This window comes from Kitasatospora sp. GP30 (genome assembly GCF_029892145.1).
GTDB classification, from domain to species: Bacteria; Actinomycetota; Actinomycetes; order Streptomycetales; family Streptomycetaceae; genus Kitasatospora; species Kitasatospora acidiphila.
Genome location: NZ_JARZAH010000038.1, coordinates 1 through 56,378 on the forward strand (window position 1 = coordinate 1; position 56,378 = coordinate 56,378).

The window sequence follows — 56,378 nt, forward strand, 5'->3', positions numbered from 1 at the left end:
CGGAGTTCGGCCCCGGCGCGGGCGGCGCCGGGGGGCCGCGCCGTTGGGGGGGGACCCACGGCCCGCCGGGGGGGCCCCCCCCCGCGCGCGGGGGGGGGGGGGGGGCGGGCCCCCCCCCCCCCGACAACTCCCGCTCCCGCTACTGCTGTTCGTCAGCCTTCTTGCGGTCCTGGGCCGCGCCCTCCTCGATCACGGCCTCGGCCACCGCGGCCATCGTCATCCGCCGGTCCATCGAGGTCTTCTGGATCCACCGGAACGCGTCCGGCTCGCTCAGCCCGAACTTGGTCTGCAGCACGCTCTTCGCCCGGTCCACCAGCTTGCGCGTCTCCAACCGCTTGGTCAGATCCGCGACCTCCCCCTCCAGCGCCCGCATCTCGGTGTAGCGCGAGACCGCCATCTCGATCGCCGGCACCAGGTCGCTCTTGGAGAACGGCTTGACGATGTACGCCATCGCCCCCGCGTCCCGCGCCCGCTCCACCAGCTCCCGCTGCGAGAAAGCGGTCAGCATCAGCACCGGAGCCAGGTGCGCCTCATGGATCCGCTCGGCCGCCGAGAGCCCGTCCAGAACCGGCATCTTCACATCGAAGATCGCCAGATCCGGCTTCAGCTCCTCCACCAGCCGCACCGCCGTCTCCCCGTCGCCGGCCTCGCCGACCACGGTGTAGCCCTCCTCCTCCAGCATCTCCTTGAGGTCGAGCCGGATCAGCGCCTCGTCCTCCGCGATCACAATCCGGGTGATCTGGGACGAATCGGTCTCCAGCGCCTGGGGCTGCTCGTCGGCGGTGCTCACGTGACTCCTCGTTCCGGGCCGGGGGTGCATGCACGAGGGTACCGAGACGCGGTATGTTGGTGGCTCACAGGGTCGGGCGAAGCCTTTGATTCTGAGGATGCCCCGGTAGTCCAGCGGGAGAGACACGGTGCTCAAACCACCGACAGCGTGGGTTCGAATCCCACCCGGGGCACTTTCCTTCAATTGAGAATTTCTTCCCTGTTCGGGTGAATTTCACCGTCACGGGTTATTTCCGATCATTCTCGGAACTCATGAGTCGGCGATACTCCAGGCTCGCCCCATGACCAACCGCTCAACCCGCGACGAGGCCGTTCTCCTTCTCCGCGGTGGTGTCAGCAACGCCGAGGTGGCTCGTCGGCTCGCCGTGCCATACGGCACCGTCGGCTCGTGGAAGCACGGCGACCGCGCGAAACGCGGCGAGCTCCCGGGACGGAAGCCCTCCACCTGCCCGACCTGCCACGGAGACCCACTCGACGAGCGCGCCTACTCGTACCTGCTCGGCCTCTATCTCGGCGACGGCCACATCGTCCGCCCCAAGCAGCACCGCGCGTACACGCTCGCGATCACGTGCGACGACAAGTGGCCCGGCGTCATGGACTCGGTCGAGCAGGCCGTGCGCGATGTGCTCCCCAACAACAAGCCCTGCCGAGTCCGTCGAACCGGCTGCCATGACGTCAAGGTCTACTCCCAGCACCTCCCCTGCCTCTTCCCTCAGCACGGCCCCGGCCTCAAGCACGAGCGCGACGTGTCCCTCGTGCCCTGGCAGCAAACCATCGTCGATGCCCACCCTTGGGGCCTGCTCCGCGGCCTGATCCACGCCGACGGCTGCCGGATCGTCAACTGGGCCACTCGCACCACCAACGGCATCACCCGGCGCCACGAGTACCCGCGGTACTTCCTCACCAACAAGTCCCCCGACATCCTGCGGCTCTTCACCGCCACCCTCGATGCCGTCGGCGTCCGCTGGAAGGCCCGCAACCGCCTCTCGGGCAGCACCGACATCTCGATCGCCCGCCGCGACTCCGTGACCCTGCTGGACTGCCACATCGGCCCCAAGCATTGACGGTACGAGATGGCCGCTTCGGGCTCTGAGTGCCGCACACTCCGTCCCAGAACAGCCGAAGCCCGCCCGCCCCCAGCAATCCCCCAGCCTGTGCCGACCCCCCGACCGCCACGTGAGGATGTCGTGTGCAGGGCAGACGGTTCGTCACCATGCGTCCGTTTTAGGCGCCCGCGCGGCTTGCCAGGGCCAAAGGGGCGACCTACCTTCTGGCCTCATGCCGCAGCCGCTCCTCTCCGTCGTCGTTCCCGCCTATGACCAGCAGGGACAGCTGGCCGAGTGCCTGGATTCGATCCTCGACCAGTCCTTCGGGGGGTTCGAGGTGATCGTGGTGGCGGACCGGTCGGCGCAGTCGCCGGCGGCGGTCGCGCAGACGGCGGACGACCGGGTGTCGGTGCTGCGGTTGAACGCGGCGGTCGGGGTGGGGCGGGCGCGGAACGCGGGGGCGGCACGGGCGCAGGGACGGTACCTGCTCTTCCTGGACGCCGACCACCTGGTGACGCCGGGGGCGTTCCTGACGCTGGCCGACCGGTTGCGCGCGGAGCCGGAGGCGGAGGTGGTGCTGTTCGGGCACACCCGGCTGCACCGGGAGCGGGTCTGGCCGGGTGCGGCGCAGGCGGTGCTCGGCGGGCTGGGGGCGGCGGCGTTCACGCCGGTGGAGCGCCCGGAGGTGTTCGGGGTGCCCGCGCAGGCCTGGGACCGGTTGATCAGCCGTGAGCTGTGGATGGACGCCCAGCTGGCGTTCCCGGACGGGCGGTACGAGGAGATATCGGCGGTGCACCAGGCGCTGCTGCGGGCCCGCCGCGCGGTGGCGCTGGCTGATGAACTGGTGCAGTTGCGGCGCCGCCAGACGGTGCATCCGACCGCCTCTCCGGGGGCCAGTGAGTTCGATCTCTTCGACCAGTACGAGCGCAGTTTCGAGTTGCTGAACGGGCTGTCGCTGACCGCGGCGGACCTGGTGCGCCCGTTCCTGTTCCGGCGGATGGTCCAGCACTACCTGTTCGTGCTGGACCTGGCCGGTTGTGTCAGCCGGGCCGAGCGGCCGCAGTTCTTCCACCGGGCGGCCGAGCACTACCGCCGGCTGCTGCCCGAGGGGTTCCGTCGCCCGGGCGGCCGGGAGGGCGTGAAGTTCTCGCTGCTGGCCGGTGGTTCGTACAGCGCCTTCGAGGTGGCGAAGCTGACCCAGATAGCCCGCACCGCGGTGGTCGGCCGCACCTCCTCGTAGCCGCAGGCCGTTTCCCCGGCCCCGCGCCCGTCGTTGCTCTGATCGCGCGGCCGAGTGGTCGGTGGTCGAAGGACGGAACGGTGGCGGGCCGATGGCGGCTGAACGGCGGGTTGGCACCCTGGTCTCCTCGGCGGCCTTCGCGGTCCGGCTGGCCTGGCTGGCCGACCGGCGGGCCCTGGTCCAGGTGGTGCTGGTGCAAGTGCTGCTGGCGGGCGCGATGGCCGGTGGGCTGGTGCTGGTGCAGGGGGCGCTGGGGTCGGTGCTGGCGCACGGCCCCGCGGCGGCGGGGAGGTCGCCGGCGCTGGTGCCCGCCGTGGTGGTGCTCTTGGTGGCGGGGGGCGCGTTCGGTGCCCTGCGGTTGTCGGGGGCGGCGCGGATGGCGGTGCTGACGGTCAAGGTGGACCGCCTGGTGGCGGGGATGGTGCTGGAGGCCGCGGTGGCGGCCGAGTTGCCGCGCTTCGAGGAGCCGGAGTTCCACGATCGGCTGCAGCGGGCCGTCTTCGCCTCGCGCCGCCAGCCGGCCATGGCCGTCGTCCTGCTGGTTACCGCGTTCCAGGCGGTCCTGACGGTGCTGGCGGTGGGCGGCGCGTTCGTGGTCATGGCATGGTGGCTGCTGCCGCTGGTGCTGGTCAGCGCGGTGCCGGCGGTCAGGGCGGCGGGCCGGGAGCGCAGCGCCCACCACGAGCTGCACCACGGGCTGTCGGAGAGCCGGCGGCTTCGGGAGTACCTGGAGCGGCTGCTCACCGGTCGCGGCGAGGCCAGGGAGATCCGGGCGCTGGATCTGGGCGAGGTCCTGACCGGGCGCTGGCAGGAGGAGTACGCGCGGGAGGTCCGCGACACCGAGGCGCTGCTGACGGCGCACGCCCGGCGCCGGATGGCGGCCCAGGCGGTCGGGGCGGTCCTGACCTGTCTGGCGGTCGGGGGCCTGTGGTGGGCGGCCGGCCGTCATCTGCTGCCGCTGTCGGTGGCCGGGGCGGCGGTGGCGGGCGTGTGGCTGCTGTCGGCGCGGCTCAACACCTTCGCGGGCATGCTCTCCGGTATCGGCGAGAACCTGCTGCGCCTCACCGACCTGCGGAGCTTCACCGCTCCGGCGGTCGCGCGGGTGGTCACGCCTCGCCAACCGCGAGGCCCGGCAGCCGAGTTCGGCACGTTGAGCGCCGAGCGGCTGTGCTTCGGCTATCCCGGTGCGGACGGCCCGGCGGTGCGGGAGGTGAGCCTGGAGCTGCGGCCTGGGCAGGTGGTGGCCCTGGTCGGGGTGAACGGTTCGGGCAAGTCGACGCTCGCCAATCTGCTGGCGGGGCTGTATCCGCCGGACAGCGGGCGGCTGCTGCTGGGCGGTACGGCGGTCACGGACCTCGCGGCGCATCGCGAGCGGACGGCGGTGGTCTTCCAGGACTTCACCCGCTACCGGCTCGCGGCGCTGGACAACATCGCCTTCGGCCGTCCGCATGCCGCCGCCGACCTGGATCGCGCGCACGAGGCCGCGCGGCAGGCCGGGGCGCTGGACTTCCTCAAGGGGCTCCCGGGCGGCCTGCACACGCCGCTGGGCAAGGAGTTCACCGGGGGCGCGGACCTGTCCGGCGGGCAGTGGCAGCGGCTGGCGCTGGCCCGCGCCTTCTACCGCAATGCCCCGCTCGTCATCCTGGACGAGCCCACGGCGGCTCTCGACGCCCAGGCCGAGGACCAACTCTTCTCGCAGCTGCGGCAGTTGTTCGCGGGCCGCACGGTGGTGCTGATCTCCCACCGGCTGCGCAGCGTTCGGCAGGCGGACCGGATCTACGTGCTGGCGGCCGGCCGGGTGGTCGAGGAGGGCAGCCATGGGGAGTTGCTGCGGGCGGGCGGGCACTACGCGACCCTGTTCCGCGCCCAGGCCGGCGCGTACCAGGACGTCGACTTCTCATGAGCAACCATCATCACGCTTTCCTCACAAGCGAATTGACTTCTCGGTAACCCGCTTCACCCGGGTGGGCGATCGACCTGGACAGCGGCCGTCCAGCAGACTGTACGTATGCTCACTTACATGGAAGAGGCGCGCACCGACGCGCCCGGCGCTGACCTGATCGCGGCGATCGAGGAGGTCTTCACCGACTCCTTCATCGCCCCCACCGCCTGCCGGATCCAAGGAGAAGGCTGCACGGGGAGCGTGGGCTGCTGCCCCGGCCTCGTGTGCGTGTCGACGAACGGCTTCAGCGGCTTCTGTCAGCAGCCGTAGATGAAGTTGCTACCCGGGGTGGTCGTGGCCGAGTTGGGCAGCGGCGGCGTCCTGCTGGACACCGGCCGGCCCGCCGCGGCCTTCCTCAGCCCGACCGCCCTGGGCTGGCTCCGCGGCCGGCCCCCCGCTGCCGAACACCGCGCCCAGCACGAGAGCTGCTTCTCCCAGTGGCGCGCCGCCGGCTTCGTCACGCGAGGCGATGAGCCCGGCGCCCCCGCCGCCCAGGACGACCTGGAGGCGGCCGCCGCCGATTGCGCCGCCCTGGTGCCGCATCAGGTGCTCGTGGTGGCGATGGCGGCCGGCTGCGCCTTCTGCACCCAGCTGGGCGCCGACCTGGCGGCAAACGCCCACAGCCTGAAGAAGCTTGACGCCTCGGTGCTCCTGGTCGACACCGACGACCTCGCCGACGCCCCCGCCGACACCAGGCTCCTCGGCCGCCCGGTCGCCGCCCCCGCGCGCGAGCACCTCACCCGCCTCGGCCGGCGCGCCGCGAGCCGGGGCACCCCCACCGCCGTGCACCTCTCGCCCGGCCGACCGCCGCGGATCCGCACCGGGTTCGACGAGGTCAGCCGCTCCCTGGTCGCGCTCAGCGGCGCCGATCCTGGCGCCACGACCGTTGAGGCGCCCACCAGTTGCTCGGTCAACGTGGCCGCCGAGCCGGTCGACGCGGTCCTCACCGCCCGGGTCGCCGGCACCCGCCTGGGGATCGCGGTGCGTGGCGCCGAGGCCCGCCGGATCGCCGAAGCCGCCACCGGCGGCGTCCTCGACGACGGCTACTCGCCGGTCACCCTCACCGTGGACCGCCCTGGCACCCTCCATCTGCTGTTCCGCGGCGGCGAGCTGCTGGCCCGCGCCCGCACCCCCCAGGCCCTGCACCAGGCCCTGGAGGCCGTGCTGGCCGGCTACGCCCGCCAGGTGGCCGCGCACCCGGGCGACATCGCGCTGCTGTGCGGTGCGGCCGTGCGCGAGGGCGGGCAGGCGGTGCTCTTCCCTCGCAGCTGGATGTCCGACCTGGTCAAACGCGCCCGGCAACTGGAGCAGGCCGGCTGGCGGTTGCGGCCCGAGCCGTACACCACGCTGCGGGCCGCCCCCGAGGCCCTGCACCTGCCCGGGCAACCAGGTGCCGCGGTCACCGCGGTGCTGACCCAGCCGCCCGACACGGGCACCGCGCCGACCAGGGCCTGGCTGCTGGCGTCGATCGTCAACTGGATCGCCCGCCCGGCCGCCGGCGACGCCGTCCATGCGCTGGCCGCCGCCCTGCGGCCGCTGCCCGTGCACATCGGCAGCTGGGAGGAGGCCGTGGCGCATCTGACGGGCCGCTAGCGGGTGTTGGGGCAGTGCGCGGCGCACTGCCCCAACACCTTTTGCCGTTCGGTCAGTTGTCCAACTCGCCCACGTGGTGCACCCGCACCAGGTTGGTGGAGCCGGCCACACCGGGCGGGGAGCCGGCGGTGATGATCACGATGTCGCCGCGTTGGCAGCGCCCCAGGCTGAGCAGTTGGGCGTCGACCTGGGCGACCATCTCGTCGGTGGTGGGCACGAACGGGCCGAGGAAGGTCTCCACGCCCCAGGTGAGTGCCAACTGGCTGCGCACCGCCTGCTCGTAGGTGAAGGCGAGCACCGGGATCGGGCTGCGGTAGCGGGCCAGCCGGCAGGCGGTGTCGCCGGACTGGGTGAAGGCGATCAGGTACTTGGCGTGCAGGAAGTCCCCGATCTCGGCGGCCGCCCGGGCCACCGCACCGCCCTGGGTGCGCGGCTTGGTGCCGGCGGTGAGCGGCGGCAGGCCGGCGGCCAGCACGTCGTCCTCGACCGCCTCGATGATCCGGCCCATGGTCTTGACGGTCTCGATGGGGTACTTGCCGACCGAGGTCTCCCCGGAGAGCATCACGGCGTCGGTGCCGTCGAGCACGGCGTTGGCCACGTCGGACGCCTCGGCGCGGGTGGGCCGGGAGGCGTTGATCATCGAGTCGAGCATCTGGGTGGCGACGATGACCGGCTTGGCGTTTCGCCTGGCGAGCTTGATGGCCTGCTTCTGGACCAGCGGGACCTGTTCCAGCGGCATCTCCACGCCCAGGTCGCCGCGGGCCACCATGATGCCGTCGAAGGCGGCCACGATGCCGTCCAGGGCGTCCACGGCCTGCGGCTTCTCCACCTTGGCAATGACCGGGAGGAAGCGCCCCTCCTCGGCCATCACGCTGTGCACGTCCTCGATGTCCTTGCCGCTGCGGACGAACGAGAGGGCGATCAGGTCGGCGCCGGTCCGCAGGGCCCAGCGCAGGTCGGCGACGTCCTTGTCGCTGAGCGCGGGCACCGAGACGGCGACTCCGGGCAGGTTGAGGCCCTTGTGGTCGGAGACCAGGCCCCCTTCGATGACGAGGCAGCGGACCCGCGGCCCGTCCACCTGGGTGACCTCCAGGCTGACCCGGCCGTCGTCGACCAGGATCCGCTCGCCGCGGCCGACGTCCGCGGCGAGGCCCTTGTAGGTGGTGCCGCAGCTGAAGCGGTCGCCGGGGACGTCCTCCACGGTGATGGTGAACTCATCGCCGCGTTCGAGGAGTACCGGCCCCTCGGCGAAGGTGTCGAGTCGGATCTTCGGGCCTTGAAGATCGACCAGGATGCCGACACTTCGGCCGGCCTCGTCGGCGGCCTTGCGGACCCGGCGGTACCGCTCCTCGTGTTCGGCGTGGGAGCCGTGGCTCAGATTGAGTCGGGCGATGTCCATCCCGGCGTCGACCAGGGCCTTGATCTGGTCGTACGAATCCGTGGCGGGCCCGAGTGTGCAGACGATTTTTGCTCGGCGCATGGTTCCGAGAGTATGCACTACCCGCGCGTAACAACCACGTTCCGACGGTCGGTCACATGACCGAACCTGAAAGCTTCGTTGAACTTTCTGACGAGTGGTGAGTTCCGTTTCCGCCAGCCGGAATTGGCCGTGCGAACGGGGTCGTCCGATGCGGATCCGTGAAGGGCTGTTCACCTCCGGTTCACCGCCGGTACGGGCGCCGCTCGGCGCCCGGCGGGACGCTCTGGGTCCGAGAACCGGCCCTGGGCCGACCGACCGTGGGGGGAGCCGATGCGTCGGCAGCAGTTGGTGGGGATCCTGGTGGCGCTCGCCCTGGTGGCCGCCGTGGCCGCCATCGTGATCACCAAGACCTGCTGCGGATCGTCGCCGACGCCTGCGGCGCAGACCACCGTCACCGGGTTGATCGGCTCCGAGAAGGCGGACTTCTTCGCCAGCCCGGAGGTGCAGCGGGCCTTCGACAAGCTCGGCCTGACGGTCAGTGTGCAGCACGCCGGATCCTGGCAGATGAAGGACGAACTCAAGGGCGGCGGCTACGACTTCGCCATCCCGGCCAGCTCGGTGGCCGCCGACTCGATCCCCACCCCGATCACCACCACCAAGGTCCGGCCGTTCTACTCCCCGCTGGTGGTGCTGACCACCCCGGATGTGGCCGCCTTCATGCAGCAGAACGGGCTGGCCTCCCAGAAGGACAACGTGTGGGTGATGGACATGCAGGCCTACTGGGCCGCCGCGTCCGCCGGCACGGCCTGGACCGGCCTGCCGCACCAGCAGAAACGGCCGGCCGGCCTGTCCGGCCAGATCTACATCGCCACCACCGATCCGCGCACCTCCTCCTCGGCCTCGCTCTACCTGGCACTGATGTCCTACCTGGGCAACGGTCAGAAGGTGGTGGCCAGTCAGAGTGACATCGACCGGGTCGGACCGGCTTTGCAGAAGCTGATGGGCTATCAGGGCGCCATGCTGTCCAGTAGTGACCAGTTGTTCCGCGACTTCGTGGCCGGCACCGAACGCCCGCTCAGCTGGACGTACGAGTCCGAGGTCGCCGAGCAGGCACTCGCCGGCACCCTGCCGGCCGGCACCACCGTCATCTATCCGGACTACGACATCCAGAGTGACCACACCGTCGTGGAGTTGACGGCCAAGGCGGCCCGGGTCTCCGCCGCGCTGGCGAACGACCCCGACCTGGTCAAGCTGGAGGCGCGGTTCGGCTTCCGTCCGGAGAACGACCCGGGCCTGCTCGCCAAGGACCTGCAGCAGAAGGACAACCAGCAGTTCCCGGCCGATCTGAAGTCGCTGGGCACCTCCCAGCCACCGCCCCCAACCAGCGATCTGCTGCAGCAACTGGTCAACCGCGCCGTCCCCAGCGGCCAGTGATGAGGAGCCGACCGATGGTCCGCCACCTGCCGCGCCGCGCCGCCCTCGGCGCCCTGGCCGTGCTGCTGACCGCCGTCACCGCCTGCAGCAGCGGCTCCGCGCCCAAGCCGGCCCCGACCGCCAGCGGTAGCGCCGCCCCCGCGCCGAGCGGCGCGCCGTACACCCTGCGGGTGCTGGGCGGCAGCGAACTGCAGGACATGCAGCCGGTCCTGGACGACGCGCAGAAGGCCACCGGGGTCACCGTCAAGCTCAGCTACACCGGCACCCTGGACGGCGCGAACACGGTCAGCGCCGGCCGGGCCGACGGAACGTACGACGCGCTCTGGTTCCCGTCCAACCGCTATCTGCGGCTCGACCAGGCGGCGGCCGGCAAGCTGCTCTCGGAGACGCCGGTGATGGACTCGCCGGTGGCGTTCGGGGTGCGCTCCTCGGTGCTCTCCGGACTCGGCTGGGATCCGACCAAGGTCAGCTGGTCGCAGATCGGCGACGCGGTCGGACAGGGCAAGCTGACCTTCGGGATGACCGACCCCGCCCAGTCCAACTCCGGGCTGTCCGCGCTGATCGGGCTGGCCTCGGCCTTCTCCGGCGCCCAGGCCGCCCTGACCGATGCCGACGTGGCCAAGGCCTCCCCCGCGCTGCGCACCTTCTTCGCCGGGCAGAAGCTCACCTCGGGCTCCTCCGGCTGGCTGGCCCAGGCCTACCAGCGCACCGCGACGGGCGGCACCGGCGCCCAGGTCGGCGCGCTGGTCAACTACGAGTCGGTGCTGCTGGAGCTCAACCGGACGCTGCCGAGCGACGCCCAGCTGACCGTGATCCGCCCGACCGACGGCGTGGTCTCCGCGGACTACCCGCTGACCCTGCTGAGTTCGGCCTCGCCGCAGGCCAAGGACGCGTTCAGCCGGCTGACGTCCTACCTGCTGCGCCAGGACACCCAGCACAAGATCACCGACACCACCGAGCGCCGCCCGGTGGTCGCCGGGGTGCAGCCGGGCGCCGGCCTGAGCACCGACCGGCGGCCCGAACTCCCGTTCCCCGGCAGCCGTCCGGTGGCGGACGGGCTGCTGGCGGCCTACCAGAACCAGCTGCGCCGGCCGTCCCGCACGCTCTACGTGCTGGACACCTCGGGCTCGATGGCGGGCGATCGGCTGGCGAACCTGCAGAAGGCGCTCGGCCTGCTCACCGGCACGGACGGCAGCCACAGCGTGGACGGGTTCCGCGACCGCGAGGAGGTCACCCTGATCTCCTTCGCCGACGCGGTGAAGTGGGAGAAGGTCCACCAAGTCCCGGCCGACAACCCGCAGAACGAGCTGGCCGCGATCGACTCGGACGTACGGAGCCTGTCGGCCGGCGGCGGCACCGCCATCTACGACACCCTGGAGACCGCCTACCGCGATCTCGCCGGCCAGCAGGCGCAGGCCGGCGACGACCGCTTCACCTCGATCGTGCTGATGACCGACGGGGAGAGCAACGAGGGCGCCACGGCGAGCGACTTCTCCGCGTTCTACAAGGCGCTGCCACCGGGCCAGCAGGCGATCCCGGTCTTTCCGATCCTGTTCGGCGAGGGTGCCAAGGACCAGTTGCAGGGCATCGCGGACCTCACCGGCGGGCGGCTGTTCGACGCCCTGACGAGTTCGCTGGACGGCGTGTTCGAGGAGATCCGTGGCTACCAGTGAGCCGGGCGGCGGGCGGCTCGCCTCCTGGTTCGGCAGCCGCGCGCACTACCTGGGCAGCGGGGGCGCCGCGATCGGCGTGGTGAGCGGGCTGGCCGCCGGAGTGGGGGTCTGGACGGCGGCGATGGCGGTGGGGCTGTACGGCGCGGGGGCGGTGCTCGGGTGGAGCTTCGCGGGCGGCCCGCAGCCACCGCCCCCGAAGCCTCCGGTCGGGCAGAACGGCGGCACCCGGCAACCGGGCGTCGAGAAGCGGCACTTGGGCCCCACTCCGGTCGAGGTGCTGCGTGCCGAGGTCGTGGAGCGCTCGGCCGAGCCGGTGCCCGCCGGCTGGCCGACCGAGGCCGCCCAGGCCGCCCAGCAGTTGCTGGCCGTATGCGGCGCTCGGCTGGCCGTACCGGCGACCGACGAGGTCGCGGACGCCGTCGCACGGCAGCTGACCAGCACCCTGGACTGGTATGAACGGGCGCTCCTGTGGCAGCGGGTGGCGCCGCAGGCGACCGATCCGACGGACGAGTTCCTGTCCCGGGTGGACCATGCGCTGACCCGTCTGACGCACTGTTAGCCACAGCTCGATCTGAGCCACCGTCAAACTCCCGGCACCCCGATGTCGGGAACTCGTCACCTCCAGTCCATTTTTGGGGTCTGTTCGCGGCGGGTGGTTTCGGGGCACACTTCTACGCGCGTATCTCTACGCGCGTCACGAGTCACCACCCGTTCGACCCCACTGGAGTGACCCCATGCCCTTGAACCGCCGCGACTTCGTCACCCGGACCGCCGCCACGGCGGCCGGCGCCGCCCTGGTGTCGGGGGTGTCGGTGGCCGCCGCCGATCCCGCGGCGGCCGAGGCCGAGCCGCAGCACCGCCGACCCGGGCCGCACAAGGCGAAGTTCACCGTGATGGGCACCACCGATGTGCACGGCCACGCCGTCAACTGGGACTACTTCACCGACGCCGTCTACACCGACGCGCAGCACAACGCGGTCGGCCTGGCCAAGATCTCCACCCTGGTCAACCAGGTGCGTGACGAGGTGGGTTGGGACCGCACCCTGCTGATCGACGCCGGCGACATCATCCAGGGCACCCAGCTCAGCTACTACTTCGCCCGGGTCGAGCCGATCACCGGCGACGACGCCCCCGAGCACCCGATGGCCACCGCGATGAACGTCATCGGCTACGACGCGGCGGCGCTGGGCAACCACGAGTTCAACTACGGCATCCCCACCGTCAAGGCCTTCGAGGAGCAGCTGGACTTCCCGCTGCTGGGCGCCAACGCGCTGCACGCCAAGGACGAGAAGCCCGCCTTCCAGCCCTATGTGATCCAGACGCTGCACCTGGGCGGCGGCCGGCCGCTGAAGGTGGGCATCCTGGGCCTGACCAACCCGGGCATCGCGATCTGGGACAAAGCCAATGTGCAGGGCCAGATGACCTTCAACGGCATCGTCGAGGCGGCCAAGATCTACGTGCCGAAGCTGAAGGCCGCGGGCGCCGACATCGTGATCGTGTCCGCGCACTCCGGGATCGACGAGCCCTCCTCCTACGGCACCCAGATCCCGTTCCCCGAGGACACCTCCGGCGAGATGGCCGCCGAGGTTCCGGGGATCGACGCGGTGCTGGTCGGCCACACCCACAAGGAGGTGCCGCAGCGCCTGGTCGTCAACAAGCAGACCGGCAAGACCGTGGTGCTCTCCGAGCCGCTCTGCTGGGGCCAGCGGCTGAGCCGGTTCGACTTCGAGGTGCAGTTCGAGAAGGGCGTCTGGTCGGTCAGCTCGCTCAGCTCCCAGGTGCTCAACTCCAACACCGTGGACGAGGACCAGGAGATCGTGATGCTGCTGAAGGAGCAGCACGACAAGGTGGTCGCCTACGTCAACCAGGTGATCGGCACCAGCAAGGTGGACCTGTCGATCGCCCAGGCGCGGTTCAAGGACACCCCGATCATCGACCTGATCGGCAGGGTGCAGCAGGACACCGTCAAGGCGGCGCTGGCGGGCACGAGCTACGCCAACCTGCCGGTGGTGGCGCAGGCCGCGCCGTTCAACCGGACCGCCGACATCCCGGCCGGCACCCTGAAGCTGCGCGATGTCGCGGGCCTCTACATCTACGAGAACACCCTGGAGGCCCGGCTGATGACGGGCAGCCAGCTCAAGGACTACCTCGAGTTCTCGATGACGTACTTCGCCCAGCTGGCCCCGGGCGCGCCGGTCAACCCGGACACCCTGACCAACCAGAACGGCATCCCGGACTACAACTTCGACTCGATCTACGGGCTGGGCTACGACATCGACATCTCGCAGCCGGTCGGTTCGCGGATCGTCAACCTGTCGTACGCGGGCAAGCCGATCGACCCGGCCGGGCAGTTCGTGCTGGCGGTCAACAACTACCGGGCCAACGGCGGCGGCAACTTCCCGCACGTCGCCGGCGCCAAGCAGGTGTGGACCAACTCGGACGAGATCCGCAACACGATGATCGCCTGGGTGAAGGCCAAGGGCGTGATCGACCCGGCCGACTTCGCGGCGGTCTCCTGGCGGCTGGTGCGGGCCGGCGCGCCGGTCTTCCCGTAGTCACACGTGCATCGGCCCCCGCCGCCCCGAAGGGCTGCGGGGGCCGAGCCGTGCGCGGGTTCAGTGCGCGGAGTGCCGCTCGGCGCCGCGGTGCCGGTGGCCCTTGAGCTCGACGTGCGCGGGCTGGACGCCGGTGTGGGCGCGCTCCTCGGGCACCCGGCGGCCGGCCTGGCCGGCCAGTGCGGCATAGCTGCCGTAGCCGGCGGTCTTCCCCTGGGCGGCGGACAGCTGGGTGTGCAGCTCCGGGCCGATCGGGCGAGGCTTGCCGCCGGGGGCGGCGGCCATCATGCCGCGCCGCTCCAGCAGGGCCTGGGTGCCTTGGCGGAGCCTGCTGCTGGGCTTCGGTCGCTTGGTCATGCTGGGCCTCCCATCATGCTCCTCCTGTGATGGTAGGCCCAGCCGCGGCAAGCCTCAGAACGGGTAGCGGGACCGCCCGTGCTGGATGGAGATCCACTTCTGGGTGGTGAAGGCCTCCACGGTGGACTCGCCGTTGAGGCGGCCCACGCCCGAGTTCTTCTCGCCGCCGAACGGCACGATCGCCTCGTCGGCGATGGTCCCGTCATTGACGTGGATCATGCCGCTGTCGATCCGCTGCGCCACCCGGACGCCGCGCTCCACCGAGCCGCTGTGCACCGCGCCGCTCAGCCCGAACGGGGTGTCGTTGGCGATCTCGATCGCCTCGTCCTCGCCGTCGAACGGGATCAGCATCACCACCGGACCGAACAACTCGCGCTGCAGCAAAGGCGATTCGGCCGGGATGTCGGTGAGCACCACCGGCGACACCAGGGTGCCGACGGAGCTGCCGCGCAGCAGCACGGTGGCACCGGCGGCCACCACGCGGTCCACCTCGGCGTTGATCGCGTCGGCCTGGGTGGAGTTGATCAGCGGGCCGATCTGGGTGTTCGGGTCCTTGGGGTCGCCGACCGTGAGCGAGCCGACCTTGGCCACGAACTTCTCGGTGAACTCGGCCAGGACCGTGCGGTCCACCAGCACCCGGTTGGCGGCCATGCAGACCTGCCCCTGGTGTGCGAACCGGCTGAACACGGCCGCGTCCACCGCGTAGTCGACGTCGGCGTCGTCCAGCACGATCAGCGCGCTGTTGCCGCCCAGCTCCAGCACCGAGCGCTTGAAGTGCGAGGCGGCGACGGTGGCGACGTGCCGGCCGACCCGGTCCGAACCGGTGAAGGCGATGGCCTTGGGCACCGGGTGCTCCAGCAGCGCGTCGCCGATCTCGGCGATGTCGGTGACGACCACGTTGAACAGGCCGGCGGGCAGCCCGGCGTCCTCGAAGAGCTTGGCGAGCAGGGTGCCGCCGGTGATCGGCGCGTCCTGGTGCGGCTTGAGCACCACGCCGTTGCCCAGCGCCAGCGCCGGGGCGACCGCCTTCATGGAGAGGAAGAAGGGGAAGTTGAACGGGCTGATCACGCCGACCACGCCGACCGGCAGCCGGTAGACCCGGTTCTCCTTGCCGTCCACCGGCGACGGCAGGATCCGGCCCTCCGGGCGCAGCGACAGCTGCATGCACTCGCGCAGCATGTCCTTGGTGAGCGAGAGCTCGAAGCCGGCCTTGAGGTAGGTGCCGCCGAGCTCGGCGATGATGGTCTCGGTGATCTCCTGCTCGCGCTCCTCGACCAGCCGCAGCGCCCGCTCGAAGACCAGCCGGCGGGCGTAGGGGTTCTGCTTCGCCCACTCCTTCTGCGCCCGCTCGGCCGCGCGGTAGGCCTCGTCGACCTCGCCGACGGTGGCCACCGTGATGCTGGCGAGCTTCTCGCCGTCGAACGGGTTGATGTCGACGATCTCCCAGGAGCCGCTGCCCTGGCGCCACTGTCCGTCGATGTACTGCAGGGCGAGTTCCGTAAAGTGCGACACCTGAAGCCCCTTGCGAGTTGGCGCGAACTGACAGCCGATCATCCTACTGATACGTCAGGCTTCTTGGAGCATCCTCGACAGAAGCTCCCGGCTCGACTCCGGGCTCAGGCTGTCCTCCCGCAATCGGCCCAACGTGTCGCGGTACTCGGCGACTTCGCGCGGCCGGTCCACATAGAGGGCGGTGGTGAACTGCTCCAGGTAGACCACGTCGGCGAGGTCCGGCTCGCGGAAGCCGAGCAGCGAGAAGGTGCCGCTCTCGGCCCGAAGTCCGGCGCTGCCCAGCGGCATCACCTGCAGCTCGATGCCGGGGCGCTCAGCCAGCTCCAGCAGGTGGAGCAGCTGACCGCGCATCACCTCGGGCCCGCCGCACGGCCGGCGCAGCGCCGCCTCGTCGATCACCATGGCCAGCTGCGGGGCCTGTTCGCCGGCGAGCAGCCGCTGGCGGCGCATCCGCACCTCGACTCGCCGCTCGATCTCGCTCTCCGGGGCGCTCTGGCTGCCGAGCCGGATCACGGCGCGGGCGTACTCCTCCGTCTGCAGCAGGCCGGGGACGAACTGCACCTCGTAGGAGGCGACGCAGCCGGCCGCCTCCTCGAAGGCGAGGTAGCTCTGGAACCAGGCGGGCACCACGTCGGTGTAGTCGTGCCACCAGGGCACGGCGTTGGCGATCCGGACCATGCCGAGCAGTTCACCGCGCTGCCCGGGGTCGCTCACGCCGTACAGGGTGAGCAGGTCGGCCACGTCGCGCTCCTTGAAGCTGACCCGGCCCAACTCCATCCGCCCGATCTTCGACTCCGAGGCGCGGATCTCGTAGCCGGCGTCCTCCCGGCTCACCCCCTGCGCCTCGCGCAGCCGGCGCAGCTGGGATCCCAGCAGCAGCCGACGAACCGTCACCCCGCTGCCGCTGCCCATGGTGCTGTTCATCCGCCCCGTCCTCCTCGAACCGCCCGCTACGCGCGGCAGTCTGCCACGAAGGTGCGTCACAAGCATTAAGTGAATGCTGTGAGTTCTCGGGCAACTCGACGGGCGTTCACGGGCAACTCGTCGGGCGTTCGCGGGCATGCCGACGGCGCCTGCTCCCGGTTCTTGGTCGGGGTCGGGCGCAGGCGCCGTCTTTCGAGCTCCGCTGGTGGACCGGCAGCGCTGGCGGGTCAGCAGGGCGCGGCCCGCCAACGGCGGCGGGCGTGTGCGGGAGGGTCAGACCGCCAGGGGGCGGTCGGTGGGGTGGATCGGGGCGGGCAGCGGGGTCTTGCCACCCAGGTAGGCGTCGACCGCGGCGGCAGCGGAGCGGCCCTCGGCGATCGCCCAGACGATCAGCGACTGGCCGCGGCCGGCATCGCCGCAGACATAGACGCCATCGACATTGGTGGCGAACTTGCCGTCGCGGGCCATGTTACCCCGGGCGTCGAGCTCGACGCCCAGCTGCTCCACCAGGCCGTTCCTGACATCGGTGCCGGTGAAGCCCATGGCCAGGGTGACCAGCTGGGCCGGGATCGAGCGCTCGGTGCCGGGCACCTGCTCGAAGCGGCCGTCCCTGAACTCGACGTCGACCAGGTGGAGCTCCTGGACGTTGCCGTCCTCGTCGCCGGTGAAGTGGGTGGTGCTGACCGAGTAGACGCGGTCGCCGCCCTCCTCGTGCGCGGAGGTGACCTTGTAGACCATCGGCATGGTCGGCCACGGCTGGTGGGCCGGGCGGTCCTCGCCGGGGCGGGGCATGATCTCCAGCTGGGTGACCGAGGCGGCGCCCTGGCGCAGCGCGGTGCCAAGGCAGTCGGCACCAGTGTCACCGCCGCCGATCACGATGACGTGCTTGCCCTCGGCGCTGATCGGGGACGCGACGTAGTCGCCCTCCTGGACCTTGTTGGCCAGCGGCAGGTACTCCATCGCCTGGTGGATGCCCGCCAGCTCGCGCCCCGGCACCGGCAGGTCGCGGGCCGTGGTGGCGCCGGCGGCGACCACCACGGCGTCGAAGCGCTCGCGCAGCTGCTGCCCGGTGATGTCCTCGCCCACGTGCACGCCGGTGCGGAACCGGGTGCCCTCCGCGCGCATCTGCTCGATGCGGCGGTTGATGTGGCGCTTCTCCATCTTGAACTCGGGGATGCCGTAGCGCAGCAGGCCGCCGATCCGGTCGGCGCGCTCGTACACCACCACGGTGTGGCCGGCCCGGGTGAGCTGCTGGGCGGCGGCCAGGCCGGCCGGGCCGGAGCCGACCACGGCGACGGTCTTGCCGGACAGCCGCTCCGGCACCTGGGGGCGGACCCCGCCGTTGTCCCAGGCCCGGTCGATGATGGTGACCTCGACGTTCTTGATGGTCACCGGGTCCTGGTTGATGCCGAGCACGCAGGCCGACTCGCAGGGGGCCGGGCAGAGCCGGCCGGTGAACTCCGGGAAGTTGTTGGTGGCGTGCAGGCGCTCTATGGCGCCGGCCCAGTCGTCCCGGTAGGCCAGGTCGTTCCACTCGGGGATGAGGTTCCCGAGCGGGCAGCCGTTGTGGCAGAACGGGATGCCGCAGTCCATGCAGCGCCCGGCCTGCTTGCTGATGATCGGCAGCAGGGCGCGCTCGACGTAGACCTCGTTCCAGTCGCGCAGCCGCACGTCCACCGGCCGCCGCTCGGCCAGTTGCTTGGGCGTGGTCAGGAAGCCCTTGGGGTCAGCCATGTGCCGCCTCCATCATCTTGCGAGTGGTCTCGGCCTCGGAGAGGCCATCGCGCTCAGCGGCGTCCTTGGCGGCGAGCACTGCCTTGTAGTCGGTGGGCATGATCTTGGAGAACCGGGAGACCCCGCTGCCCCAGTCGGCGAGCAGTTCGGCGGCGACCGTGGAGCCGGTCTCCTCGTAGTGCTGCTGGACGGTCTCGCGCAGCCACTCGCGGTCCTTGGCGTCGGGGGCCTCGATGCCCACCATGCCGCCGTTGACGCTGGCCGGGCGCAGGTCGAGGACGTAGCCGATGCCGCCGGACATGCCCGCGGCCAGGTTGCGGCCGGTCTCGCCGAGGATCACCACCCGGCCGCCGGTCATGTATTCCAGGCCGTGGTCGCCGACGCCCTCGACGACCAGGACGGCGCCGGAGTTGCGCACCGCGAACCGCTCACCGGCCTTGCCACGCAGGTGGATCCGGCCCGCGGTGGCACCGTAGCCGATGGTGTTGCCGGCGATCACGTGCTGCTGGGCGTCGGCGCCGATCGCCGCGGCGTCGCGGGCCGGGCGGACCACCAGTACGCCGCCGGAGAGGCCCTTGCCGACGTAGTCGTTGGCGTCGCCCTCCAGGCGCAGGGTGACGCCCTTGGGCAGGAAGGCGCCGAAGGACTGGCCGGCCGAGCCGGTGAAGGTCACGTCGATGGTGCCCTCGGGCAGGCCCGCGCCCCGGTAGCGCTTGGTCACCTGGTGGCCGAGCATGGTGCCGACGGTGCGGTTGACGTTGCGGATCGGCAGCTGGATGCGGACCGCCTCGCCGTGCTCCAGGGCCTCGGCGGCCAGCTCGATCAGCTGGTTGTCGAGCGCCTTGTCCAGCCCGTGGTCCTGCTCGATGGTGCGGTGCCGGGCCGCGCCGACCGGCAGCTCGGGCACGTGGAGGAGCGGGGCCAGGTCGAGCCCGGCGGCCTTCCAGTGGTCGATCGCGGCGGCGGCGTCGATGTGCTCGGCGTGGCCGACGGCCTCCTCGATCGAGCGGAAGCCCAGTTCGGCGAGGAGCTCGCGGACCTCCTCGGCGATGAACTCGAAGAAGTTGACCACGAATTCGGGCTTGCCGGAGAACCGCTCGCGCAGCACCGGGTTCTGGGTGGCGACGCCGACCGGGCAGGTGTCCAGGTGGCAGACCCGCATCATGACGCAGCCGGAGACCACCAGCGGGGCGGTGGCGAAGCCGAACTCCTCGGCGCCGAGCAGGGCGGCGATCACCACGTCGCGGCCGGTCTTCAGCTGGCCGTCGGTCTGCACCACGATCCGGTCGCGCAGCCCGTTGAGCAGCAGGGTCTGCTGGGTCTCGGCGAGGCCGAGCTCCCAGGGGCCGCCCGCGTGCTTCAGCGAGGTCAGCGGGGAGGCGCCGGTGCCGCCGTCGTGGCCGGAGACCAGCACCACGTCGGCGTGCGCCTTGGAGACGCCGGCGGCGACGGTGCCGACGCCGACCTCGGAGACCAGCTTGACGTGGATCCGGGCCTGCGGGTTGGCGTTCTTCAGGTCGTGGATCAGCTGGGCCAGATCCTCGATCGAGTAGATGTCGTGGTGCGGCGGCGGGGAGATCAGGCCGACGCCCGGGGTGGAGTGCCGGGTGCGGGCGACCCACGGGTAGACCTTGTGGCCCGGCAGCTGGCCGCCCTCGCCGGGCTTGGCGCCCTGGGCCATCTTGATCTGGATGTCGTCGGCGTTGACCAGGTACTCGGAGGTGACGCCGAACCGGCCGGAGGCGACCTGCTTGATCGCCGAGCGGCGGGCCGGGTCGTGCAGGCGCTCCGGGTCCTCGCCGCCCTCACCGGTGTTGGACTTGCCGCCCAGCCGGTTCATGGCGATCGCCAGCGTCTCGTGCGCCTCCATCGAGATGGAGCCGTAGGACATGGCACCGGTGGAGAACCGCTTGACGATCTCGCTGACCGGCTCGACCTCGTCGATCGGCACCGGGGTGCGAGCGCCCGCGTCCAGCCTGAACAGGCCGCGCAGCGTCATCAGCCGCTCGGACTGCTCGTTCACCCGCTCCGTGTACTGCTTGAAGATGTCGTAGCGGCGGGTGCGGGTGGCGTGCTGGAGGCGGAAGACGGTGTCGGGGTCGAACAGGTGCGGTTCGCCCTCGCGGCGCCACTGGTACTCGCCGCCGATCTCCAGCGCGCGGTGCGCGGCCGGGATGCCGGAGGCCGGGTAGGCCTTGGCGTGCCGGGCGGCGACCTCGCGGGCGATCTCGTCGATCCCGATGCCGCCCAACTTGCTGGTGGTGCCGGCGAAGTAGGCGTCCACGGTGTCCTGGGAGAGGCCGATCACCTCGAAGACCTGGGCACCGCGGTAGGAGGCGACGGTGGAGATGCCCATCTTGGACATCACCTTGAGCACGCCCTTGCCGAGCGCCTTGATCAGGTTGCGGATCGCCTTCTCCGGGTCGGTCCCGGTCAGGCTGTGCTCATTCAAATACGTGCCCTGCGCCACCAGGTCCTCGACCGACTCCATCGCCAGGTAGGGGTTGATCGCGCTGGCGCCGTAGCCGATCAGCAGCGCCACGTGGTGCACCTCGCGGACGTCGCCGGCCTCGACCAGCAGCGAGACCTTGGTGCGCTGCTTGGTGCGGATCAGGTGGTGGTGCACCGCGGAGGTGAGCAGCAGCGACGGGATCGGCGCGTGCTCGGCGTCCGAGTGGCGGTCGGAGAGCAGCAGGATCCGGGCGCCGTCGGCGATCGCCGCGTCGGCCTCGGCGGCGATCTCCCGCAGCCGCTCGGCCAGCGCCTCGCCGCCGCCGGCCACCCGGTAGAGGCCGGAGAGGGTGACCGCCTTGAGGCCGGGCTGGTCGCCGTCCACATTGATGTGGATCAGCTTGGCCAGCTCGTCGTTGTCGATCACCGGGAAGGTGATGCCGACCGCACGGCAGTGCGCGGGCCCGGCGGTGAGCAGGTTGACCTCGGGGCCGAGGCTGCTGTGCAGCGAGGTGACCAGTTCCTCGCGGATGGCGTCCAGCGGCGGGTTGGTGACCTGGGCGAACAGCTGGATGAAGTAGTCGAAGAGCAGCCGGGGCTTCTCGGAGAGCGCGGCGATCGGCGAGTCGGTGCCCATCGAGCCGAGCGCCTCGGCGCCGGTGCGGGCCATCGGCGCCAGGATGACGCGCAGCTCCTCCTCGGTGTAGCCGAAGGTCTGCTGACGGCGGGTCACCGAGGCGTGGGTGTGCGCGATGTGCTCGCGCTCGGGCAGCTCGGCCAGCTGGATCCGGCCACCGGCCACCCACTCCTCGTAGGGGTGCTCGGCGGCCAGCGCGCCCTTGATCTCCTCGTCCTCGACGATCCGGTGCTCGGCGACGTCGACCAGGAACATCTTGCCGGGCTGCAGCCGGCCCTTGCGGATCACGCTCTCCTGCGGCAGGTCGAGCACGCCGACCTCGGAGGAGAGCACCACCAGGCCGTCCTCGGTGATCCAGTACCGGGCCGGGCGCAGTCCGTTGCGGTCCAGCACGGCGCCGATCTGGTTGCCGTCGGTGAAGGTGACGCAGGCCGGGCCGTCCCAGGGCTCCATCAGGTTGGAGTGGTACTCGTAGAAGGCGCGCCGCGCCGGGCTCATGGTGGCGTGGTTCTCCCAGGCCTCCGGGATCATCATCAGCACCGAGTGCGGCAGCGAGCGGCCGCTGAGGTGGAGCAGCTCCAGCACCTCGTCGAAGGAGGCGGAGTCGGAGTGGTCCGGGGTGCAGACCGGGAAGATCCGGCTGATACCGTCCCCATTCCTGTTGGCCGGGATCAGGTCGGTGGCCAGCTGCGACTCGCGCGCGGTCATCCAGTTCCGGTTGCCCTTGACGGTGTTGATCTCGCCGTTGTGCGCGACGAACCGGTACGGGTGGGCGAGCGGCCAGCTCGGGAAGGTGTTGGTGGAGAACCGGGAGTGCACCAGGCCGATCGCGGAGGCGAACAGCCGGTCCGACAAGTCCGGGAAGAACGGCTCCAGTTGACCGGTGGTCAGCATGCCCTTGTAGACGATGGTCCGGGCGGACAGCGACGGGAAGTAGACACCGGCCTCGCGCTCGGCGCGCTTGCGGACCACGAAGGCGGTCCGGTCCAGCTCCAGGCCGGCCAATCCCCGTCCGCTGACGAAGAGTTGACTGAACCGCGGCATTACCGAGCGGGCGGTGGCGCCCAGCAGCTCGGGGGCGGTGGGCACCTCGCGCCAGCCGAGGACGGTCAGGCCCTCCTCGGCGGCGATCGTCTCGATGGCCGAGACGGCGGTGGCCGCGGCTTGGTCGTCGACGGGCAGGAAGGCGATGCCGACCGCGTACTCCCCGACCGGGGGCAGCTCGAAGCCGGCGTTGGCGCGCAGGAAGGCGTCCGGGACCTGGGTCAGGATGCCCGCGCCGTCACCGGAGTCCGGCTCGGCGCCGGTGGCGCCGCGGTGCTCCAGGTTGCGCAGCACGGTGAGCGCCTGCTCGACGATGGCGTGGTCGGCGGTGCCGGTCAGGGTCGCCACGAAGCCGACGCCGCAGGCGTCGTGCTCGTTGCGGGGGTCGTACAGGCCCTGAGCTGCAGGTCGTGCATCCGGAACGAGCCGGTACGGCGAACGGCCGTCGCCCTGGGGCCCGTTGGCGGAGTGCATGGATGCAGAAAGCATCGGCTCTCCCGTCGTCGTCATTGGCAAGTGGTGGTGCCGCCCAGCCTCGAGCTGGGGGAGCTTTGCAACAGGGACGACGTTGGCCCTCTGCGATTTCGTGCAGGTTACATGATGCCGAAAATCCCGGGAAGTGGAATCTGTAGTCCAAATGGTGGACATGCCGCAGGTCAGCGGCTATTACCAGCGGGTAGCCCCGGGGTCGAACTCCTGACAGTGTGCCCTGCCGGTCAAGACCCGAAACAGCCTGGAAATCACCTTGACCCCGACTGCGTGGCATCCATCCTGCGATTTCACCGAAATGACGCGACCCGAGGCGCTGGTCTGATGGTCCAGGGCGCCTCGGGCCGTAAAAATTGTATTGCTATGCGGGGGGATGCGTGATGTTCCACACATCGGGGGTCAGCCCACGGTCAACCGACATGGCCGCCGATCAGCCAGCCCAGCAGGTAGGTCACCCCGGCCGCGGCGCTGCCCAGCAGCAGCTGGCGCAGCCCGCTGTACCACCAGCTGCGCGCCGTCACCCGGGCCACCACCGCGCCGCACAGGAACAGGCCGACCACCGCCAGCAGCAGCGCCGGCAGCAGCGAGGTGGCCCCCAGCAGATAGGGCAGCAGCGGCAGCAGCGCGCCGATCGCGAAGCAGCCGAACGAGGAGACCGCGGCCACCAGCGGGCTGGGCAGGTCGTGCGGGTCCACGCCGAGCTCCTCCCGGACGTGCACCTCCAGCGCCTGCTCCGGGTCCCGGGTCAGCTGCCGGGCCACCTCGGCGGCGAGCTCCGGCTCCACCCCGCGCTCGACGTACAGCTGGGCCAGCTCGGCCAGCTCGCCGCGCGGGTTGCGGTTCAGCTCGATCCGCTCGGCGGCGATCTCGGCCTCGACCAGCTCCCGCTGGGAGGCCACCGAGGTGTACTCCCCCGCCGCCATCGAGCAGGCCCCGGCCGCGAGACCCGCAAGACCCGTGAGGACCACCGTGCTGTGGCTGGCCGCGCCGCCCACCACACCGGTCATCAGGGCGAAGTTGGAGACCAGGCCGTCCATCGCGCCGAACACCGCCGGCCGCAGCCAGCCGCCGTTGACATCGCGGTGGTGCCCGGCGTTGGGCACCCGGGGGACCGGGGCTTCGTCGATGGCCGGGCGGGTGATGACAGCACTCATGGCGGAACCTCCTGCAACTGCGTGACCCCTCGACGTTAACCGCAGGGTCTGACAGTTTCCAGCAAGCCAGCCCTGGCTTACCTCGCTGACCTGCGGCGTTGTCGGCGGCTACCACGAAAGTAGGACCCGGAGTGGCAACTCCGGGTCCTACTGATGACGATGTGACGGATGTTGCGCCTGCGCCGAGCGTCAGACGTCCTCGGTGGCCGGCTTCGCGGTGACCGGCTGGTCGGTGGGCTTCTCGGTGACCGGCTGGTCGGCGGGCTTCGCGGAAGTCGGCTTCTCGGTGGACGTTGCGACCTCCGGCTCGGTCGGCGCCCCGGACTCCGCCGCGCCGGCGGCGGCCTCGGCCTCCTCCCGCACGCCGACCGGGTCGATCGAGTCCGGCGCCTCGCGGCCCGGGCGCAGCCGCCCGACGAGCACGAAGTAGGCCAGCGCACCGGCGAACACCACGATCGACGTCCAGTCGTTGAGCCGCAGCCCCAGGATGTGGTGCGCCTCGTCGATCCGCAGGTACTCGATCCAGGCCCGGCCCACCGTGTAGGCCATCACGTAGAGCGCGAAGGCCCGCCCGTGGCCCAGCTTGAAGCGGCGGTCGGCCCAGAGCACCAGCAGCGCCACCCCGACGCACCAGAGCGACTCGTAGAGGAAGGTCGGCTGGAAGACCCCGTCGACCACGGTGCCGTCCGCATCCACCTTGTGGATCTTCAGGCCCCAGGGCAGCGAGGTCGGCCGGCCGTAGAGCTCCTGGTTGAACCAGTTGCCCCAGCGCCCGCAGGCCTGGGCCAGCGCGATGCCGGGGGCGATCGCGTCGGCGTAGGCCGGCAGCGGCACGCCCCGGCGGCGGGCGCCGATCCAGGCGCCGACCGCGCCGAGCGCGATCGCACCCCAGATGCCGAGGCCGCCCTCCCAGATCTTGAAGGCGTTCCACGGGTTGCGGCCCGGGTCGAAGTACAGCTGGTGATCGGTGATCACGTGGTAGAGCCGGCCGCCGACCAGGCCGAACGGCACCGCCCAGACGGCGATGTCGCCCACCGTGTGCTTGGCCCCACCGCGGGCGACCCAGCGCTTGCTGCCGAGCCAGACGGCGACAACAACACCGATGATGATGCAGAAGGCGTACGCGCGCAGCGGGATCGGTCCCAGGTGGAGGACGCCCCGCGACGGGCTCGGAATGTAAGCGAGTTCCATGACATCACCGACGCTACCGTGTCCTGACTTTGAAGCCCGAACCGCCCGCCGTACCGGTTCGAAACCGGTTCGGGCACGGAACCGGACCGTGACCCCGGATGGCCCGGGTCAGTTCGGCGGCACGGCCCCCGCCGCGGTGCTGGTCGGCGCCGGGCTGGCCGAGGCGCTGCCGGTGGTGCCCAGCGGCTTGCCCTGGTTGGCCTCGTCGACCCACTTCACCAGGTTGTCCGGGGAGATCTCGTCGTTGCCGTTCTTCGGATAGATCGACTTGCCGTTCAGCAGAACGGTCGGGGTGGAGGTGTAGCCGGTCTTGTCGAAGTCCTGCTCCACCGCCGAGACCCAGCTCTTGAAGTGCTGGCTGTTGACGCAGTTCTCGAAGGTCGGCGTGTCCAGACCGGGGACCTGCTTGGCCAGGGCGATCAGCTGGGACTTGTCCTTCCAGGTGTCCACGGTCTCGTCGGGCTGGTTCTTGTAGAGCACGTCGTGGTATGCCCGGAAGTACCCGGCGTCCTGGGCGCAGGCCAGCGCGTTGGCACCGTTCTTGGAGCCGTGGCCGCTGTCGTGCCGGTCGATGAACGAGACGATGTGGTAGTTGCCGTAGAGCTTGCCCTGGTCCTGCAACTGGTCGATGGTGGCCGAGAACTGGTGCTCGAAGCCGCCGCAGGCGGGGCAGCGCGGGTCCTCGTAGACGGTGAGGGTGGACGGGGCGTTGGCCGGGCCGTCCGGGATGATCAGCTTCTTGTCGCCGATCGCCCCGGCCGGCGCCGCGGTCGGGGTGGACGGCGCCGAGCGGCTGTTCTGAACCGCGATGCCGATGCCGACGCCGGCGGCGATCACCACCAGCACGGTGCCGATGACCAGCAGCTTCTTGCGCCGGGCGTCCTTGGCTTGCTGGGCCGCGCGCTCGTCCTGCATCCGCTCGCGGGCGGAGCGCTTGCCGTCGCGGTTCTTCTCACTCAATGACATTCAGGCTTCCGGGAAAGTTGGCGGTGCGGCTGGTTCCAGCGCACCGAGTGGGTCAGAGCGCGAGCCAGGCGTCGACCGAGGCCTTGGAGCGCGGCCGGTAGACCAGCCAGAGCGCCAGCAGCAGGAATCCGCAGTCGCGCAGGATCTCCTGGCCGTACTGGGTCTGCGACTTGGCCACCGCGCCGCCGCCGCCGAAGCAGCCGCAGTCGATCGAGATGCCGCGCGCCCAGGCCGAGCTGATCCCGGCGATGAAGGTGAGCAGCAGCACCACCGAGATCACCGCGACGATCCGCACCCCGAGGCCGACCAGCAGCAGCAGCGCCAGCGCCAGTTCCAGGAACGGGAGCCCGTAGCCGACCGGTTTGACCAGCCCCTCGGGCAGGATCCGATAGGCCCGGACCGCCTGCGCGGCCACGGCCGGATCGGAGATCTTGGCCAGGCCCGCCCAGGCCCAGACCACTGCCAGGGCCAGCCGCACGGCGGTGCTGAGCCACTCCGCCGCCGGTCCGTCAACCACCCGACGCATGCTGCCCACCGCCACCGCCTCGACCATGCTGCCTACCCCCTCGACGACGTCCGTTGCCGGGCCAGCGGGCCCGCCGGAGCTACCTGACGAACCGTAGGGGATAGATGCCGAATGGTCCAAAGTGTCTGATTCACCCGAATGGGTGATGGCGCGTCAAGGGTGCAGCAGGTTGACCTGCCGTGCGGGCGCGTGGTGCTGCCGGTCCTGGTGCTGATGGGACGCCAGTTCGGCACCCCTGCGGGCGAACGCGTGGCCCACCACGTGCTCGCTGCCGAATGCCACGGCCAGCACCACGGCGGCGGCAACCGCTCGCAGCAGGACCGCACGGTGGATCCCGGCCACGGCCTCGCCTCCCGGTGGTTGTGAGTTACGCGAACGGCGGAGACCGGGAGCATTCCCCGCAGCCGCACCGGATACAACGTCCGGTCCCCGTCGGTAACACGTCAGGTCCGCTAATTTCACCCGAATGGATCGGCGCATGGCAACGGCCCGCGCCCCCCGGTGTCCGGGAAGCGACGGGCCGTCGGTGATTGCCGAGGGCGGCTCAGCGCGAGCGCACGCCCTGCGCCAGCTCGCCCGCCAGCGCGCGCACCGCGTCGAGCGCGGCCGCCTCGTCCGCGCCGGCGTCCAGGATCCGCTGCACGAAGGCCGAGCCGACGATCACCCCATCGGCGAAGCCGGCCACCTGGGCGGCCTGCGCACTGGTGGAGACGCCCAGGCCCACGCAGACCGGCAGTTCGGTGGCGGCCCGGGTGCGGGCCACCAAATCCTCGGCCAGCTCGCCGACCTGGGCCCGGGATCCCGTGACACCCATCACGGCGGCGGCGTAGACGAAGCCGCTGCCGGCCGCGGTGACCTCGGCCAGCCGCGCGTCCCGGCTGGACGGCGCGACCACGAAGACGGTGTCCAAACCGTGCTCGGCGGCCGCCTTGCGCCACTCGCCGGACTCCTCCACCGGCAGGTCCGGCAGGATCACGCCCACTCCCCCGGCGGCGGCCAGGTCGGCGGCGAACCGGGCGATGCCGTACCGGTCCACCGGGTTCCAGTACGTCATCACCAGCACGGCGGCCGCCGGGTGCGCCTCGGCCACCTCCTTGACGGTGCGCAGCACGTCGGTGATCCGCACGCCGCCGCGCAGTGCGATGTCGTCGGCGGTCTGGATGGTGGCGCCGTCCAGCACCGGGTCGGAGTGCGGCAGGCCGATCTCGACGACGTCGCAGCCGCCCTCGATCAGGGCGTTGACCGCCCGGATGCCGCCGTCGACGGTCGGGAAGCCGGCCGGCAGGTAGCCGATCAGGGCCGCCCGGTTCTCGGACCGGGCCTGCGCCAGGACCGTGGTGAGCTTGGAGGTCATCGGTTCTCCCCCTTGGCCGGCTCGTCGTAGAGGCCGAAGTACTGGGCGGCGGTGTGCATGTCCTTGTCGCCGCGCCCCGACAGGTTGACCAGGATGGTGGCCTCCGGTCCCAGCTCGCGGCCCAACTCCAGTGCCCCGGCGAGCGCGTGGGCGCTCTCGATGGCCGGGATGATGCCCTCGGTGCGGGACAGCAGGCGCAGTGCCTGCATCGCGGCGTCGTCGGTGACCGTGCGGTACTCGGCGCGGCCGGTGTCCTTGAGCCAGGCGTGCTCGGGGCCGACGCCCGGGTAGTCCAGGCCGGCCGAGATGGAGTGGCTCTCGACGGTCTGGCCGTCCTCGTCCTGCAGCACGTAGGTGCGCATGCCGTGCAGCACGCCCGGGGTGCCCTTGGTGAGGGTGGCGCCGTGGCGCTGGGTCTCCAGGCCCTCGCCGGCCGGCTCGCAGCCGACCAGGCGCACGCCCGCGTCCGGGATGAACTCGTGGAAGATGCCCATGGCGTTGGAGCCGCCGCCGACGCAGGCGACCACCGCGTCGGGCAGTCGGCCGGTGCGCTCCAGCACCTGCCGGCGGGCCTCGATGCCGATCACCCGGTGGAAGTCGCGGACCATGGCCGGGAACGGGTGCGGGCCGGCCACCGTGCCGAACAGGTAGTGGGTGGAGTCGACGTTGGCCACCCAGTCGCGGAAGGCCTCGTTGATCGCGTCCTTGAGGGTGCGGCTGCCGGACTTGACGGCCACCACCTCGGCGCCGAGCATCCGCATCCGGGCGACGTTGAGCGCCTGGCGCTCGGTGTCGACCTCACCCATGTAGATGGTGCAGTCGAAGCCGAAGAGCGCGCAGGCGGTGGCGGTGGCCACGCCGTGCTGCCCGGCGCCGGTCTCGGCGATGATCCGGGTCTTGCCCATCCGGCGGGTGAGCAGGGCCTGGCCCAGCACGTTGTTGATCTTGTGCGAGCCGGTGTGGTTGAGGTCCTCGCGCTTGAGCAGCACGCGGGCGCCGCCGGCCTCGGCGGAGAACCGGTGCACGTCGGTCAGCGCACTCGGGCGGCCGGTGTAGTCCTTGAGCAGCAGGTCGAGTTCGGCGGCGAAGGCCGGGTCCTGCTTGGCCTTCTCGTACTCCTCGGCGACCTGCTCCACGGCGGCGACCAGCGCCTCGGGGATGAAGCGGCCGCCGTAGGCACCGAAGTAGCCGCGGACGTCGGGCACCTGCGGGCCCGTCAGATGATCTGACATGTCAGTTGTGATCCTTGGATGACGATGAAGCGGAAGTCAGCTGGAGTGACGATCCGTCCGACGCCATCGGCGACCGGGCACCTGCCCAGGCTCGCACCCGATCACATAGCGCACCCGCCGCCCCAGCACCCGGCGCGCGGGCGCCCGACAGCCGCGCGGGCGGCAGCCGGGGGCCAGGCGGGCGCTGAGCGACATGGTGATCAGCCCTTGTTCCGCAGCGCGGGGTGGGCGCCGGCCGCGACCAGGTCGGCGACCGCGGTGCGCGGGTCCTTGCCGGTCACCAGGGACTCGCCGACCAGCACCGCGTCGGCGCCGTCGTTCGCATAGGCGATCAGGTCGTGCGGGCCGCGCACACCGGACTCGGCCACCTTGACGATGCGGTCCGGGATCGCGTGCACCACATTGGCGAAGGTGTCGCGGTGCACCTCGAGGGTCTTGAGGTTGCGCGCGTTCACCCCGATCACCCGGGCGCCGGCGTCGACCGCGCGGGCGATCTCCTCCTCGTCGTGCACCTCCACCAGCGGGGTCAGCCCGATCGACTCGGCCCGCTCGATCAGCGACACCAGGGCCGGCTGGTCCAGCGCGGCGACGATCAGCAGCACCAGGTCGGCGCCGTGCGCGCGGGCCTCCCAGAGCTGGTAGGCGGTGACGATGAAGTCCTTGCGGAGCAGCGGGGTGTCGACCGCGGCGCGGACCGCGTCCAGGTCGGCGAGCGAACCGCCGAACCGGCGCTGCTCGGTGAGCACGCTGATCGCCGCGGCACCGCCGGCCGCGTAGTCGGCCGCCAGCGCGGCCGGGTCGGCGATCGCGGCGAGCGCGCCCTTGGACGGGCTGGAGCGCTTGACCTCGCAGATCACCCGCACGCCCTCGCCGCGGAGCGCGGCCACGCCGTCCTTGGCCTGCGGGGCCTTGGCGGCCAGCTCCTTGAGCTGGTCCAGGCTGACCCGGGCCTGCCGCTCGGCGAGGTCCTCGCGGACTCCGGCGACGATGTCGTCCAGCACGCTCATCAGGCTGCCTCTCCCCTGGCCATCACGGCCGGAATGTCACGTGCCTCGCGCACCGTGCACCTCTCTACACCCGAAAACTTCCAGGGGCCCGATCGGATCATGCGGCGGCAGCGGCCGGCACACGTCCATCGGCAACTCGATGGTAGCCGCACCGGGGGGCGCGCAGAGCATCCGCCCGGCGCACGTCTCGCCCTGCGGACCGGTAGCGGCGCAGGTCACCGGGGGCGGCCCAGGGGGCGGGCAGCCGGGAGCGCCAGGAGTCAGACGGCCGACGGCGCCAGGTGCACGCCGGCCGGCAGGTTGCGCAGCACGGTGAAGGCCACCAGCACCAGCCCCAGCGCGACCAGCCGGGCCGGGCCCATCGCCACCCGCGGCCCGGGGCCGCCGGTCAGCGCCGCGAAGGCCCAGCGCACCCAGAGCACCCCGAGGACCACGAAGAGCACCACGGCCAGCAGGTTGTCGTGCAGGCCGGCGGTGAACTCGCCGTGGGCCAGCGCGTGCACGCAGCGCAGTCCGCCGCAGCCGGGGCACCACCAGCCGGTGGCCTGGCGGAACGGGCAGAGCGGATAGTGCCCGGGGGTGTTCGGGTCGACGGCGGCGATGTAGGCGGTCGGCAGCGCGGCGGCGGCCAGGGCAGCGAACGGGCGGCTCAGCCGGCGCAGGACCGGCCCGCCGGCGGTGGTGCTCGGTGCGGTCACGGTGCTGATTCTGCCCGGGTGCCGTCCGGGCACGCGCACCGCCGCGCGGCGGCAGGGGTGCGGGCGGGCGACGCGCACCGCCGGTCGCGCAAACACGCGGACCGGGGCGCCGGGCCCGCAAGGCCCTGGCGCCCCGGTCCGGGACGTTCGCTACGGCGGCGTCAGGCGTTGGCCGTGACGGCCTCGGGGGCGCCGGCCTGCGCGGTGCGCAGCGCGCGGTACTCGGCCTTGATCTGCTCGACCTTCGGGTCGGGCTGCCTGCCCATGCCCGCCGCCTTCATCGCCAGGCCGGCCGCACCACCGGCGAGCACGACGACCAGGCCGGCGATCACGATGATCGGCGAGGCCATGATCATGCCGACGCCGGAGACGCAGAAACCTACGAAGGCGATGACCACGCCGGTCCAGGCAGCAGTGGTGTGTCCATGGGCTTGCCGTGACATGTGTGGGTACTCCTTGGTTCCGCGGGTCTGTCACCCACCATTGTTGCCGACGCCTTTCGGCGCTCCCAAGCCGGGTCCGAGTGAGGACCGTCACGCTTCGCAGAGCGTTCACTCGGGAACGTCAGGCAGTCGGGTCCTCGCCGCGGTCCAGCGCCTTCCACAGATCGGCCGGGGTGCCGGTGCTCTTGGCGGCGGTGGCGGCGCGCCGGGCGGTCGGCGCGTCATAGCGGGCGCCCATGCTCGGCCAGGCCTTGCCCTGACGGATCGTCAACAGCCCCGCCACCGCCAGCAGCAGCCCGCCGAGCAGCGCCACCCAGGGCCAGGCGGTGTGGCCGACGTGCTCGGCCGTCACCCCGGTCAGCCCCAGCTTGCGGGCCGCGTCGGAGTCCAGCGCGGCGGTGTCCCCGGCCCCGAGGCCGGCCGCCGCGGCGGTGCCCAGGCCGGCGAGCACGACCAGCCCACCGACCACCGCGCGGGCCGCACCGCGCACCGCGAAGACCGCCACCCCCGACGCCAGCGAGACCAGCGCGAGGGCACTCGGCAGCCCCGAGATGTCGCTCCCGCTCGCCGTCACGTCCAGCCCGGCCACCTTGCCCGAGGCCCAGCTACGCCCGACCGCCCACAGCACCAGCGTGGCGCCGACCACGATCAGCAGCAGCATCACACCCAAACTGCGCCGCGCAGCGGCGGGGCGAGCGGGCGCGGTCTCGGCGGCGGGCGCGGCGGACTCGGGGGCAGGTGCGGGTGCGGCAGTCACCCGTCCACTATCCCCCGGGACGGCTATCCGTCGAGCACCGGGTCACCCCCGGGGAAACCCCGTGGTTTCGATCACCATCTCGCGGCCCTCCAGGTGAAGCACCAGGTCTGCACCGAACGGGACCTCCTCGCGGTCAGCGAAGGCTCCGCTGCTCCTCGGAGAACTGTGCACGGTGCACACGGCTGAGGCCGGATCAATCACCACGTAGATCGGAATACCGCACTGCGCGTAGTGAACAGTCGCCCTCACGACACCGGCGACGCCAGGCCGTTCGCCGCCGCCACCGCGCGCAGCACGGCCGCCGCCTTGTTGCGGCACTCGGTGTCCTCGCTGACCGGGTCGGAGTCGGCCACCACGCCGGCACCCGCCTGGACGTAGGCGGTGCCGTCGCGCAGGACGGCGGTGCGGATGGCGATCGCGGTGTCGGCGTCCCCGGCGAAGTCCAGGTAGCCGACGCAGCCGCCGTAGAGGCCGCGCCGGGTCGGCTCCAGTTCCTCGATGATCTGCATCGCGCGCGGCTTGGGCGCCCCGGAGAGGGTGCCGGCCGGGAAGCAGGCGGTGAGCACGTCGAAGGCGGTGCGGCCGTCGGCGACCTCGCCGGTGACGGTGGAGACGATGTGCATCACATGGCTGTACCGCTCCACCGACATGAAGTCGACCACCTCGACGCTGCCCGGCGCGCAGACCCGGCCCAGGTCGTTGCGGCCCAGGTCGACCAGCATCAGGTGCTCGGCCCGCTCCTTGGGGTCGGCCAGCAGCTCGGCGGCCAGCTCGGCGTCCTGCTGCGGGGTGTCGCCGCGGTGCCGGGTGCCGGCGATCGGGTGCAGCATCGCCTGCCGGTTGGTCACCTTGACCAGCGCCTCGGGGCTGGAGCCGACCACGTCGAAGCCGCCCGCGGCGCCGCCGTCCGGGCCGGGGAACCGGAACAGGTACATGTACGGGCTGGGGTTGGTGGTGCGCAGCACCCGGTAGACGTCCAGCGCGGAGGCCGGGCAGGGCGCCTCGAACCGCTGCGAGGGGACGACCTGGAAGGCCTCGCCCGCCCGGATCCGCTCCTTCACCTGCTCGACGGCCGCCTGGTACGGCGCGCCGCCGAACGGCGAGTGCACGTCGACCGCGGGCACCGGGCGGATGACGGCCAGCCCCGGGTCGACCGGGCGGGCCAGCTCGGCCTCCATGGCGTCCAGCCGGGCCACCGCGTCGGCGTAGGCCTCGTCCACACCGCTGGCCCGGTCGTTGTGGTTGACCGCGTTGGCGATCAGCAGCACCGTGCCGTCCACGTGGTCGAGCACCGCGAGGTCGGTGGCGAGCAGCATGGTCAGCTCGGGCAGCCGCAGGTCGTCCGGGTTGAGGTCGGGCAGCTTCTCCAGGCGGCGGACGATGTCGTAGCCGAGGTAGCCGACCAGGCCGCCGGTGAGCGGCGGCAGCCCGTCGTCGTCCAGGCGCGGGGTGTGCAGCGCGGCCAGGGCGGCGCGCAGCACCTCCAGCGGGTCGCCGTCGCGCGGGATGCCGACCGGCGGGGTGCCGAGCCAGCGGGCCCCGCCCTGCTCGTCCACGGTCAGGGTGGCGGCGCTGCGCACCCCGACGAAGGAGTAGCGGGACCAACTGCGGCCCTGCTCGGCCGACTCCAGCAGGAAGGTGCCGGGGCGCTCGGCGGCCAGGCTGCGGTAGAGGCCGATCGGGGTCAGGCCGTCCGCCAGCAGTCGGCGGGTGACCGGGATGACCCTGGTGTCGACGGCGAGCTTGCGGAAGGCGTCGAGGTCCATCGTCGGGAGCACCAATCTCGTCGAGGGTCGTTCGAGGTCAGGGGGCGAGCAGCACGTCTTCGTCGAAGCAGGTGCGGGCACCGGTGTGGCAGGCCGCGCCGACCTGGTCGACCCGGACCAGCAGGGTGTCGCCGTCGCAGTCCAGGGCCACCGACTTGACGTGCTGGAGGTGGCCGGAGGTGTCGCCCTTGATCCAGTACTCCTGGCGGCTGCGGCTCCAGTAGGTGCAGCGGCCGGTGGTCAGGGTGCGGTGCAGCGCCTCGTCGTCCATCCAACCGAGCATCAGCACCTCGCCGGTGTCGTACTGCTGCGCGATGGCCGGCAGCAGGCCGTCCGAGGTGCGCTTGAGGCGGGCGGCGATGGCGGGGTCGAGCCGGGTGCTGCCGGGGGCGGCGGGGCTGGACGGCGTTGCGGATGACATGACGCCATTCTGGCAGGCTCGCGGGGCGGGCGGGGCCGTTGACCAACTGCCGGGAAAGCCTCACACGGGCGGCCGGGCTGCGGGATTCTGGTGCGCATGACCCAGTCCGCGCGCCCCGCCGGCCGGTTGGTCCTGCCGGCCCTGGTCCTGCTGCTCGTCGTGGCCGTACTGGCCGTCGTGCTGCTCTGGCCGAGCCCGAAGCACAGGGCGGCTGCCCCGCCGCCCCCGTCGCCCACCGCCTCGCCGTCGCCCTCCCCCAGCCTGAGCCCGACCAAGCAGTTGCCGTACCCGTGGTTCCCGGTCGGCGCCTGCCTGGACCACCCGAAGCTGAGCCCGGTGATCACGGTGGCCAGGCCCCAGCAGTGCGACGGGCAGCACGACGCCGAGTCGATCGGCAATCCGCTGCTGCCCGACGGCCTGCTGAAGGAGAGCCAGATCGCCCTGACCCTGGAGCGGCTCTGCCAGCCCTATGCGGCGGCCGCCGAGGCCAAGCAGGGCGGCGGCACCTGGTTCAGCCTGCCGACCGGGCCCTCGCTGAAGTACTACAGCCAGGGCTACCGGGACGCCAGTTGCCTGCTGGCCGCCTCCGACCGCGAGGGCGGCACCAAGTTGACCGCGCCGCTGAAGGGTTAGCGCACCGGGTGGCCGGCGTCGCGCAGCGCGTCCTTGACCGACCCGATAGTCAGGTCGCCGAAGTGGAAGACCGAGGCGGCCAGCACGGCGTCCGCGCCGGCGTCGATCGCCGGGGCGAAGTCGGCGAGCTTGCCGGCCCCGCCGGAGGCGATCACCGGGACGGAGACCAGCTCGCGGACCGCGCTGATCATCGCCAGGTCGTAGCCGTCCTTGGTGCCGTCGGCGTCCATCGAGTTGAGCAGGATCTCGCCGGCGCCCAACTCGGCGGCCCGCCGGGCCCATTCGACGGCGTCCAGGCCGGTGCCCTGGCGGCCGCCGTGCGTGGTCACCTCATAGCCGGAAGGCGTCTCGGTGCCGGGCGGGCAGCGGCGGGCGTCCACCGAGAGCACCAGCACCTGGCGGCCGAACCGCTCGGCGATCTCCCGGATCAGCTCCGGGCGGGCGATCGCCGCGGTGTTGACGCCCACCTTGTCGGCACCGGCCCGCAGCAGCTTGTCGACGTCCTCGACGGTGCGGATGCCGCCGCCGACGGTGAGCGGGATGAAGACCTGCTCGGCGGTGCGCCGCACCACGTCGTAGGTGGTCTCGCGGTCGCCGGAGGAGGCGGTGATGTCGAGGAAGGTCAGCTCGTCGGCGCCCTCGGCGTCGTACCGCTTGGCCAGCTCGACCGGGTCGCCGGCGTCGCGCAAGTTCTGGAAGTTGACGCCCTTGACGACCCGTCCGGCGTCCACGTCCAGGCAGGGGATAACTCGGACCGCGAGGGTCATCTCGTGTTGCCTTCCAGGGAGTTGGCGAGCCCGGCGCGGTGCGCTTCGAGCTCGATCTCGACCATCATCCGGGGGTCGACCAGGCCCGCCACCACCACCATGGTGGTGGCCGGCTGGATCGCGCCGAACAGCTGCTGGTGGGCCCGGCCCACCTCGTCGGCGTCCCGGACATGGGTGATGTACATCCGGGTGCGGACCACGTCGTCCGCGGTCAGACCGTAGGCGGCGAGCGCCTCGACGGCGGTGCCGAAGGCGGCCAGGGTCTGCCCGAACGGGTCGCCCTCGGGCTCGATCCTCGCGTCCCGCCAGGCCGTGCAGCCCGAGACGAGCACCAGGTCACCGGCCGCCACCGCGCGGGCCGAGCCGAGCTGCTCCTCCCAGTAGGAGGAACCCAGCAGCCGGCCGCGCACGATCTGACGGTCTGTCACGATGACACTGCCTCCAGGGCCTCGGCGAGGGTGAACTTCTGCTCGTAGAGGGCCTTGCCGATGATGGAGCCCTCGACGCCCTCCGGTACCAGGGTGGCAATGGCACGCAGGTCGTCCAGCGAGGACACGCCGCCGGAGGCCACCACCGGCTTGTCGGTCGCGGCGCAGACCCGGCGCAGCAGCTCCAGGTTGGGGCCGCTCAGGGTGCCGTCCCGGTTGACGTCGGTGACCACGTAGCGGGCGCAGCCCTCGGCGTCCAGCCGGGCCAGCACCTCGAACAGGTCGGGGCCCTCGGTGGTCCAGCCGCGGCCGCGCAGCTGGGTGCCGATCACGTCCAGGCCGACCGCGATCTTGTCGCCGTGCTCGGCGATCACCTTGGCCACCCAGTCGGGCGACTCCAGGGCGGCGGTGCCCAGGTTGACCCGGGTGCAGCCGGTGGCCAGCGCGCGGGCCAGCGACTCGTCGTCGCGGATGCCGCCGGAGAGCTCGACCTTGATGTCGAGGGTGCGGGCGATCTCCTCGACCAGGTCGCGGTTGTCGCCGGTGCCGAAGGCGGCGTCCAGGTCGACCAGGTGCAGCCACTCGGCACCGGCCTGCTGCCAGGCCAGGGCGGCGGCCAGCGGCTCACCGAAGGAGGTCTCGGTGCCGGAGGCGCCCTTGACCAGGCGGACCGCCTGGCCGTTGCGGACGTCGACGGCGGGGAGCAGTTCGAGGCGGCTCATGTGTGTCTTTCCAGGATTCGGGGAGCGTCAGAGGGTGTCGACCCAGTTGGTCAGCAGCGCGGCGCCGGCGTCGCCGGACTTCTCGGGATGGAACTGGGTGGCCCACAGGGGGCCGTTCTCCACGGCCGCCACGAACGGCTCGCCATGGGTGGCCCAGGTGACCAGCGGCGGGTTGATCTTCTCGTTGGTGACCTGGAGCTCCCAGCGGCGCACCGCGTAGGAGTGCACGAAGTAGAAGCGGGTCTGCGGGTCGAGCCCGGCGAACAGCCGGCTGCCCTGCGGCGCCTCGACGGTGTTCCACCCCATGTGCGGGATCACCGGCGCCTGCAGCGGCTCCACGGTGCCCGGCCACTCGTCGCAGCCGGCCGTCTCCACGCCGTGCTCCACCCCGCGCTCGAAGAGGATCTGCATGCCCACGCAGATGCCGAGCACCGGGCGGCCGCCGGCCAGCCGGCGGCCGATGATCTGCTCGCCGCGGACCGCCTTCAGCCCGCGCATGCAGGCCTCGTAGGCGCCGACGCCGGGGACCAGCAGCCCGTCGGCGTCCATCGCGGTCTTGAAGTCGGAGGTGACGGTGACGTTCGCGCCGGTGCGCTCCACGGCCCGCTGCGCCGAACGCAGGTTGCCGGAGCCGTAGTCGAGGACGACGACGTTCTTGCCCATCAAGCTGTTCCTGTCTGTTTCCGAAGGCACGAAGGCCCGGGGCCCGGGGCCCTGACGGCCTGAGGCCCGGGGACCTGGCGGCTAGAGGCGCATGATGCCGGCGGACAGGCACATGACCGCGCCGATGGCGAGCACGGCGATCACGCCCTTGGCCACCTTCTGCTTCCAGAAGGAGTAGACCCCGCCGCCCAGGAAGAGCCCGGCGGCGATCATCAGCATGGCGGACTTGCTCACAGTGCACCCTTGGTCGAAGGCAGGATCCCGGCCGCCCGCGGGTCGAACTCGGCGGCGTACCGCAGGGCCCGGGCCAGTGCCTTGAACTGGGCCTCCACGATGTGGTGCGCATTGCGCCCGTACGGCACATGGACGTGCAGCGCGATCTGCGCCTGAGCCACGAAGGACTCGAGTATGTGCCGGGTCATCGTGACATCGTAGGCGCCGATCATCGGCGCCATGCCCTCGGGCTCGGTGTGCACCAGGTAGGGGCGGCCGGAGAGGTCGACGGTCACCTGGGCCAGCGACTCGTCCAGCGGCACCGTGCAGTTGCCGAACCGGTAGATGCCGACCTTGTCGCCGAGCGCCTGCTTGAAGGCGGCGCCCAGGGCCAGGGCAGTGTCCTCGATGGTGTGGTGGGTGTCGATGTGCAGGTCGCCCTCGGTCTTCACGGTGAGGTCGAAGAGACCGTGGCGGCCCAGCTGGTCGAGCATGTGGTCGTAGAACCCGACGCCGGTGGAGATGTCGGTCCGGCCGGTGCCGTCGAGGTTGATCTCGACCAGGACCGTGGTCTCCTTGGTGGTGCGCTCGACGCGCCCGATGCGGGGGGTCATACGGGTGACAGCTCCTTGATGACGGTGGCGACGGCGGCCAGGAAGGCCTCGTTCTCCTCGGGGGTGCCCGCGGTCACCCGCAGTCGCCCGGGAACGCCGTTGTTGCGGACCAGCACGCCCTGGTCGAGCAGCGCCCGCCAGACGGCCTGCGGGTCCTGGAAGACGCCGAACTGGATGAAGTTGGCGTCCGAGGCGGTGACCTCCAGGCCGAGCGCGGCGAGCCGCGCCACCACCTCGTCGCGCCCCTCCTTGAGGCGGCGCACGTAGCCCAGCAGGGTGTCGGTGTGCTCCAGGCAGGCCAGCGCCGTCGCCTGGGTGACGGACGACAGGTGGTACGGCAGCCGGACCAGCTGCACGGCGTCCACCACCGCCGGGTCGGCGGCCAGGTAGCCGAGGCGCAGGCCGGCCGCACCGAAGGCCTTGGACATGGTGCGGGTGATCACCAGCAGCGGGTGCCCCGCCAGCAGCGGCAGCAGCGAGGGCTGGTGGGAGAACTCCACATAGGCCTCGTCCACCACCACGATGGTCGGCTTGACCGCCTGGGCGGCGTCATAGAGCCGCAGCACGGTCTCGGCGGCCACCGCGGTGCCGGTCGGGTTGTTCGGCGAGCAGATGAACAGCACGTCCGGGCGGTGCTCGGCGAGGGCGGCCGCGGCGGCGGCCTCGTCGATGGTGAAGTCCGCCTTGCGCGGGCCGGCGATCCAGCGGGTGCCGGTGCCGCGCGAGATCAGCTCGTGCATCTGGTAGCTCGGCTCGAAGCCGAGCGCGCTGCGGCCCGGCCCGCCGAAGGTCTGCAGCAGCTGCTGGATGATCTCGTTGGAGCCGTTGGCCGCCCAGACCTGCCGGACGTCCAGCTCGGTGCCGGCGGTGCCGTTCGGGCCGCTCGTCCGGTTGAGGTAGGCGGCCAGCTCGGTGCGCAGCTGGACCGCGTCCCGGTCCGGGTAGCGGTTCAGGTCGCGGGCCGCCTCGGCAACGCGCTCGGCGATCCGGGCGACCAACTCGTCGGGCAGCTGGTAGGGGTTCTCGTTGGTGTTCAGCTGGACCGGGACGTCCAGCTGCGGGGCGCCGTACGGGGACTGGCCGCGCAACTCGTCGCGGATCGGCAGGTCGTCGATCTTCATCAGTTGTTCGGCACCGTCCACTCGCTGCGCTGGTCTGGTTCGCCTCCGGCAAAACGAGCACGGACGGCGTCGCCGTGACCGGGCAGGTCCTCGGCGTTGGCCAGGTTGACCACGTGCGCGGCAACGTCCGCCAGCGCGTCCCTGCTGTAGTCGATCACGTGGATGCCGCGCAGGAAGGACTGCACCGACAGGCCGGAGGAGTGGCAGGCGCAGCCCCCGGTGGGCAGCACGTGGTTGGAGCCGGCCGCGTAGTCGCCCAGCGAGACCGGGGCGTACCGGCCGACGAAGATCGCGCCGGCGTTGCGCACCCGGGCGGCCACCGCGGCCGCGTCCCGGGTCTGGATCTCCAGGTGCTCGGCCGCGTAGGCGTTGGCGACGGCCAGGCCCTGCTCCAGGTCGTCCACCAGCACGGTGGCGGACTGCCGGCCGGACAGCGCAGTGGTGACCCGCTCGCGGTGCTTGGTCTCGGCGACCTGCTTCTCCAGCGCGACGTCGACCGCGTCGGCCAGCGCCACGGAGTCGGTGACCAGCACCGAGGCGGCCATCGGGTCGTGCTCGGCCTGGCTGATCAGGTCGGCGGCCACCTCGGCAGGCACGGCCGTGTCGTCGGCGAGCACCAGGATCTCGGTCGGCCCGGCCTCGGCGTCGATTCCGATCCGGCCCTTGAGCAGGCGCTTGGCGGCGGCCACGAAGATGTTGCCGGGGCCGGTCACCATGTTGACCGGGGCGCACTCCTCGGTGCCGTAGGCGAACATCGCGACCGCCTGGGCGCCGCCGACCGCGTACACCTCGGTGACGCCGAGCAGCGCGCAGGCCGCCAGCACCACCGGGTGCACCTTGCCGCCGAACGCCTTCTGCGGCGGGGAGGTCACCGCGATGCCCTGGACGCCGGCCTCCTGCGCCGGGACCACGTTCATCACAACGGAGGACGGGTAGACGGCCAGGCCGCCCGGTACGTAGAGGCCGACCCGGTCCACCGGCACCCAGCGCTCGGTGACCGTGCCGCCCGGCACCACCTCGGTGGTGTGGTCGGTGCGGCGCTGCGCGCGGTGCACGATCCGGACCCGGCGGATGGTCTCCTCCAGCGCGGCCCGGACCTTCGGGTCCAGGCCGGTCAGCGCCTCGTCCAGATCGGACTGCGGCACCCGGGTGGTGGCCAGCCGCACCCCGTCGAACCGCTCGGTGATCTCGATCAGCGCCGCCACGCCGCGATGGCGCACGTCGTCGCAGATCGGGCGCACCTTCTCCAGGGCGTCCTCCACGTCGAACTCGGCACGGGGCAGCAGCTCGCGCGGGTCGGCAGTCGAGCCGCGCAGGTCGATTCGAGAGATCACAGGGCCAAGTGTAAGGAGTGGGCGGAATTGCTGGCCCCACATATCAGTCCGTGATACGAACACTGAGACCTTCGTCGTGAACCTGATCACACGGCGGTCGCGGGCCACCAGACAGGGGGACACGGGTGACTGTGGGGGCGGAGCAGCTGGCTCCGGAGGGCTGGACCGAGGCGGAGTCGCGGCTCTGGGAGATGTTCCGGTGCAGCGAGGTGCTCGACCTGTCGGCCGGCGACCTGGCCGCCGACAATCCGGCCGACGGGGCGCACTGGGGGCCGAAGCGCACGGTGCGCGCCGAGGTGCTGGCCCGGCTGCTGCTGTCCGGGCCCGACGCGCTGCCGGGCAAGGTGCGCGGGCTCAAGCTGATCGGCGCCCGGATCGCCGGGCGGCTCTGGCTGGCCGGCGGGCGCTGGGAGAGCTTCGTCGAGCTGCACGACTGCTACTTCGACACCGGTGCGGTGCTCTCCGAGGCGCACGCCGGCACGGTGCGGCTCGACGGCTGCTGGCTGCCCCGGCTCGACGCCTCCCGGCTGGACACCGCCGGCGATCTGGTGCTGGCCCGCTGCACCATCCCGTACGGCGTGCGGCTCACCGACGCGCAGATCGGCACCGACCTGATCGCCAACTACCTGACGGTGGGCGGCGACCAGTTCGGCCGGGGGTTCTCCGCCGACGGGTTGACGGTGCACCAGGACTTCGAGGCCGATCGGCTGACCAGCGACGGCGAGGTGAGCCTGCGCACCGCCCGGGTCGGCGGGCGGCTCTCGCTGCGCGGCGCCCAGTTGCACGGCCGCCCCGGCAAGCCCAACTGCCTCAACGCGGCCCGCCTCACCGTGGGCAGCACCTGCTACCTGACCGGCTGGCGGGACCCGAAGGGCAACCCGGCTTGGGCACCGCAGAGCCGGGACCCGTCCGGCAGCCCGTTGGCCGGATCGGCGGCCGCCGCCGCGCAGGCAGCGGCCCAGGCGCAGCTCAACAACGTGCCCGACGTGCGCTACAGCCGCACCCAGAACGACCCCGGGCCGTACCACACCGGTGCCGTACCGGGCCCGTTCCACGGCGGCGGTGTGCCGGCGCCGCGCCCCGGCCTGGCGAACATCGACGACGCCGATGACGGGGACCAGGAGGAACGCGAACAGAGCATGTACGGACAGGACTTCGGCGATGTGACGGACGACGGCACCATCCCGTTCCGCGCCTACGGCGGAGTCCGGCTGGACGACGCGCACTTCGAGGCCGCCGTCCTGATCAACAACGCCGAGTTCCACCTGAACGGCAAGCAGGAGCTGTCACTTCGCCGGGTCCAGACCCCGGAGCTGCGGTTCACCACCAAGACCCCGCCGACCGGCACGGTGGCGCTCTCCCGCGCCCGGGTCGGCAATCTGGTGGACACCCACACGGCCTGGCCCCGCAACCACAAGGTGCGGCTCACCGGCTTCTCCTACGAGGCGCTGCGCCCGCCGGAGGGCACCACCTACCCGGTGGGGCAGCGGATCGACTGGCTGGACGCAGGCCTGGACAAGTTCCGCCCCGAGCCGTACGAGCAACTGGCCGCCGCCCTGCGCCGCGACGGCCTGGACGACGACGCCCGCCATGTGCAGTACGCCAAGCAGCGCCGCCGGGCCCGCACCCTGCCGCTGCCCGGCCGGGTCTGGTACCGCCTGCAGGACATCACCGTCGGCTACGGCTACCGCCCCGGCCGAGCCGCCCTGTGGCTGCTCGCCGCCTGGCTGGTCGGCACCCTGTGGTTCGCCTGGCACCAGCCGGAGCCCATGAAGCACGACGAACACCCGCACTGGAACGCCGCGTTGTACGCGGCCAGCCTGGTGCTCCCGATCGTCAACTTCGGCCAGGACGGCTGGGCGCCCGCCGGCTTCAGCCAGTGGCTCAGCGCCGCCCTGGTGGTCACCGGCTGGGTGCTCGCCTCCACGGTGGTCACCGGGGCGACCCGGGTCCTGCAGCGCGGGTAGCCGACTGGTGAACGTCCACAACGAGTTCAACGGCCGCGCGGTCTTCGTGATCCAGGCCGGCAGCATCAACGCGCCGGTGAACGCGGTGATCACGGCCCCCGAGAACCCGGACGAGCGGCTGGCCCGGCAGTTGGCCCGGCTGGTGCAGCGCCAGTGGCACCGCGAGGCCGACGTGCGCGGCCTGCTGGACCCGGTGCCGCTGGCCACCCGGTGGGTGGCCGACCAGGCGGCACACGGGGACCACGAGCAGCTGGCCGGGTACCTGGAGCAGGAGCACACCGGCGACCTGGACTCGTTCGCCGAGGCGTTCCGCGCCCTGCCGAAGCAGCGCCTGGTACTGCTCGGGGATGCGGGCTCGGGCAAGTCGAGCGTGGCCCTCCTGCTGCTGCTCGCCCTACTGGATCGGCGCCAGGCCGGCGAACCGGTGCCGGTGCTGCTCTCGTTGGGTTCCTGGGATCCCCACCAGCTGCTGCCCGGCGCCTGGTTGGCACAGCGGCTGGCCGAGGACTACCCGGCGCTCGGGGGTGCGGCGGTCGCCGAACGGCTGCTGACGGCACGGCTGATCGTGCCGGTGCTGGACGGCCTCGACGAGATGTCGCCGCATCTGCGCGGCATGGCGCTGACCCGGCTCAACGAGTCCCGGGCCGACGGCACCCCGCTGATCCTGACCTGCCGGGCCGCCGAGTACGACCAGCTGGTGAGCGAGGACGCGGTGCTGCTGCGCGGGGCCGCGGTGGTACGGGCCGTGCCGGTGACACCGCAGGACGCGCTGGAGTATCTGCGAACGGTGGTGGTGCCGCAGCGGCATGCCGCCTGGGAGGGCGTGTTCGCCACGCTCGAAGAGGAGTTGCCGAGCCCGCTGCTGTCGGTGGCGGCCAGCCCGCTGATGCTGGGCCTGCTGCGGATCTTCGCGGGCGGGAGCGGCGATCCGGTCGTACTGCTGCGGTTCGGCGGGGCAAGGGAGTTGGAGGACTTCCTACTGGATGCGCTGGTGCCGACGGTGTTCGCGGCCCGGCCGGACGGTCCGCGCTGGCGGGCCGGGCCGGCGGAGCGGTGGCTGCGGTGGCTGGCACTCGATATGACGGACCGTCAGAGTGCCGAGCTGGCCTGGTGGCAGCTGCACCGGCGGGCCACCGACCGGCAGCGGGCGCTCGGCGCGGGGGTGATCGGCGGGCTGGCGACCGTGGTGGTGATGGTGCTGGGCGGGGCGCCGAGTTGGCCGCCGGGCGGGTTGGTGAACTGGGCGGTGATAGGGCTGTTCGCGAGCACCCTCGGTGGGGTGCTCGGGCAGTTCGCCTGGCGCCCGGTGGGGCACTGGGAGGTGGCGCCCCCGCTGCGGGGGATGTTCCGGATCCAGCCCGGCTCACCGTTGTCCCGTGTGCCGCGGCCGGTGCTGATCGGCTTGCCCGCGCTGGTACTGGTGCTCTGGCTCGGCTGGTCGTTGGCGTCGCTGCTCTCGTACCTGCAGTGGAGCCAGAACCACCGCGGCACCGAACCGAGCCTGTTCCCAGTGGCGTTCCTTGCGGTCGCGGTCGTCCTGACGGCGAACAGGTGGGCCGAGCGGCTGGCACCCGGACTACCGCGCGGAAACGAATCGGTCGACCCGGCACGGGCGTTGGCGCTGGGGCGTTGGCGCACCGTGCTGCCTGCCCTGGTGGTCGGCCTGCTGTGGGCGGTCTGCATCGCCCTGGTCTTCCTGCCCGGGCAGGCCGACACGGCCGGGTCGCTCACCGTGGCGCTGACCGCCATTTCCGTCGGCGCCTTCGCCGGGGCGTGCCGCCTGGTCCGCTCCCTCTGGTACGCCTACCTGCACGCCCGCCTCCAACTCGCCTTCACCGGACGCCTCCCCCTCCGCCTCTCCGCCTTCCTCGCCGACGCCCACCGGCTGGGCATCCTGCGCCAGGTCGGCCCCGTCTACCAGTTCCGGCACGCCCGCCTCCGGGAGCGGCTTGCCGAGGCGGATAGGGTCTCGCCATGATCGACGACAACCGGATCGGCCCGCCCCACTTCGCGCCCGAGCGCGACATGCTCCGCGCCTTCCTGGACCTCCACCGCGCCACCCTGGCGCTGAAGTGCCAGGGCTTGACGGACGAGCAGCTCCGCGAGCACTCCATGCCTCCGTCCACCCTGACCCTGCTCGGCCTGGTCCGCCACATGGCCGAGGTCGAACGGGCTTGGTTCCGCCGCGTTTTCGACGACCACGAGGCGCCGATGGTCTGGTCGGACAAGGTCGACTTCCAGGCCGCCTACGACGCCGGCAACTCGACCCGCGCCGAGGCGTTCGCCGCCTGGGAGGCCGAGGTCGCCCACTCCCGGGCGGTCGAGGCAGCGGTGGAGTCCCTGGACTCGCCCGGCTACCAGCCCCGCTGGGAGGAGGAGGTCTCGCTGCGGATGGTGATGCTGCACGTGCTGCTGGAGTACGGCCGCCACAACGGCCACGCGGACTTCCTGCGCGAGGGCGTCGACGGGGTGGTGGGGGCGTAGCGTCCGCCTACCCCCGGTGCTCTCCCGCGCCGCGCTGCCGTCCCGGGGCACACGGCTCGGCCGCCCACGCCAGCGAGTACCACGACAGCACCGCCAGGACCGCCGCGCTCGGCAGCTCCGCGGTGTAGGCCAGCACCTGGGCGAGCAGATAGGCCGAGCCGCGGTGCGCCGACCACAGGTCGAAGAACGCGTCCGTGGCGAGCAGCACCGCCGTCGCCGCGGCCAGCGGACTGGTGGCCCGGTGGCGGCGGCTGACCAGCACGGCGAGCACGAAGAGCGCCACCACCTCGATCGCGTCGAACCAGACCCAGGCGTTGGAGAGGTTCCGCTTGCCGAAGTGCCCCCTGACGTTCAGCGCCAGCACCAGGATCCACGGCAGCAGCAGGAACCCGGCGGTGCCGAGCGCGCGCGGCAGCCAGCGCCGGAGTGCGGCTTCGCGGCGCTCCAGGGCACTGTGCAGGTCGGGCATGCGCCAAGAGTAGTTGCCGGCTCAGCTCCGTTCAGGCGACATTGCGCGGCCGGAACTGGATGCTGATGCGCGGCCCGGCGCCGCGGGCGGTCTTGGGGACGGCGTGCTCCCAGGTGCGCTGGCAGCTGCCGCCCATCACCACCAGGTCCCCGTGGCCCAGCGGGAGGCGGTGCTGCGCCGCCCCGCCGTCACAAGGGCGCAGCGCCAGGGTCCGCGGCTCCCCGACGGAGAGGATCGCCACCATGGTGTCGTGGGTGCGGCCGCGCCCGATGCGGTCGCCGTGCCAGGCGACGCTGTCCCGCCCGTCGCGGTAGAGGCAGAGCCCGGCGGTGACGAAGGGCTCGCCGAGTTCCTCGGCGTAGTGGGCGCTCAGGGCGTCGCGGGCCGCGGCGAGCACGGGGTGGGGCAGCGGCTCCCCCTCCCGGTAGTGGGCCAGCAGGCGGGGCACGCTCACCACGTTGTCGTACATCTGGCGCCGCTCGGCCCGCCAGGGCACCTGGGCCGCCAGGTGTTCGAACAGTGCGTCCGACCCGGTGAGCCAGCCGGGCAGCACGTCGATCCAGGCGCCGTACGACAGCTCGGTGCGCCGCAACGCCGCAAGGTCCGTCAACCGCAGCGGCGCAGCCTCGGCGGAGTCGAACAGGGAGGCCTGGAGGTGCACGGTCATGCCTCCAGGCTAACCCAGATATCGAACATATGACCGATTGAGGCTCACGCCGCCGGCTGTGCCAGCACCACCTCTCCCTCCCCCACCGGCTCCTCGAAGTGCGCCCAGTAGCGGGCGAACAAGTGCTCGTCCACGGTGACGGCGTTGGCGCCCGCCTCGCGGTTGCGCACCGCGAGGCGGCGCTCCAGCGTTGAGCGGTCCGCCTTCAGGTGGAGCAACTCCCAGCGGCCGCCGTGGCTTTCGACCAGCGCCTTGTAGTCATCCCGGGCGGCACGGCTCCAGAAGCTGTAGTCCACCACGACATCGCGCCCCGCCTGCATCAACTCGACCAGTTCCAGCCGCTGTTCGCGCCGCACCTCGTCCTTGAGCCGGTCGTACCGCGCCGCGTCCAGCACCAACCCGGCGTCCCGCTGCCCGATCCGCTGCCAGACCACCTCGTCGATCGACAGCCGTACGAACCCCTCGCGCACCAACCCCATCGCGTACGTGGTCTTGCCGGACCCCGGAAGCCCGCACATCAACACCACCGTGCTCGCCGACCGCGTCATCGCCACCCGCCCCCTCGTCTCGCCCGTCATCGGCCAGGATGGCCGCGTGAACCTCCACGTCGTGTTCGCCGGTGACCACGTCCGCCTTCCCAAGTCCGCCGCCGTGCCCGCCGGTTCCGCTCTGGGCGGCACCATCCCCGCCGCGGCCGTACGGGACGCCGACCCGCAAGCCGCTCCACCGGAGATCCGCACCGTCTCGGGGGCGACCCTCTTCGTCCCGGCCGAACAGCGTGCCGAGTTGGAGAACTTCTGCGCAGCCAACCGGATTCCCCTGCGGTCCCGGCCCGACGTGTGGGGCGACCTCCTCGAACCCTTCCTTGACACCGAGTTCACCCCGGAGCGCCAGGCCGTCACCCAGGCCCGCCTGCGCCGGGCCGGCCTGGGTGCGGACGAGGTGGCCGGCATCCGGGCCAGGGTCGCCCCGGTCATGCGCGCCTACAACGCCGTCCACCAGGACTGGCACCACCTCGGCCTCGCCGACCTCCTCGACGCCGCCACCGCCGGTTGGATGCCTGAGCACCTGCGGATCAAGTCCGGTGAGAGAGCCGCGTTCTACGCCTGGGCGATGACCATCGCGGACCGGGGCCGCCCGCACAGCTGACCACCCCCGCGCGGGGAGCACGAGCCGGCCGGGCCGACCGGTCAGCGGGCGGGAACCGACGGGAACGGGCGAGACCGTCGCCGCCCTGTCCCCGCGGGCGGCTACGCTGTGCGCCGTGACAGAACGGCTGCCGATCTTCCCGCTCGACGCGGTGCTCTACCCGGGGCTGGTGTTCCCGCTGCAGGTGTTCGAGGAGCGCTACCGGCGACTGGTCGCCGATCTGGTGGCGCTGCCGGAGGGCCAGCCGCAGCGGTTCGGGGTGCTGGCGATCAAGGACGGGCGGGAGGTCGCGCCGGTCACCGAGAGCGACAAACCCGCCGGACCGCTGGACGGCCTCGGCACGCCCACCGGGGACCCGCTGGAGGCGCTGTACCACATCGGCTGCGTCGCCGACGTGGCATCGGTGACCCCGCACACCGACGGCCGGTACGAGCTGCTGGTCACCGGCACCACCCGGTTCCGGCTGAGCGCGGTGGACACCAGCGGGCCGTACCTGATCGGTGACTGCGAACCGCTGGAGGAGCAGGACGGCAGCGGCGCCAGCGTGCTGGCCGGCGGGGTCGAGCGGGCGTTCCGGGCCTACCAGAAGCGGCTGGCCGGGGCCCGGCAGGCGAGCCTGGCCGGCGAGCAGGAGCTGCCGGACGACCCGCAGGTGCTCTCCTACCTGGTGGCCGCCGCCGCGGTGCTGGAGGTGCCGGTCAAGCAGAAGCTGCTGGCCTTCCCGGACACCGCCTCCCGGCTGAGCGCCGAGCTGGAGCTGCTGCGCAAGGAGACCGCGCTGATCAACTGGCTGCCTTCGGTGCCGGCCGTGGAGCTGACCCGGCAGCCGTTCAGCCCCAACTGAAAGACACCCCGGCTGAGAGGACGTGGGCCCGTGGCGAAGAAGAACGGCGCCGGCGGCAAGGGCACCCCGGCGACGGTGGCCCTGGAGAAGGCCGGCGTGGCGTTCACCGTGCACGCCTACCAGCACGACCCCGCCGCGCCGTCCTACGGCACCGAGGCGGCCGAGGCGCTCGGGGTGGCGCCGGAGCGGGTGTTCAAGACCCTGGTGGCCGAGGTGGACGGCGCGCTCACGGTGGGCGTGGTCCCGGTCGCCGGGCAGCTGGACCTCAAGGCGCTGGCCGCCGCGGTGGGCGGCAAGCGGGCCGTGATGGCGGATCCGGCGGCGGCCGAGCGCAGCAGCGGGTACGTCCGGGGCGGGATCTCACCGCTGGGCCAGCGCAAGCCGCTGCGCACGGTGGTGGACGCCGGGGCGCTGGCCCACCCGACCGTCTACGTCTCGGCCGGGCGCCGCGGCCTGGAGGTGGAGCTGGCCCCGGCGGAGCTGCTGCGGCTCACCGGCGCGGTCAGCGCGGAGATCAGCCGCAGCAGCTAGCAGCAGCTAGGAGAGGGCGCTCAGCGGCCGGTTTCGGTGTGCGACGGGGCCTGTGACCCGTCAGCGGGCGGCGAGCCGCCCGGCGGCGCCCACGGGTTGTCCGACCCGTCGGCGGCGGGCGGCAGCGGCCCGGCCCACTGCGGCTCCGGCTGCTCCTCGCGCCTGCCGAAGGTGGCGGTCAGGGCGAGCAGCAGCACCATGGCGGCGATCGGCCAGGCCAGCAGCGCCCCGTGGGCGGGCAGCGTCAGGTTCTCGTAGAAGGTGTGCCCGTCCCCGACCTGCCTGGCGTGCGCGATGATGTTGCTGGTCGGCCCGAGCTTCTCGCCCAGCCAGACGGCGATCAGCGAGCCGCCCACCCCGCCGAGCCCGAGCGCGACGGCCATCGCGATGCCGCCGCCGCGCCGCCGGGTGAGCAGGAACGCGACCAGCGCGGTGACCAGCCCGAAGGCCAGGCCGAGCAGCACGAAGGTGGCGACCGCGCCTGCCGACTGCTCGCCCTCCGGGTCCCCGTACAGCACCGAGTTGCCCTGCACCACCAGCGGCACCTCGGGCGCCAGCCAGTACCAGAGCGCGCCCATCAGCAGCCCGAGCAGCAGGCAGCCGAACCCGATCGGGAGGGCGATCCGCAGCTCGGCCCAGAGGCGGGTCAGGACGGTGCTGCTGCGGGGCTGCGAGATCAGCTCGCCCGGGGCCGTCGACAGCGGGTCGGGTTCCGCAGGAGTGTTCGGTACGGTCACCCGACCATCGTTTCACGTCGGCCCGGTGAACCGGCTACTCGGGCCCACGGCGCCCCGCCCGCGACCCCGCTCCCACGGCACCTACCGCGTCGCCACCCGCCGGTACGCGTACGTCGCCAGGGTGAGCGCCAGCAGCCCGACCCCCGCGCAGACCCCGAGGTCGCCCAGCACGGCACCCCAGTCGGGGCGGGCCGCGAAGCTGTCGGCGAAGGCATTGACGCCGTACGTGGACGGCAGCAGATCGCGCAGCACCCGGACCGCGCCCGGCAGTCGGGAGGCCGGGAGCACGCCGAGCAGCAGCGCGGCGGACATGCCCAGCTGGCCGAGCATGGTGGCGATCTCCTGCTTGGGCGCGAGCAGGCCGAGTGCCGCGCCCAGCCCCGACAGGGCCGCCCCGGCCAGCGGCACCACCGCCAGCAGCACCCACAGATGGGCCAGCGGCAGCCCGAACAGCACCGCGCCGAAGGCGGCCGTGACCAGCGCGCCGGGCAGCGTGAAGGAGGCGTAGGCACCGGCCGCGCCGAGCACCACCGCGGCCGCCGGCACCGGCAGCGTGGCGTAGTGGTCGAGGCCGCCGGTGGCGCGCAGCTTGCCGAAGTACTGGGCGAGCAGGTTGAGCGCCACGAAGGCGACCACCAGCACGGCGGAGCCGGCCACCACGGCCCGGGACGACGGGTTGTCGCCGCTGTCCACCACGCCGCGCATCATCACCAGGATGCCCACGGACTGGAAGGTGGCGACGAACATCAGCGGGATCCGGGCGACCTTGGCCCGGGCCAGCTGCGCCCGGTAGACGGCGGCCAGCGCGGGCAGCAGGCGGGCCGCCGGGCCCAGCGGGGCGGCGGTCGGCGCGGCGGCGGGGGCCGCGGGGGCAGGGGTGAGTACGGTCACGTCACCGGTCCTCGCGAGCTGAGTACGTGAGCACGGCGGTCACTTCGCCAGTCCTCGGTGGCGGCCGCCGAGCCGGAGGTAGACGTCCTCCAGGCTCGGGGTGGCCAGGGTGAAGTCGTCGAGGGCGGCGAACGCCGGCCCGGCGGTGACGGCGGCGACCAGTTCCCTGGCCTCCTCCGGGGTGGTGCGCACGGTCCAGCGGCGGCCGGAGCAGTCGGCGCGCTCGGCGAGCCGGGCCACGGCCGGGACGGTCAGCGGGGCCTCGCCGCGCCACACCAGGTCGAGCCGGACGTCGCCGTCGACCAGCGCCTTCAGTCCGCCCGGGGTGTCGCAGGCGATCACCCGGCCCTCGTCCAGCACCGCGACCCGGTCGAGCACGGTCTCGGCCTCGATGACGTTGTGGGTGACCAGCAGCACGGTGGTGCCGCGCTCGGCGCGGCGGCGGTCCACGGCCGACCAGACGGCCCGGCGGGCGACCGGGTCCATGCCGGTGGTGGGTTCGTCGAGCACCAGCAGCGGCCGCTCCCCCACCAGGGTGGCCGCGAAGCAGGCGAGTCGGCGCTGGCCGCCGGAGAGCTTGGCCAGCGGGCGGGCGGCCAGCGGCTCCAGGCCCAGCTCGGCGAGCACCCCGGCGGTCTCGGCACGGGCGGCGGAGCGGCTGAGCCCGCGCAGCCGGCCGGTGGTCTCGGCGGCGAGCGCGACGGTCAGCTCGTCGAGCGCGGTGGACTCCTGGCCGAGGTAGCCGAGCAGGCGGGCGGCCCGCTCCGGGTGGCGCACGATGTCGTGGCCGAGGATCTGCACGCTGCCCGCGTCGGGCCGCAGCAGTCCGGTGAGCTGGCGGACCAGGGTGGACTTGCCGGCCCCGTTCGGCCCGAGCAGGCCGAAGATCTCGCCCTGGCGGATCTCCAGGTCGACCCCGTCGTTGGCGCGGATCTCACCGTGACTCTTGGTGAGGCCCCGGACGGAGCAGCAGGGCAGGGGGGCGTGGCTCACGACCGAAGACTCTACGCGCCGATTGCGCGCAAAGCGGACCGGGGTCACCCCGGCCGATGATCAGCTATACCGACAGCTGTCAGCCGTCTTCGGCAGCGGCGTCAGTCGTCCACCACGACCCGTCCTCGGCCCCAGCCGTCCACCACGACCCGTCCTCGCCGCCGGCCGTCCACCACGACCCGTCCTCGCCGTCAGTCGTCCACCACGATCTGCTCGCCGCCCGGCACCCGGGCGGCGAGTTCCTTCCAGAAGCCGGCCCGGATCGCGTACCGGTCGTGCTCGTCGATCTGGTCGTCCTTGTGGGCGAGCAGGCCGAACCGGGCGGCATAGCGCAGCAGTTCGCCGTCGACCTTGTGCGGGATCCGCGGATAGTCGGACCAGATGACGGTCAGCCGCTCCATGTCGCCCAGCCGCTCGGTCCAGCGGCGGGCGAAGACCTGGCCGACCTCGTGCGGGTCGCCGCCGATCGCCGTGATGTCCTCCTCGCGGTCGGCCCAGCGCTGCTCGGCGGTGGTCAGCTGGGCCAGGGTGGGCAGCGAGTCGGCGGCGCAGGGCTGCTCGGCAGGGCGGTCGACGTAGCCGCGGTCGGAGGACCAGCGCAGCACCGGGCCGTTGGCAGCGGCGGGGGCGACCGGTTGCGGCGCCGACTGGACGTGGGCCTGGGCGCGGCCGGCCAGGTCCTTGGGAGTGGGGACGACTTTGTGCGGCGCGGACGGCTCCGGCTCGGCGGGCTGGGCGGGGGTCTCGGCGGCGGCCGGGCGCGGCGCGGCGGGCGGGGCGGCGAGGATCTTGGCGATCTCGGGCGGCGGCCCTGAGGACGGGAACGGCGGCAGCTGCTCGCGCAGGCTGACCGAGCGGGTGATCCAGTCGCGGTCCAGCACCCGGCGCTCATCGGCCTCGCCGACCAGGTCCTCCGACTGGTTGAAGTCGCCGTCGGCGGCCTGCAGCGCCCACAGGTGGACGGCCACGCCGTGTTCCTTGGCGCTCATCATGCCGGGCAGCAGGTCGCCGTCCCCGGTGACCAGCACCACGTCGGCGCAGGCCCGGTTGCGGGCGAGTTCGGAGAGTTCGGCGTGCATCGCGGCGTCCACGCCCTTCTGCACCCAGCGGCCCTCGGCCCGGGTGAGCGCACCGAGCCGCACGGTGACCCGGGGCAGCACCCGCAGACGGCGGTGCTCGGGCAGCGGCCGGCGCTCCGGGGCGGCGTCGAACCAGTAGATCCGCAGCAGCGGCAGGCCGGTCTCCTCCTCGGCCCGTTCGCGCAGCGAGGCGATCAGCGCGGTGTGGTCCACCATCACCCGGGAGCGGGATGGTTCTCCGGCGAGCAGGCTGGCGGAGGCACCCAGCAGGTACCCGGCGTCCACAAGGACAACGCAGCGGTCCACATTCCGCACCTTTCTCCCGGTCGGCCCCCGTGGTTGTGCCCGCTGACGCCGCCTGGAGGCAGTCTGCCCGAGCGAGGTCTCACCTGGCACCCGGTCTGACCGTTGCGATCACCTTTACCCCCCGAAGGCGGTGTGAATCACCCGGGTGCGCGGTCGGTGCACAAACTGCCATGTCGGTTTCGACCGAACATTCGTGCTGTCAGCTCGCGACGCTTTCGGTGACGACCTGCGGCGCTTTCGGTGTCGGCCTGCGACGCCTTCGGTGTCGGTGCGGCGCGCCTGGTGCCAGCCCGCGGCGCCTTCGGCGTCAGCCCGCGGCACGCGCGGCGTCGTAGGCGGTGCGGGCCTGGTGGATGGTGGTGCGGTGCCGCTCGGCCCACGTGGTGAGCTGCGCCAGGTACTCGTTGAGCTCGATGCCGACCTCGGTGAGGGCGTACTCCACCTTGGGCGGCGCGGTCGGATAGACGGTGCGGGAGATCAGCCCGTCCCGCTCCAGGTTGCGGAGCGTCAGGGTGAGCATCCGCCGGCTGATTCCGGTGATCTTGCGCTCCAGCTCGGTAAAGCGGATCGGTCCGGCCGCTGCGGAGACGATCACCATGATGCTCCACTTGCTGCCCACCCGGTCGAGCACCTCGGTGACCGCGCAGGCGCCGCGCTCCACCGTGTCACCCGCCCTGAGCGGTCCCGGTACACAGATGTTCCCCTGTGACAAAAAAGTGCCTTCTTCCATGGGATCTGATGGTCACACAGGATGGTCCACGTAACAAGACGTGCACCTTCGGAGGTCAAGCCATGTCTGCCAAGCCTGGCGAAGTCATATCCGGCAAGCCTGTTGGGGCCGATCGGCGCCGCTGGTACGCCCTGCTGGTGCTCTGCGCCGGCACTTTGATGATCATTCTGGACGGGACGATCGTGACGGTGGCCCAGCCCGCCATCCAGCACGACCTGGGCTTCAGCGACACCGGGCTCTCCTGGGTGATGAACGGCTATCAGATCCCGTTCGCCGGGCTGCTGTTGCTGGCCGGGCGGCTCGGCGACCTGCTCGGTCGCAAGCGGGTCTTCCTGGCGGGCCTCGTGCTGTTCGCCGCCGCCTCGGCGCTGTGCGGACTGGCGAGCTCGGCGGGCATGCTGATCGCCGCCCGCTTCGTGCAGGGCGCGGGCGGGGCGCTGGTCTCGGCCGTCAGCCTCGGCATGATCGTCACACTCTTCCCCGACCCGGCCGAACGGGGCCGCGCGATCGGCGCGTTCAGCTTCGTCGGCGCGGCCGGCGCCTCCCTCGGCATGGTGCTCGGCGGGGTGCTGACCCAACTCCTCGACTGGCACTGGATCTTCCTGGTGAACCTGCCGATCGCGCTGGCCGCCGGCCTGCCCGCGATGCGGCTGCTCGCCCCGGAGCCGGGCCAGGGCCTGCGGCAGGGCGCCGACGCGCTGGGCGCGCTACTGGTCACCGGCGGCCTGATGCTCGCCGTCTACACCATCGTCAGCACCGGTGCCCACGGCTGGAGTTCGGCGCACACCCTGGGCTACGGCGCGGCGGCGCTGGTGCTGCTGGCCGCCTTCCTGGTGCGGCAGGCCCGGGCGGCCCGCCCGCTGCTGCCGCTACGGCTCTTCCGGTCCCGGCGCACCTCGGGAGCCAACCTGGTGCAACTGCTGATGATTTCGGCGATGTTCGGCTTCCAGGTGCTGATCGCGCTCTACCTGCAGAACGTGCTCGGTTACGGCGCGGCGGCCACCGGCTTCGGGATGCTGCCCACCGGACTGGCGATCGCCGCCGTCGCGTTGGGCCTGTCGGCCCGGCTCACCCGGGCCTTCGGCGCCCGCCGGGTGCTGCTCACCGGTGCCGGGATGCTGGTGCTGTCGCTGGCCTACCTGGCCCGGCTGCCCGAGCACGCGTCCTACGCGGTGGACGTGCTGCCCGCGCTGCTGCTGATCGCCGGCGGCGGCCTGGTGCTGCCGGCGCTGGCCGGGCTGGCGATGGCGGACGCCACCCCGGAGGACTCGGGGGTCGCCTCCGGTCTGTTCAACACCTCGCAGACGGTGGCCTCGGCGCTCGGCGTGGCCGTTCTCTCCACCGTGGCGGCCGGGCACACCGCGGGGCTGCGGGCCGCCGGGCACGACGCGGTCGGCGCGCTGGCCGGCGGCTACCGGCTCTCCTTCGCGGTGGCCGCCGGGCTGCTGGCGCTCGCCTTCGTCGCAGCGGCGGTGCTGCTGCGGGAGCGGCGGGCCGAGGTGGCGCAGACGGCGCTGGCGGCGTAGCTCCGAACGGAAAGCGGCGGGCCGGGCACCCATGGGGGTGGTGCCCGGCCCGCCGCGTGCTGTGTTCCTTAGCGGTTCAGCTCGGCCGCGGTTCCTTAGCGGTGCAGCTCGGCCGCGACCAGCTCGGCCAGCTGCACGGTGTTCAGCGCGGCGCCCTTGCGCAGGTTGTCGTTCGAGATGAAGAGCGACAGGCCGTGCTCCACGGTCTCGTCCCGGCGGATCCGGCCGACGTAGCTCGGGTCCTGCCCGGCCGCCTGCAGCGGGGTCGGGATGTCGGTCAGCACCACGCCGGGCGCGCCGGCGAGCAGCTCCGCCGCCCGCTCGGGGCTGATCGGGTTGGCGAACCGGGCGTGCACCTGCAGCGAGTGGCCGGTGAAGACCGGCACCCGGACGCAGGTACCGGCCACCTTGAGCTCCGGGATCTGGAGGATCTTGCGGCTCTCGAAGCGGAGCTTCTGCTCCTCATCGGTCTCGTTCAGCCCGTCGTCCACCAGCGAGCCGGCCAGCGGGATCACGTTGAAGGCGATCGGGCGGGCGTAGACCTTGGGGTCGGGGAACGGCACGGCAGTGCCGTCCAGGGCCAGCGCGGCGGCGCCGTCCACCACCTTGGCGGTCTGCTCCTGCAGCTCGGCGACGCCGGCCACACCGCTGCCGGAGACCGCCTGGTAGGTGGCGACCACCAGGGCGGTCAGGCCGGCCTCGGCGTGCAGCGGGCGCAGCACCGGCATGGCGGCCATGGTGGTGCAGTTCGGGTTGGCGATGATGCCCTTGGGGCGGTCGGCGATCGCCTGCGGGTTGACCTCGGCCACCACCAGCGGGACCTCGGGGTCGCGGCGCCAGGCCGAGGAGTTGTCGATCACCACGGCGCCCGCCGCGGCGACCTTGGGCGCCAGCGCCCTGGAGGTGCCACCGCCGGCCGACATGATCACGATGTCCAGACCGGCGTAGTCGGCGGTCGCCGCGTCCTCCACGACCACCTCGCCACCCTGCCAGGGCAGCGTCTTGCCCGCCGACCTCGCCGAGGCGAACAGCCGCAGCTGCGTCACCGGGAAGGCTCTCTCGGCCAGGATCTCGCGGACCACGCTGCCCACCTGGCCGGTGGCACCGACGATACCGATCTTCATACTTCCTCCTCCTGCCTACCTGCTCAGACTC

At 72.1% G+C, this 56,378-nt stretch carries 54 protein-coding genes and 1 tRNA gene; 18 read left to right on the forward strand and 37 right to left on the reverse strand.

All coding sequences use genetic code 11. The annotated features are described in order from the left end of the window. Positions 1-139: 139 nt before the first annotated feature. Complete coding sequence (locus tag P3T35_RS32910; protein WP_101379863.1) at positions 140-790, reverse strand: response regulator; 651 nt, start codon at positions 788-790, stop codon at positions 140-142. A 99-nt stretch (positions 791-889) separates the two neighbouring features. Between P3T35_RS32910 and P3T35_RS32915 the strand changes: the two genes are divergently transcribed. The 6 genes from P3T35_RS32915 to P3T35_RS32940 all read left to right on the forward strand — a co-directional run bounded on the left by P3T35_RS32915 (position 890) and on the right by P3T35_RS32940 (position 6,610). Then, positions 890-962: transfer RNA gene (locus P3T35_RS32915), tRNA-Leu, on the forward strand. Between the two features lie 108 nt (positions 963-1,070). Continuing rightward, positions 1,071-1,853: a sigma-70 region 4 domain-containing protein gene (locus tag P3T35_RS32920; RefSeq protein WP_101379864.1), complete on the forward strand. Its 783-nt coding sequence runs from the start codon at positions 1,071-1,073 to the stop codon at positions 1,851-1,853. 214 nt (positions 1,854-2,067) lie between these two features. Then, positions 2,068-3,075, forward strand: a complete 1,008-nt coding sequence (locus P3T35_RS32925; protein WP_180356404.1) for a glycosyltransferase family A protein — start codon at positions 2,068-2,070, stop codon at positions 3,073-3,075. 91 nt (positions 3,076-3,166) lie between these two features. Further along, the gene (locus tag P3T35_RS32930) at positions 3,167-4,978 is read left to right on the forward strand and encodes an ABC transporter ATP-binding protein (RefSeq protein WP_101379866.1); all 1,812 of its coding nucleotides are present in this window, start codon (positions 3,167-3,169) and stop codon (positions 4,976-4,978) included. A gap of 117 nt (positions 4,979-5,095) precedes the next feature. Beyond that, the gene (locus P3T35_RS32935) at positions 5,096-5,287 is read left to right on the forward strand and encodes a hypothetical protein (protein WP_143676785.1); all 192 of its coding nucleotides are present in this window, start codon (positions 5,096-5,098) and stop codon (positions 5,285-5,287) included. Continuing rightward, the gene (locus P3T35_RS32940) at positions 5,288-6,610 is read left to right on the forward strand and encodes a hypothetical protein (protein WP_180356405.1); all 1,323 of its coding nucleotides are present in this window, start codon (positions 5,288-5,290) and stop codon (positions 6,608-6,610) included. 52 nt (positions 6,611-6,662) lie between these two features. Here P3T35_RS32940 and pyk read toward each other — a convergent pair whose 3' ends face one another. Next, positions 6,663-8,090, reverse strand: a complete 1,428-nt coding sequence (pyk, locus tag P3T35_RS32945; protein WP_101379868.1) for a pyruvate kinase — start codon at positions 8,088-8,090, stop codon at positions 6,663-6,665. A gap of 270 nt (positions 8,091-8,360) precedes the next feature. On the opposite strand from pyk, the gene P3T35_RS32950 reads away from it, so the two are divergent. The 4 genes from P3T35_RS32950 to P3T35_RS32965 all read left to right on the forward strand — a co-directional run bounded on the left by P3T35_RS32950 (position 8,361) and on the right by P3T35_RS32965 (position 13,692). Beyond that, complete coding sequence (locus P3T35_RS32950) at positions 8,361-9,464, forward strand: hypothetical protein (protein ID WP_101379869.1); 1,104 nt, start codon at positions 8,361-8,363, stop codon at positions 9,462-9,464. Between the two features lie 14 nt (positions 9,465-9,478). After that, the gene (locus tag P3T35_RS32955; protein WP_101379870.1) at positions 9,479-11,137 is read left to right on the forward strand and encodes a substrate-binding domain-containing protein; all 1,659 of its coding nucleotides are present in this window, start codon (positions 9,479-9,481) and stop codon (positions 11,135-11,137) included. Continuing rightward, positions 11,124-11,696: a hypothetical protein gene (locus P3T35_RS32960; RefSeq protein WP_180356406.1), complete on the forward strand. Its 573-nt coding sequence runs from the start codon at positions 11,124-11,126 to the stop codon at positions 11,694-11,696. Before P3T35_RS32955 ends, P3T35_RS32960 begins: the two co-directional genes overlap by 14 nt. A gap of 175 nt (positions 11,697-11,871) precedes the next feature. Next, positions 11,872-13,692: a 5'-nucleotidase C-terminal domain-containing protein gene (locus tag P3T35_RS32965; RefSeq protein WP_101379871.1), complete on the forward strand. Its 1,821-nt coding sequence runs from the start codon at positions 11,872-11,874 to the stop codon at positions 13,690-13,692. 60 nt (positions 13,693-13,752) lie between these two features. On the opposite strand, the gene P3T35_RS32970 is transcribed toward P3T35_RS32965, so the two are convergent. From P3T35_RS32970 to hisI, 18 genes are all read right to left on the reverse strand, one after another. Beyond that, a complete protein-coding gene (locus P3T35_RS32970; RefSeq protein WP_101379872.1) occupies positions 13,753-14,049 on the reverse strand; it encodes a hypothetical protein in 297 nt (98 codons plus the stop codon). 54 nt (positions 14,050-14,103) lie between these two features. Continuing rightward, positions 14,104-15,561 (reverse strand): aldehyde dehydrogenase family protein, encoded by a 1,458-nt coding sequence (locus tag P3T35_RS32975; protein ID WP_101384948.1) that lies wholly within the window; start codon positions 15,559-15,561, stop codon positions 14,104-14,106. A gap of 54 nt (positions 15,562-15,615) precedes the next feature. Further along, positions 15,616-16,485: a helix-turn-helix transcriptional regulator gene (locus P3T35_RS32980; protein ID WP_280708876.1), complete on the reverse strand. Its 870-nt coding sequence runs from the start codon at positions 16,483-16,485 to the stop codon at positions 15,616-15,618. 273 nt (positions 16,486-16,758) lie between these two features. Beyond that, positions 16,759-18,219: a glutamate synthase subunit beta gene (locus tag P3T35_RS32985; protein WP_101379873.1), complete on the reverse strand. Its 1,461-nt coding sequence runs from the start codon at positions 18,217-18,219 to the stop codon at positions 16,759-16,761. Continuing rightward, positions 18,212-22,825 (reverse strand): glutamate synthase large subunit, encoded by a 4,614-nt coding sequence (gene gltB, locus P3T35_RS32990; protein WP_101379874.1) that lies wholly within the window; start codon positions 22,823-22,825, stop codon positions 18,212-18,214. Before gltB ends, P3T35_RS32985 begins: the two co-directional genes overlap by 8 nt. 425 nt (positions 22,826-23,250) lie before the next feature. Continuing rightward, positions 23,251-23,994 (reverse strand): VIT1/CCC1 transporter family protein, encoded by a 744-nt coding sequence (locus P3T35_RS32995; RefSeq protein WP_101379875.1) that lies wholly within the window; start codon positions 23,992-23,994, stop codon positions 23,251-23,253. 189 nt (positions 23,995-24,183) lie between these two features. Continuing rightward, positions 24,184-25,185 carry a prolipoprotein diacylglyceryl transferase gene (lgt, locus tag P3T35_RS33000; protein WP_101379876.1) on the reverse strand — a complete coding sequence of 334 codons (1,002 nt, stop codon included), beginning with the start codon at positions 25,183-25,185 and terminating at the stop codon, positions 24,184-24,186. A 108-nt stretch (positions 25,186-25,293) separates the two neighbouring features. Then, complete coding sequence (locus P3T35_RS33005) at positions 25,294-26,145, reverse strand: thioredoxin domain-containing protein (RefSeq protein ID WP_101379877.1); 852 nt, start codon at positions 26,143-26,145, stop codon at positions 25,294-25,296. 58 nt (positions 26,146-26,203) lie between these two features. After that, a complete protein-coding gene (locus P3T35_RS33010) occupies positions 26,204-26,677 on the reverse strand; it encodes a MauE/DoxX family redox-associated membrane protein (RefSeq protein WP_101384950.1) in 474 nt (157 codons plus the stop codon). Positions 26,678-26,830: 153 nt separating this feature from the next. Further along, positions 26,831-27,019 carry a hypothetical protein gene (locus tag P3T35_RS33015; protein ID WP_101379878.1) on the reverse strand — a complete coding sequence of 63 codons (189 nt, stop codon included), beginning with the start codon at positions 27,017-27,019 and terminating at the stop codon, positions 26,831-26,833. 202 nt (positions 27,020-27,221) lie between these two features. Next, on the reverse strand, positions 27,222-28,031 hold the full coding sequence (gene trpA / locus P3T35_RS33020) for a tryptophan synthase subunit alpha (protein WP_101379879.1): 810 nt from the start codon (positions 28,029-28,031) through the stop codon (positions 27,222-27,224). Next, positions 28,028-29,263, reverse strand: coding sequence for a tryptophan synthase subunit beta (trpB, locus tag P3T35_RS33025; protein WP_101379880.1), 1,236 nt, complete (start codon positions 29,261-29,263; stop codon positions 28,028-28,030). Before trpB ends, trpA begins: the two co-directional genes overlap by 4 nt. A gap of 200 nt (positions 29,264-29,463) precedes the next feature. Then, positions 29,464-30,270, reverse strand: coding sequence for an indole-3-glycerol phosphate synthase TrpC (gene trpC / locus P3T35_RS33030; protein WP_101379881.1), 807 nt, complete (start codon positions 30,268-30,270; stop codon positions 29,464-29,466). A gap of 260 nt (positions 30,271-30,530) precedes the next feature. Beyond that, positions 30,531-30,968 carry a DUF2752 domain-containing protein gene (locus P3T35_RS33035; RefSeq protein ID WP_280708881.1) on the reverse strand — a complete coding sequence of 146 codons (438 nt, stop codon included), beginning with the start codon at positions 30,966-30,968 and terminating at the stop codon, positions 30,531-30,533. A gap of 161 nt (positions 30,969-31,129) precedes the next feature. Continuing rightward, on the reverse strand, positions 31,130-31,411 hold the full coding sequence (locus P3T35_RS33040) for an HGxxPAAW family protein (RefSeq protein ID WP_101379882.1): 282 nt from the start codon (positions 31,409-31,411) through the stop codon (positions 31,130-31,132). Between the two features lie 121 nt (positions 31,412-31,532). Then, positions 31,533-32,168, reverse strand: a complete 636-nt coding sequence (locus tag P3T35_RS33045; protein ID WP_101379883.1) for a TIGR02234 family membrane protein — start codon at positions 32,166-32,168, stop codon at positions 31,533-31,535. Positions 32,169-32,413: 245 nt separating this feature from the next. Next, on the reverse strand, positions 32,414-33,934 hold the full coding sequence (locus P3T35_RS33050) for an anthranilate synthase component I (RefSeq protein WP_101379885.1): 1,521 nt from the start codon (positions 33,932-33,934) through the stop codon (positions 32,414-32,416). A gap of 37 nt (positions 33,935-33,971) precedes the next feature. Then, positions 33,972-34,355: a phosphoribosyl-AMP cyclohydrolase gene (gene hisI / locus P3T35_RS33055; RefSeq protein WP_101379886.1), complete on the reverse strand. Its 384-nt coding sequence runs from the start codon at positions 34,353-34,355 to the stop codon at positions 33,972-33,974. A 96-nt stretch (positions 34,356-34,451) separates the two neighbouring features. Here hisI and P3T35_RS33060 point away from each other — a divergent pair, with 96 nt between their 5' ends. Further along, the gene (locus P3T35_RS33060; RefSeq protein WP_101379887.1) at positions 34,452-34,988 is read left to right on the forward strand and encodes a hypothetical protein; all 537 of its coding nucleotides are present in this window, start codon (positions 34,452-34,454) and stop codon (positions 34,986-34,988) included. Here P3T35_RS33060 and hisF read toward each other — a convergent pair. The 8 genes from hisF to hisD form a co-directional block, all read right to left on the reverse strand. Further along, entirely contained in the window at positions 34,985-35,755 is a 771-nt protein-coding gene (gene hisF / locus P3T35_RS33065; RefSeq protein ID WP_101379888.1) for an imidazole glycerol phosphate synthase subunit HisF, read from the reverse strand. The genes P3T35_RS33060 and hisF overlap by 4 nt on opposite strands. Continuing rightward, the gene (locus P3T35_RS33070) at positions 35,752-36,183 is read right to left on the reverse strand and encodes a RidA family protein (RefSeq protein ID WP_101379889.1); all 432 of its coding nucleotides are present in this window, start codon (positions 36,181-36,183) and stop codon (positions 35,752-35,754) included. The genes hisF and P3T35_RS33070 overlap by 4 nt, the downstream gene beginning before the upstream one ends. Next, the gene (gene priA, locus P3T35_RS33075; protein WP_101379890.1) at positions 36,180-36,905 is read right to left on the reverse strand and encodes a bifunctional 1-(5-phosphoribosyl)-5-((5-phosphoribosylamino)methylideneamino)imidazole-4-carboxamide isomerase/phosphoribosylanthranilate isomerase PriA; all 726 of its coding nucleotides are present in this window, start codon (positions 36,903-36,905) and stop codon (positions 36,180-36,182) included. The genes P3T35_RS33070 and priA overlap by 4 nt, the downstream gene beginning before the upstream one ends. 27 nt (positions 36,906-36,932) lie before the next feature. Further along, a complete protein-coding gene (gene hisH, locus P3T35_RS33080; RefSeq protein ID WP_101379891.1) occupies positions 36,933-37,568 on the reverse strand; it encodes an imidazole glycerol phosphate synthase subunit HisH in 636 nt (211 codons plus the stop codon). A gap of 81 nt (positions 37,569-37,649) precedes the next feature. Continuing rightward, complete coding sequence (locus tag P3T35_RS33085; RefSeq protein ID WP_180356219.1) at positions 37,650-37,802, reverse strand: hypothetical protein; 153 nt, start codon at positions 37,800-37,802, stop codon at positions 37,650-37,652. Next, positions 37,799-38,395: an imidazoleglycerol-phosphate dehydratase HisB gene (gene hisB, locus P3T35_RS33090; protein WP_101379892.1), complete on the reverse strand. Its 597-nt coding sequence runs from the start codon at positions 38,393-38,395 to the stop codon at positions 37,799-37,801. Before hisB ends, P3T35_RS33085 begins: the two co-directional genes overlap by 4 nt. Then, positions 38,392-39,519 (reverse strand): histidinol-phosphate transaminase, encoded by a 1,128-nt coding sequence (locus P3T35_RS33095; protein WP_101384952.1) that lies wholly within the window; start codon positions 39,517-39,519, stop codon positions 38,392-38,394. The genes hisB and P3T35_RS33095 overlap by 4 nt, the downstream gene beginning before the upstream one ends. Then, positions 39,516-40,850: a histidinol dehydrogenase gene (hisD, locus tag P3T35_RS33100; protein WP_101379893.1), complete on the reverse strand. Its 1,335-nt coding sequence runs from the start codon at positions 40,848-40,850 to the stop codon at positions 39,516-39,518. The genes P3T35_RS33095 and hisD overlap by 4 nt, the downstream gene beginning before the upstream one ends. A gap of 125 nt (positions 40,851-40,975) precedes the next feature. Here hisD and P3T35_RS33105 point away from each other — a divergent pair, with 125 nt between their 5' ends. The 3 genes from P3T35_RS33105 to P3T35_RS33115 are packed head-to-tail and all read left to right on the forward strand — an operon-like array spanning position 40,976 to position 45,301. Beyond that, complete coding sequence (locus P3T35_RS33105) at positions 40,976-42,817, forward strand: oxidoreductase (protein WP_143676786.1); 1,842 nt, start codon at positions 40,976-40,978, stop codon at positions 42,815-42,817. Between the two features lie 7 nt (positions 42,818-42,824). Then, entirely contained in the window at positions 42,825-44,795 is a 1,971-nt protein-coding gene (locus P3T35_RS33110) for an NACHT domain-containing protein (RefSeq protein WP_101379895.1), read from the forward strand. Beyond that, on the forward strand, positions 44,792-45,301 hold the full coding sequence (locus tag P3T35_RS33115) for a DinB family protein (RefSeq protein WP_101379896.1): 510 nt from the start codon (positions 44,792-44,794) through the stop codon (positions 45,299-45,301). Before P3T35_RS33110 ends, P3T35_RS33115 begins: the two co-directional genes overlap by 4 nt. Positions 45,302-45,308: 7 nt before the next feature. Here P3T35_RS33115 and P3T35_RS33120 read toward each other — a convergent pair whose 3' ends face one another. The 3 genes from P3T35_RS33120 to P3T35_RS33130 are packed head-to-tail and all read right to left on the reverse strand — an operon-like array spanning position 45,309 to position 46,985. After that, positions 45,309-45,770, reverse strand: a complete 462-nt coding sequence (locus P3T35_RS33120; protein ID WP_101379897.1) for a hypothetical protein — start codon at positions 45,768-45,770, stop codon at positions 45,309-45,311. A gap of 31 nt (positions 45,771-45,801) precedes the next feature. After that, the gene (locus tag P3T35_RS33125; protein ID WP_101379898.1) at positions 45,802-46,437 is read right to left on the reverse strand and encodes an alpha-ketoglutarate-dependent dioxygenase AlkB; all 636 of its coding nucleotides are present in this window, start codon (positions 46,435-46,437) and stop codon (positions 45,802-45,804) included. A 44-nt stretch (positions 46,438-46,481) separates the two neighbouring features. Beyond that, positions 46,482-46,985: an ATP-binding protein gene (locus tag P3T35_RS33130; RefSeq protein WP_280708891.1), complete on the reverse strand. Its 504-nt coding sequence runs from the start codon at positions 46,983-46,985 to the stop codon at positions 46,482-46,484. 46 nt (positions 46,986-47,031) lie between these two features. Here P3T35_RS33130 and P3T35_RS33135 point away from each other — a divergent pair, with 46 nt between their 5' ends. The 3 genes from P3T35_RS33135 to ybaK all read left to right on the forward strand — a co-directional run bounded on the left by P3T35_RS33135 (position 47,032) and on the right by ybaK (position 48,961). Then, the gene (locus P3T35_RS33135; protein ID WP_101379900.1) at positions 47,032-47,586 is read left to right on the forward strand and encodes a hypothetical protein; all 555 of its coding nucleotides are present in this window, start codon (positions 47,032-47,034) and stop codon (positions 47,584-47,586) included. A 115-nt stretch (positions 47,587-47,701) separates the two neighbouring features. Next, complete coding sequence (locus tag P3T35_RS33140) at positions 47,702-48,430, forward strand: LON peptidase substrate-binding domain-containing protein (RefSeq protein ID WP_101379901.1); 729 nt, start codon at positions 47,702-47,704, stop codon at positions 48,428-48,430. A gap of 30 nt (positions 48,431-48,460) precedes the next feature. Further along, positions 48,461-48,961 (forward strand): Cys-tRNA(Pro) deacylase, encoded by a 501-nt coding sequence (gene ybaK, locus P3T35_RS33145; RefSeq protein ID WP_101379902.1) that lies wholly within the window; start codon positions 48,461-48,463, stop codon positions 48,959-48,961. 20 nt (positions 48,962-48,981) lie between these two features. Here the strand turns inward: ybaK and P3T35_RS33150 are convergent, their stop codons facing one another. The 5 genes from P3T35_RS33150 to P3T35_RS33170 all read right to left on the reverse strand — a co-directional run bounded on the left by P3T35_RS33150 (position 48,982) and on the right by P3T35_RS33170 (position 53,679). Beyond that, complete coding sequence (locus P3T35_RS33150; protein ID WP_180356408.1) at positions 48,982-49,698, reverse strand: hypothetical protein; 717 nt, start codon at positions 49,696-49,698, stop codon at positions 48,982-48,984. An 81-nt stretch (positions 49,699-49,779) separates the two neighbouring features. Continuing rightward, on the reverse strand, positions 49,780-50,589 hold the full coding sequence (locus P3T35_RS33155) for an ABC transporter permease (RefSeq protein ID WP_101379903.1): 810 nt from the start codon (positions 50,587-50,589) through the stop codon (positions 49,780-49,782). A 39-nt stretch (positions 50,590-50,628) separates the two neighbouring features. Beyond that, positions 50,629-51,582: an ABC transporter ATP-binding protein gene (locus P3T35_RS33160; protein ID WP_101379904.1), complete on the reverse strand. Its 954-nt coding sequence runs from the start codon at positions 51,580-51,582 to the stop codon at positions 50,629-50,631. Between the two features lie 191 nt (positions 51,583-51,773). Beyond that, positions 51,774-52,967: an NYN domain-containing protein gene (locus tag P3T35_RS33165; RefSeq protein ID WP_101379905.1), complete on the reverse strand. Its 1,194-nt coding sequence runs from the start codon at positions 52,965-52,967 to the stop codon at positions 51,774-51,776. A gap of 307 nt (positions 52,968-53,274) precedes the next feature. Then, positions 53,275-53,679, reverse strand: a complete 405-nt coding sequence (locus tag P3T35_RS33170) for a helix-turn-helix domain-containing protein (protein WP_280708894.1) — start codon at positions 53,677-53,679, stop codon at positions 53,275-53,277. 80 nt (positions 53,680-53,759) lie between these two features. Between P3T35_RS33170 and P3T35_RS33175 the strand changes: the two genes are divergently transcribed. Beyond that, positions 53,760-55,223, forward strand: coding sequence for a DHA2 family efflux MFS transporter permease subunit (locus tag P3T35_RS33175; protein WP_101379907.1), 1,464 nt, complete (start codon positions 53,760-53,762; stop codon positions 55,221-55,223). A gap of 95 nt (positions 55,224-55,318) precedes the next feature. Here the strand turns inward: P3T35_RS33175 and P3T35_RS33180 are convergent, their stop codons facing one another. Then, positions 55,319-56,347, reverse strand: a complete 1,029-nt coding sequence (locus P3T35_RS33180; protein WP_101379908.1) for an aspartate-semialdehyde dehydrogenase — start codon at positions 56,345-56,347, stop codon at positions 55,319-55,321. Positions 56,348-56,378 lie beyond the last annotated feature (31 nt).

Coding starts and splice junctions, on each gene's coding strand:
- P3T35_RS32920 (WP_101379864.1), top strand. CDS start 1,071: ATGACCAACCGCTCAACCCGCGACGAGGCCGTTCTCCTTCTCCGCGGT.
- P3T35_RS32925 (WP_180356404.1), top strand. CDS start 2,068: ATGCCGCAGCCGCTCCTCTCCGTCGTCGTTCCCGCCTATGACCAGCAG.
- P3T35_RS32930 (WP_101379866.1), top strand. CDS start 3,167: ATGGCGGCTGAACGGCGGGTTGGCACCCTGGTCTCCTCGGCGGCCTTC.
- P3T35_RS32935 (WP_143676785.1), top strand. CDS start 5,096: ATGGAAGAGGCGCGCACCGACGCGCCCGGCGCTGACCTGATCGCGGCG.
- P3T35_RS32940 (WP_180356405.1), top strand. CDS start 5,288: ATGAAGTTGCTACCCGGGGTGGTCGTGGCCGAGTTGGGCAGCGGCGGC.
- pyk (WP_101379868.1), bottom strand. CDS start 8,090: ATGCGCCGAGCAAAAATCGTCTGCACACTCGGGCCCGCCACGGATTCG.
- P3T35_RS32950 (WP_101379869.1), top strand. CDS start 8,361: ATGCGTCGGCAGCAGTTGGTGGGGATCCTGGTGGCGCTCGCCCTGGTG.
- P3T35_RS32955 (WP_101379870.1), top strand. CDS start 9,479: ATGGTCCGCCACCTGCCGCGCCGCGCCGCCCTCGGCGCCCTGGCCGTG.
- P3T35_RS32965 (WP_101379871.1), top strand. CDS start 11,872: ATGCCCTTGAACCGCCGCGACTTCGTCACCCGGACCGCCGCCACGGCG.
- P3T35_RS32970 (WP_101379872.1), bottom strand. CDS start 14,049: ATGACCAAGCGACCGAAGCCCAGCAGCAGGCTCCGCCAAGGCACCCAG.
- P3T35_RS32980 (WP_280708876.1), bottom strand. CDS start 16,485: ATGAACAGCACCATGGGCAGCGGCAGCGGGGTGACGGTTCGTCGGCTG.
- P3T35_RS32985 (WP_101379873.1), bottom strand. CDS start 18,219: ATGGCTGACCCCAAGGGCTTCCTGACCACGCCCAAGCAACTGGCCGAG.
- gltB (WP_101379874.1), bottom strand. CDS start 22,825: ATGCACTCCGCCAACGGGCCCCAGGGCGACGGCCGTTCGCCGTACCGG.
- P3T35_RS32995 (WP_101379875.1), bottom strand. CDS start 23,994: ATGAGTGCTGTCATCACCCGCCCGGCCATCGACGAAGCCCCGGTCCCC.
- lgt (WP_101379876.1), bottom strand. CDS start 25,185: ATGGAACTCGCTTACATTCCGAGCCCGTCGCGGGGCGTCCTCCACCTG.
- P3T35_RS33010 (WP_101384950.1), bottom strand. CDS start 26,677: ATGCGTCGGGTGGTTGACGGACCGGCGGCGGAGTGGCTCAGCACCGCC.
- trpA (WP_101379879.1), bottom strand. CDS start 28,031: ATGACCTCCAAGCTCACCACGGTCCTGGCGCAGGCCCGGTCCGAGAAC.
- trpB (WP_101379880.1), bottom strand. CDS start 29,263: ATGTCAGATCATCTGACGGGCCCGCAGGTGCCCGACGTCCGCGGCTAC.
- trpC (WP_101379881.1), bottom strand. CDS start 30,270: ATGAGCGTGCTGGACGACATCGTCGCCGGAGTCCGCGAGGACCTCGCC.
- P3T35_RS33040 (WP_101379882.1), bottom strand. CDS start 31,411: ATGTCACGGCAAGCCCATGGACACACCACTGCTGCCTGGACCGGCGTG.
- P3T35_RS33050 (WP_101379885.1), bottom strand. CDS start 33,934: ATGGACCTCGACGCCTTCCGCAAGCTCGCCGTCGACACCAGGGTCATC.
- hisI (WP_101379886.1), bottom strand. CDS start 34,355: ATGTCATCCGCAACGCCGTCCAGCCCCGCCGCCCCCGGCAGCACCCGG.
- P3T35_RS33060 (WP_101379887.1), top strand. CDS start 34,452: ATGACCCAGTCCGCGCGCCCCGCCGGCCGGTTGGTCCTGCCGGCCCTG.
- hisF (WP_101379888.1), bottom strand. CDS start 35,755: ATGACCCTCGCGGTCCGAGTTATCCCCTGCCTGGACGTGGACGCCGGA.
- priA (WP_101379890.1), bottom strand. CDS start 36,905: ATGAGCCGCCTCGAACTGCTCCCCGCCGTCGACGTCCGCAACGGCCAG.
- hisH (WP_101379891.1), bottom strand. CDS start 37,568: ATGGGCAAGAACGTCGTCGTCCTCGACTACGGCTCCGGCAACCTGCGT.
- hisB (WP_101379892.1), bottom strand. CDS start 38,395: ATGACCCCCCGCATCGGGCGCGTCGAGCGCACCACCAAGGAGACCACG.
- P3T35_RS33115 (WP_101379896.1), top strand. CDS start 44,792: ATGATCGACGACAACCGGATCGGCCCGCCCCACTTCGCGCCCGAGCGC.
- P3T35_RS33120 (WP_101379897.1), bottom strand. CDS start 45,770: ATGCCCGACCTGCACAGTGCCCTGGAGCGCCGCGAAGCCGCACTCCGG.
- P3T35_RS33125 (WP_101379898.1), bottom strand. CDS start 46,437: ATGACCGTGCACCTCCAGGCCTCCCTGTTCGACTCCGCCGAGGCTGCG.
- P3T35_RS33130 (WP_280708891.1), bottom strand. CDS start 46,985: ATGACGCGGTCGGCGAGCACGGTGGTGTTGATGTGCGGGCTTCCGGGG.
- P3T35_RS33175 (WP_101379907.1), top strand. CDS start 53,760: ATGTCTGCCAAGCCTGGCGAAGTCATATCCGGCAAGCCTGTTGGGGCC.
- P3T35_RS33180 (WP_101379908.1), bottom strand. CDS start 56,347: ATGAAGATCGGTATCGTCGGTGCCACCGGCCAGGTGGGCAGCGTGGTC.